Source organism: Glycomyces albidus (assembly GCF_009451885.1).
GTDB classification, from domain to species: domain Bacteria; phylum Actinomycetota; class Actinomycetes; order Mycobacteriales; family Micromonosporaceae; genus Glycomyces; species Glycomyces albidus.
In genome coordinates this window covers 1-55,683 of record NZ_WIAO01000030.1, presented here as the reverse complement: position 1 = coordinate 55,683, position 55,683 = coordinate 1, and the positions used below count along the sequence as shown (strand labels likewise).

The window sequence follows — 55,683 nt, the reverse complement described above, 5'->3', positions numbered from 1 at the left end:
GGCGAACGACCAGGCCCGGAGCCAGGCGCTGCACACGCTGTCGAAGATCGGCGAGCCGAGCACCTGGACCGCGATCACGCCGGAGCTCCTGCGCGACCCCGATGACGAGGTCGCCCGGGCCGCCTGGCGCGCCGCCGTCGTGCTCGTGCCCGAGGAGGCGGAACGGGACCTGGCCGCCGCGCTCGCGACCCAGTTCGGGCGCGGCGACCGGGAAGTGCAGGTCAGCCTCAGCCGGGCGCTCATCGCCCTCGGCGAGCCCGTCGAACCGGTGCTCAGGGCCGCGATGGAGGGCGACGACCCCGTCGCCGCCGCCCACGCCGCCGCCACCGAGCGGCTCCTGCGCGACCCCGACGCCGCCTTCGAACTCAACCTGGACGCCGCCAGGCGCGCGTTCGCACTCGGCGGGAAGGAACCCGATGCTCATCGGTGAGGTCGCGCGCCGGTCCGGCGTCAGCACCAGGATGCTCAGGCACTACGACTCGCTCGGACTCGTGCGGCCCACCGGCCGCACCGTGGGCGGCTACCGGGAGTACTCCGGCGAGGACATCCGCCGGATCTTCCACGTCGAGAGCCTGCGCACCCTCGGACTGTCACTGCGCCAGATCGGCCGCGTCCTCGACGACCCGGACTTCGCGCCGTCCGCGCTCATCGGCGACCTCATCCGGGAGACCGAGCGCCGCCTCGACCGCGAGCGCGAACTCCTCAAACGGCTCAAAGCGGTCGACTCCTCCGAGCCCGCCGGATGGGAAGCGGTCCTGCGCATCGTGGAACTCCTCCACGGGCTCGGCTCGCCCGACGCCGCCCGGCGCCAGCAGGCCGTGCTCGCCCCGGCGGCCGAGGTGCCCGCGCCGGCGCTCGCCGAGGCGCTCCTGTCCGAGTCCGACCTGAACGTCGCCGGGGCCCTGCGGTGGGCGCTCGCCCGGGCCGACCACGACGCCGCCGCGAGCCTCGCGGCCGGGCTGGACTCGGACGACGTCGCCGTCCGCCGCCGGGCGGCCATGGCGCTGGCCGAGATCCCGGACGGCGAGGCGGCCCTCGCCGCCGCCCTCGGGGACCCGGACGCGACCGTCCGGCGGCACGCCGCCCTGGCGCTGGGCTCCCGCGGCCGGCCCGAGGCGGTGCCGGTCCTCGTCGCCATGATCGTCGAGGGCGTGAACGACGTCGACGCGGCCGAAGTCCTGGGCTCGCTCGCCCGCGACCCCGAGCGGTCGGACCGCATCGCGAGCGCCCTCGCCGACGAGCTCGCCGCCGACGACCCGGCGGCCCGGTTGCGCCTGGTCCAGGCCCTCCCCGAACTGCCGCCCGCCGCGGCCCTGGACCTGCTGCGCCGCGCGGCCCGCGACGAGGACCCGACCGTCGCCCGCACCGCCGCGGCCCTCGAGCGCATGGTCGAGGGCACGATCGACGGCATAGTCGACGGCATGGTCGAGGACTGACTCCGGCGGCCGCGGCGGAGACGGGCAGAGCCTGCCCTGGTCACAGGACAGGCCCGCAGGGGGTCTCGGTGTCTCAGACCGCGGCGTGCTCGCGGGTCTCGGTGCCGGCCCCGGTCTCCTCGGCCGCCGCGGCGCGGTAGCGCTCGCTGAGCCGGCGGTACTGCGGGGCGAGGAGGGCGGCGCAGGCGAGCGCCGCGGTGCAGACGCCGCCGAGGAGCAGCAGCAGGGCGATGCCGCGGCTCTCGCCGGTGCCGAGCAGCCACTCCCATTGCCGCTGACCGGCATCGGTCCTCATGTACGGGATGACCAGCAGTTCGGCGAGCGGCGCGATGACGAGTGCGGTGATCGGCGCGGCGGCGGCCTCGAACGTCATCGCGAAACCGAACACGCGGCCCTGCTTCTCGTAGGGCACGACCCGCTGGATGACGGTCTGCTCGGCGGCTTCGGCCGCCGGGATCAGCGCCATGAACAGCCACACGCCGGCGATGTAGAGCCAGGCCCACTCGCGGATGGTGGAGACCGCGCCCGCCGCGCCGAGGACGATCACGACGATGAGGATCGTGCGGATCGGGTTCTTCCCGACGCCCTTCTTGGCGACGACCGCGCCGCCGGCGATGAACCCGGTCGAGGCGACGGCGAACCAGAAGCCCCAGCCCTCGACGCCGAACATGTCGATGCCGTACGGGTCCATGACGGCCATGGCGACGCCGCCGAACAGGTTGTTGAGCGAGGTGAACAGCACCAGTGCGAGCAGGCCGGGGACGGCGCGCACGGCGAGCCAGCCGCCGCGGACGTCGACCCACGCCTCGACCGGGCCGGTCCGCTCGGCCCGCTCCTCGGGGATGCGCAGCGGCACGAGGTGCAGGAGCGTCAGCGCGAGGGCGGCCACGCCGATCACGAGCGTCCACCCCATGCCGAGGAATCCGACCGAGAGGCCGCTGAGCACGCTCGTCACCAGCATCGCGACGCCTTGGACGGTGCCGACCATCCCATTGGCGTTGGCGTGGCGCTCTTGGGGGACCAGCAGCGTGACCGTGGTCGACAGCGCGATGCTCCGGAGCTGCTCCACGACCGCTCCGGCGAGCATGACCACGGCGAAGATCCAGAACCAGGGCGCGCTGAGGTCGCGGATCCGCTCCTCGCCGACCGCGAAGAAGAACGCCGCGTCGAGCACGAATACCCCGAGCGCCGCGACCGTGGCCCACACCATGACGGCCTTCTTGCGGAACCGGTCGACGAGCGTCCCGAAGAACATGCCGAACAGCGACAGGAAGAGCATGTACGACGCGCCGATGACGCCGGTGGCGATCACGTTGCGCGTCTCGACGTAGATCCAGAACGTCAGCGCGAACCACAGGAAGCTGGTCGTCACGTTCGCGACCGCGGTGTTCACCAGGACGTGGAGGAAGGTCCGGAAGCCGTTCCCGGGGACGGTCCGCCCCGGCGACGGGGAGTGCGGGGGCGTTTCGGTCGTCACGGAAGCAGTCCTCTCAACAGGTCCGGCGCTCTTCACGGCCGTCTCTTCCACTATGACGGCCCGGAGACGCCGAATTCATCGCTCACGGACGTCGGCGCCGGTCGCTGGCCGTTTCGCCCGCCGAATCTCAGGCCCCTGTCACAGTAATATGTGATATATTACTGTGAACGCACCCCCAGTGCTTCGGCGAGACTTCGGGAACCCGCAGGACCCGTGCACGCGCAAGCTCCTCGCCGCGGTCGCGCGCCCTCGGCCAGAATGGGACGCCGCGAGGCGCCGCAACGAGCGGGCCCGCCGAGAACGACAGGAGACCGCGCGATGAACGAGGCCACGATCGAGTACTCGATGCCCGGCATGCGGGTCGGCGAACGCACCGTGCGCGTCCCGCTGGACTGGAGCGACCCCGCCCGCGGCGACATCGAGGTGTTCGTGCGCGAACTCGTCGACCCCGACCGCCGCGGCGACGACCTGCCGCTGCTGACCTACCTGCAAGGCGGCCCCGGCGGCGCCAACCCGCGCCCGCTTAAGGCCGACGGCTGGATCGAGGAGGCCCTCGAGCACTACCGGGTCGTCCTGGTCGACCAGCGCGGCACCGGCCGCAGCACCCCGATCGACGCGCAGACCGTGGCCGCGACCGGCGACGCCGAGGCCGGCGCGGACTACCTCGCGTGCTTCCGCGCCGACTCGATCGTCCGCGACCTCGAGCACGTCCGCGCCACCGTCTACAAAGGCCAGAAGTGGACGACGCTCGCGCAGAGCTACGGCGGCTGGCTCACCCTCGCCTACCTCTCGCACGCCCCCGAAGCGCTCAGCGCCGCCTACGTCTGCGGCGGCGTCCCCGGCAACCCGATGAGCGCCGACGAGGTCTACCGGCGCACCTTCGACCGCGTCGCGGCCAAGACCGCCGAGTACTACCGGCGCTACCCCCAGGACGCCGACCGCGTCGCCGCGATCGCCGACCGGCTCGCGGCCGGACCCGTGCACCTGCCCGACGGCGACGTCCTCACCGTCCGCCGCTTCCAGACCCTCGGCATCGACTTCGGCATGAAACCCGGCTTCGAGCGCATGCACTGGCTGGTCGAGCACGCCTTCATCACCGGCGACCGCCTCTCCGAGGGCTTCCTCGCCGACGTCCTCGCCCGCACCTCCTCCGCCGCGAACCCGCTGTTCTGGACCCTCCAGGAGTCCATCTACGGCGACGGCCCCAACGGCCCCACCGCCTGGGCGGCCCAGCGCGAACGTGACCGCCGCCCGGAGTTCGGCGAGGACCGGCGCCCGCTCCCGTTCACCGGCGAGATGGCCTTCCCGTGGATGTTCGAGGAGGTCCGGCTGCTGCGCGGCTTCGCGCCCGCCGTCCACGCCCTCGCCGAACGCCGTGAATGGAGCCCGATCCTCGACGCGGAGCGCCTGGCCGCCAACGAGGTCCCGGTCGCGGCCGCCGTCTACTTCGACGACATGTTCGTCGACGCCGGACTGCAGCTCGACACCCTCAAAGGGGTCGGCAACTCCCAGGCATGGGTGACCAACGAATTCGAACACGACGGCATCGGATCGGGCCGGGTCCTCACCCGCCTGCGCGACCTGGTCCGGGACCGAGGAGGAGAACGGCGATGACCGACACCTGACCCCGGTACGCCGGCACCCGGCGCCCGCACCGCACTGATCGGACCGGCGGACCCGGCGGTCCGGCCGGACCAGAGCGAAGGAGGGAATGTGAACGCAGACGTGGTCGTCATCGGCGCGGGGATCATCGGCGCCGCGTGCGCACGCGCGCTCGCCCGCGCCGGGCTGAGCGTCATCGTCGTCGACCGCGGCGCCCCCGCGAGTGCGACCAGCGCCCGCGGCGAAGGCAACCTCCTGGTCTCCGACAAGGCCCCCGGCCCCGAACTCGACCTGGCGCTGCTCGCCTCCGAGCATTGGCCGCGACTCGCTGCGGCACTCGCCGACGAACTCGGCGGTCCCGCCCGGCACAGTGCGGCGGGTGACCGCGCCTCCCGGACGCGGGGCGCGAGTGGCGGTGGCGTCCAAGTGCCCGAAGGCTTCGCGTGCGGACACGCCGGGGCCCGCGGCGGCACTGCATCCTTCGGCGACCTTGTGTCCGGCGCGTTCCCCGACATCGAGTACGACCGCAAGGGCGGCATCGTCGTCGCGACCACCGAGGAGGGGGCCGAGCCCCTGCGCGCGTTCGCGCGCGGCCAGGCGGCGGCCGGGGTCGAGGTGGAACACCTGACGGCGGCCGAAGCGCTCGCCCTCGAGCCCCACCTGAACCCGGCGGTGACCGCGGCCGTCCATTACCCGCAGGACGCGCAGCTCCAACCGGTCGTCGCGACCGAGGCGCTCCTCGCCTCCGCACGCCGAGCCGGGGTGCAGGTCCTTGCGAACCACGAGGTCGTCGGCGTCGAGCGCCGCGGCGGTCGGATCACCGCCGTCCACACGACTTCGGCGACCATCGGCACGGCGGCGGTCGTGGTCGCCGCCGGGCCCTGGTCGGGCGCGGTGGCCGGCGTCGTCGGCGCCGACCTGCCCGTCCGGCCCCGCCGCGGCATGGTGCTCGTGACCGCCCGCATGACCCAGCGCGTCTTCCACAAGGTCTACGACGGCGACTACTTCGGTGCGACCCAGTCGTCCGACGCCGACCTCCAGACCTCGAGCGTCGTGGAGTCCACTCCCGGTGGGACCGTCCTCATCGGATCCAGCCGCCAGCAGATCGGCTTCGACGACCGGCTGCGCGTCGAGGTGCTCGCCCAGATCGCACAGCGGGCGCTGCGCCTGTTCCCGTTCCTGGAAGGCACCCCCGTGATCCGCGCCTACGGCGGCTTCCGCCCATACGTGCCCGACCACCTCCCGGTCATCGGCGAGGACCACCGCCACCCCGGCCTCTGGTACGCGACCGGCCACGAGGGCGCCGGCATCGGCCTCGCCGGCGTGACCGGCGACCTGCTGTGCGCCCAGCTCACCGGCACCGAGCCGCCGCTCGATCCGACCCCCTTCCTGCCTTCACGGCCGTCCCTGGCGACCCATTTGGCGAGGAGCACCGCGCTGCCAGCGCAGGCGCGGCAGGGGAGCGAGCCGTCGGCGCGGCCGCCCGGGACCGGACGGCCCGCGTCTCGGCCCGAACCCGAGCCGCCGAGCGAAGCCCGGACGGGAGGCACCGCATGAGCGGCATCGTGCCCTGGCGGACGGACCCGATCCGGCCCGAGCCGCCGACCCCGCTGCACATCACCGTGAACGGGACGCGAATCGAAGGGCTGCAAGGCCAGTCGATCGCCGGAATCCTCCTCGCGCACGGCCGGACCGAGTGGCGCACCACGGTCGCGGGCCGCCGCCGCGGCGTGTTCTGCGGCATCGGCGTGTGCTTCGACTGCATCGCGACTGTGAATGGCGAATCCGACGTGCGCCTGTGCATGCGCCGCGCCAAGGAAGGCGATGTCATCGAGACCCAGAACGACGAGCCCGCGGGGGACCGCTGCCGCGAGGAAGCGGTCGCGGCCGAGCCCGATGCGTCCGCGGCGGGGTGCCGCTGTGGGGAAGCGGTCGGGACCGGGGTTGATGGGCCCGCGGCGGGCCGCTGCCGCGGGGAAATGGGCGCGGCCCGGGTCGACGCGCCGCGGACGGAGTCGCCATGAAGCACGTCCTCGTGATCGGTGCCGGACCCGCCGGGCTCGCCGCCGCCGTCGCCGCTCGTGACGCCGGGGCCCGCGTCACCGTCCTCGACTCCGGCGACGGCCTCGGCGGCCAGTACTGGCGCCACCTGCCGCCCGAACGCCCCAGCCGCCGCGAGGCCCGGCTTCACCACGGCTGGGCCGCCTTCGAACGACTCCAGGCGCGGCTCGCCGACGATGCGATCGAGGTCGTCACCGAAGCCCAGGTCTGGGCGATCGAGACCGGCGGCGCTCCCGAGACCACCGGCTACCGTGCTCAGCTCGGCAGGGACAGTGCCTCCGCGTCAGGCGACAGTCCCGGCCTCGATTCCGATCATCGTGACCGCCAATCGGTCTGTGACACATCGGTCCGCAGCACGTCCGGTAGTGGCACATCGGTTCATGGCACAGCCGAACACCCAGACCAGGCCGCGGAAACGAGCCGGTCGCGGACCGCGGACCGGACCCTCATCGGTCGCCTCGAACGAGGCTCGGCCGGTGACGGAGACCCTGGCGGCCCCGGATCCAACACCGACGCGGGGACCGCCGTCGCCGTCCATGCCCTCATCGGACCCGCGGACGCGGGCGGCCGTGAGGCGCGCACCTTCACCGCCGACGCGATCGTCCTCGCGACCGGTGCCCACGACCGCACCCTGCCGTTCCCCGGCTGGCACCTGCCCGGTGTCTTCACCGCCGGTGCGGCTCAAGCGCTCGCGAAGGGCGAGCGGATCGCCGTCGGGCGCCGAGTCGTCGTCGCCGGGGCCGGGCCGTTCCTGCTGCCCGTCGCCCAGTCCCTCACGGCCGCAGGCGCAGACGTACTCGGCGTCTTCGAGGCCGCTCGGCCCGCCGCGCTCGCGAAGGGGTGGCTGCCCCGGCCGTGGCGGCTGCTCGCCGCCGCGCACAAAGGCGCCGAACTCGCGGGATACGCCGCTCACCACCTGGCCGGGCGTGTGCCCTACCGCCTCGGCCGCGCCGTGGTCGAAGCCCGCGGCGACGGCCGTGTCGAAGAGGTCGTCATCGCCCGCCTCGACGCCGACTGGACACCGGTCCCGGGCACCGAGCGGACCGTCACCGCCGACGCCGCCTGCGTCTCCCACGGCTTCACGCCGCGCCTGGAGCTGTCCATCGCCGCCGGCTGCGAGATCGGCCCGGACCGGTTCGTCACCGTCGACGACCGCCAGCGCACCAGCGTCGCGAACGTCTACGCCGCAGGGGAGATCACCGGCATCGGCGGCGTCGACGCCGCGCTGGCCGAAGGCCGCATCGCCGGGCGCAGCGCCGCCGGGAGCCCCGCCTCCCGGGCCGACCTGCGCCGCCGCGACGCCACCGCCGACTTCGCCCGCCGCATCGACGCCGCCCACGGCATCCGTCCGGGATGGACGGCATGGCTTCGCGACGACACCGTCGTCTGCCGTTGCGAGGAGGTCGCCTACGGGCCCCTCCGCGACGCGGCCGCGGCGACACGGCAGACCTCGCTGCGCTCCCTGAAGCTCACGACGCGGGCGGGCCTCGGCATCTGCCAGGCCCGCATGTGCGGGCGCACCGTAGAAGACCTCACCGGAGCGGGCAGCGCCCGTGCCGAGGACACCACCGACCGGCGGCCCCTGGCCGCGCCCATCCGACTCGGCGACCTCGCCGGGCTCGCCACCACTTGGAAGGACACCCATGTCTGACGAGCACTTCGACCGCGCGGCGAGTGAGCGCGCGACCAGTGAGCGCACCTCTCCGGAGCGCGACGGCTCCGACCGCGCCTCCGCGGAACGTGCTGCCGCCCCGGCTGCCGCCTCCGATCGCGCCGCCTCCGGCCGCGGCCACTTCGACCTCGGCGGCGTCATCGTCGCCACGACCCTGGCGTTCAAGGAGGACCCGAAGGCGCCCGGCGGCCTCGCGGTCGACTACGACCGGTTCGCCGAGCACTGCGACTTCCTGATCCGCAACGGGTGCAGGGGTGTCGGCCCGAACGGGTCGCTCGGCGAGTACTCCTCGCTCACCGACGAGGAGCGCCGCCGGGTCGTGCAGGTCGCCGTCGAGACCGTCGGCGACCGCGGTCTCGTCGTCGCGGGCGTCCACGGTGTGGGCTGGCACCAGGCCGTCCAGTGGGCCGAGTACGCCAAGGAGGACGGCGCCGACGGCGTGCTCCTCCTGCCGCCCACCCTCTACCGCGCCAACCGCGGCGAGGTCGTCGAGCACTACCGCCGCGTGAACGAGGTCGGGCTCCCGATCATGATGTACAACAACCCGATCGACACCAAAGTGGATCTCGTGCCCGACCTCGTCGCCGAACTCTACGAGCTCGAGAACGTCGTCGCGATCAAGGAGTTCTCCACCGACGTCCGCCGCGTCCTGGAGATCAAGGAGCGCTGCGGCATCGACGTGATCGCCGGTGCCGACGACCTCCTGTTCGAATCGCTCGTCGTCGGCGCCACCGGCTGGTTCGCCGGCTACCCGAACGCGTTCCCGCGCGAAGCCGTCGAGATCTACGACCTGGTGCAGGAAGGCCGCATCGAGGAGGCGCGCCACCTCTACAGCGGCCTCGTCCCGGTGTTCCGCTGGGACTCCAAGACCGAGTTCGTCCAGGCCATCAAGCTCTCGATGGACATCGCCGGCCACAGCTACGGCGGCCCCACCCGCCCGCCGCGCGGCCCCCTCTCCGAGGCCCAGCGGGACCAGGTCGTCCGCGACACCCGCCGCGCCCTGGACTTCGCGGCCGCCCGGTAGCGCCCCCGCCCTGTACGGTCGCGGCCGTACAGGGCGCCAAGCGGAAGGACGAACATGAGAACGAACCGGCTCATCAGCGCCGTCGACTCGCACACCGAGGGCATGCCGACCCGTGTCGTCACCGGCGGCGTCGGCGTCATCCCCGGCGCGACCATGAACGACAAGCGCCTCCACTTCATCGCCCACCTCGACGACCTGCGGCTGTTCCTGATGAACGAGCCGCGCGGCCACGCGGCCATGAGCGGCGCGATCCTCCAGCCGCCGACCCGCCCCGACTGCGACTGGGGCGTCGTCTACATCGAGGTGTCCGGGTGCCTGCCGATGTGCGGGCACGGCACGATCGGCGTGGCCACCGTCCTGGTCGAGACCGGCATGGTCGACGTCGTCGAGCCCGTCACCGAGATCCGCCTCGACACGCCCGCCGGACCCGTCACGGCCCGCGTCGCGGTGCGCGACGGCCGCGCCGAGTCGGTGACCATCGAGAACGTCCCGAGCTATGTGGAGGCCCTCGACACGAGCGTCGAGGTCCCCGGCCTCGGCACCGTGCCCTACTCGATGGCCTTCGGCGGCAACTTCTACGCCATGGTGAACCTCGACGACGTCGGCCTGCCGTTCGACCGCTCGCGGCAGCAGGAGATCCTCGCCGCCGGACTGGCCGTCATGGACGCGATCAACGCGACCGCCCCGCCCGTGCACCCCCACATCGCCGGCCTCGACCACTGCCACCACGTCGAGTTCATCGCCCCGGGCTCGACCGCCGCGCACTCGCGGCACGCCATGGCGATCCACCCAGGATGGTTCGACCGGTCCCCTTGCGGCACCGGCACCTCGGCCCGCATGGCCGAACTGTGGGCCCGCGGCGAGCTCGCCCTCGACACCGACTTCGTCAACGAGTCGTTCATCGGCTCCCGCTTCATCGGGCGCCTCATCGCCGAGACGTCCGTGGGGGACCGGCCCGCGGTCGTCCCCACCGTCACCGGCCGCGCCTGGATCACCGGCACCGCCCAGTACACGCTCGACCCGACCGACCCGTTCCCGACCGGATTCCAGTTCTAGGAGAGCAGATGGACCAGATCGACGCCGTCGCCGAGACCGCGGACGCCGCCGCGCCCGCACTCGCCGACCTCGCTCCCGCCGTGCGCGCCAAGGCGCTCGTCGCCCTCGCCGACGCTCTCCTCGAGCACGCCGACGACCTGGTGGCGATCGCGATGGACGAGACCGGCCTCACCGAGGCACGGCTGCGCGGCGAACTCAAGCGCACCGCCGTCCAGCTGCGGCTCTTCGCCGACACCGTCGTCGACGGCGCCTACCTCGACGTGCGGATCGACCGCGCCGACCCCGACTTCGCGCTCGGCCCCCGGCCCGACGTGCGCAGCGGCAACGAGCCCATCGGGCCCGTCCTCAACTTCGCCGCGGGCAACTTCCCGTTCGCGTTCTCCGTCGCGGGCGGCGACACCGCCTCGGCGCTGGCCGCGGGCAACCCCGTCATCGTGAAGGCCCACCCGGGCCACCCGCGCCTCGCCGCACGCACCGCCGAGATCGGCGCCGCCGCACTCGAGGGCGCCGGGCTCCCTACGGGCACACTGCAACTGATCGAGGGCCAGGACGAGGGGGTCGCGATGCTCAAGCACCCGCTAGTGAAGGCCGCGTCGTTCACCGGCTCGCTGCGCGTCGGCCGCCTGCTGGCGGACATCGCCGCCGCCCGCCCGGCGCCGATCCCGTTCTACGGCGAACTCGGCAGCGTCAACCCCGTCTTCGCCACGTCCGCCGCGATCGCCGCGCGGGGCCCCGAGTTCGCCGCGGGCCTCGCCGCGAGCGTCGGCGGCTCGGCCGGGCAGCTCTGCACCAAGCCCGGCCTCGTGTTCCTCCCCGCCGACCACGGTCTCGACGCGGCGATCGCGGGCGCCGCCGCGATGGAGGAGCACCGCATGCTCGACCCGCGCATCGCCGCCGGCTACCGCCACGGGCGCGAGGCGATCCTCTCGGTCGAGGGCGTCCGCCTCGTCGCGCCGGGATCGGTCCGCTTCGACGACGACGGCCAGGGCTGGGTGACGCCGACGATCGCCGCCGTCGCCCTCGACGACTTCCGCCCGCACCCGGACGCGCTCCTCGGCGAGTGCTTCGGCCCCGTCACGATCCTCGTCGAGTCGCCCGCCGGCACCGATTACGCCGACCTCCTCGAGTCGCTGTTCGAAGGCGAGCTCACGGTCGCGGTCCACCGGACCGACGGCGACGACGTGACCCGGCTCGTCCGAGCCGCCGCGCGACGCGCCGGCCGCGTCCTCTTCGACGGCTGGCCCACCGGCGTAGCGGTCACGCCCGCGATGCGGCACGGCGGCCCCTGGCCCGCGACGACCTCCGGCGGCACGAGCGTCGGCACGGCCGCGATCGCCCGCTTCGTCCGCGCCGTCGCCTACCAGAACGCCCCCGAGGACGTCCTCCCGGCGCCGCTGCGCGACGACAACCCGTGGAACGTCCCGCAGCGCATCGCCCCGGCGGGCGAGTCGACGACGTGGGGCGCAAGCGTGAGCTGAGGCAGACTGCCTTGTGGAGCCGGTGGCGGTTTCCCGGTGGTCGGCGACGCGGTCGCGATGGCGAGGCCGGGACGGCGACGTGAAGGGCGCTCGCGAGGACCGCGCACGTCGCAGAGTCCGCATATCATCGGCGAATCGCACCGCACCGAACCACCGCGACCGCGCCGCCGTGGGCCCAGACCGTCACCGTACGGTTCGCGCCGAGGACCGCGAACCTGCTCGGCGGTATCGTCTTCGTCCCGACGCTGCCGTTCCTCGCACTCGTCGCGCTCGGCGACCTTCCGGCGCTGCTCGTCGCCGTGCCCTTCACCGCGTTCCCCGGCATCCTCGTGTACACGTTGACGCGCTTCGGCGTCAAGCACCTGATCGTCAACACCGCCGGGATCTGCCTCGTCCCCGTGACCTGGCGCGAGCGCCTCTTCACCCAGAAGCTCATCGACCTCCATCCCGGCGACGCCGTCGTGGCGACCGACGAGCGGGTCTACGTCTGGCGGCACCACCGCCGGGCGTACGAGGCGATCGACGCCAAGCCCAAATGGGCGCATCCCGACGACTGGCGGCGCCTCCAGGCGTGGGCCCTGTCGATCTGGCCCGGCCCCGGTCGCGAGCCGCTGCGATAGCCGCGATGCGGCTGCCGGACCGCGCCGCGACTTGCTACTGTCGGGTAACTTGATGTGCTTCGACGTCCGGTGGTGAGTTGATGAACCTGTACTTCCGACTGCTGGGGCTGTGGCTGCGCTCGCGGCGGCGCGGGCCGATCGGACTGTGGGACACGGCCGTGACCCCGTTCCGGGTGGTGCCGACCGACCTCGACCCGCTCGGGCACATGACCAACGGCAAGTACCTCACGATCATGGACGTCGGCCGACTCGACCTGATGCTCCGGTCGGGCTTCCTCGGAAGGATGCGCCGGCAGGGCTGGTACCCGGTCGTCGCCGGCCAGACCATCACCTACCGCAGGTCCCTCCAGCCGGGTCAGCGCTTCGAGGTCCACACCCGGGTCGTCGGATTCGACGAGCGGTGGGGCTACATCGAGCAGACGTTCCGCGCCGGGACCACCGTGTACGCCCAGGCGTACGTGCGCACCCGCTTCCTCAAGCGCGGCGGCGGATCGGTCGACCACGACGAGCTCGAGCGGCTCGCCGGCGGCTTCCCCGCCTCGCTCGAGGTCCCGCAGTGGCTGCTCGACTGGACCGCGGCCACCCGCATCACCGAGGACGCCTCCTGACCCGGCGCCGGTACGATCGGTGGCGTGGCCCACGACCTGCCCGATGACGTTCCCGGCCTCGACCACCGGCCGTCCGACTCCCCCTACGTCGAGCGCGTCTACCAGGTGACCGAGGACGGCGCCCCCGGTACGCCCCCGCCCGAGCGGATGGTGTCCGTGGCGAACTCGAACTGGGAGCTCATCGCCTGGACCGAGGACGGGGTCACGAACGTGTCGGTGCGCGGGCCCGAGACCCGCCCGACCGTCGTGCCCATCGGCGGCGCGATGGACGCCGCGATCGGCGTCGTCTTCCGGCACGGCGCCTACCTGCGGAACCTCCCCGTCGCCGGCCTCGTCGACACCAGCGTCATGAGCCCGCACGCGACGTCGCGGACGTTCGTCCTCGAAGGCGACGAGTGGGAGATCCCCGGCTACGAGAACGCGGAGACCTTCGTCGACCGCCTCGTCCGCGCGGGGCTGCTCGTGCGGGACCCGCTCGTCGCCGACGTCCTCGCCGGCGACACGCCGCTGCTGGTCACGCCCCGGTCCGTGCAGCGCCGCGTCGCCGCCGCGACGGGCCTGACGCAGGGGGCGATCCGGCAGATCGAGCGGGCCCGGCAGGCCGCGATGCTGCTGCGCCAGGGCACGGCCGCCGCCGACGTCGTGCACCTCGTCGGCTACCACGACCAGCCCCATCTCGCCCGCTCCATGGCCCGCTTCGTGGGCCGCAAGGCCACGCAGCTCCAGCGGCCGGCGCCCGGCGAGGTGCTGTCGCTTCTGTACAAGACCGATGCCGAGGTGCGGCCGTAGATTCGTATCAGGCCGGAACGACCGGCCGGACGAACCGAGGAGACGCTCCGATGGCCTTCACCCAGATCTACATCAACCTTCCCGTCGCCGACCTGGAAGCGAGCAAGGCGTTCTACCTGGCGCTCGGCGGCACGCTCAACCCGCAGTTCACCGACGAGACCTCGGCGCAGGTCGTCCTCGGCGAGACGATCGCCGTCCAGCTCATGACCCACGAGCAGTTCGCGAACTTCACGAAGCGCGAGATCGCCTCCGGCCCCGTCGAGGCGATCAACGCCCTCGCCGCGGAGTCCAAAGAGGACGTCAACCGGCTGGTCGAGGCGGCCGTGGCCGCCGGCGGTACCGAGCCCCGGCCCGCGCAGGACATGGGCTGGCTCTACAGCCGAGCCGTGGACGACCTGGACGGCCACAGCTGGGAGCTCATGTCCTACGACCCGTCGGCGATGCCCGCCGACCCGGAGTAGCCGGGTGCGACCCGAACCGCCCCCGATCCCGAGTCGGGGGCGTTCCGCCGCCCGCGGACGACCCCGCGGGGCCGCCGCGGCTCAGGCGGGATTGACCGCGTTCACGATCCAGACCGCGCCGGGGAAGCGCAGGGCGCCGTCGACCCGGTTGCGGCGCAGCTCCTCGCGGACCTCGTCCAGCAGGGACTCCCACTCGTCGGCGCCGACGCGGGGGCGGAGCTGCTCCTGGGCGAGGCGGCCGACGCCGCCGCTGAGGATCTGCCCGAGCCGCTCCTCGACGCCGTCGGTGCCGTTGAAGCCGTAGTCGCACGTGAAGTCGAGCGGGTCGATCCGGACCTCGCCCCACCCGGCGCCCTCGAGCAGCGAGCCGAGCCGGCCGGAGTCCGCGAACGCGACCGGGCCGGGCTCCCCTTCGGCGGGGGACTCGGGCTTCGGGTCGAGCCGTTCGGCCAGGCGAGCGGATCCGAGGCTGAACATCGGGTTCTCATCGAGGCTCCGCCAGCAGGCGAAGACCATCCGGGCGCCCGGGGCCGTCGCGCGGCGCAGGTTCGCGAACGCGGCCTGCGAGTCCTCGAAGAACATGACGCCGAACCGCGAGACGACGCGGTCGAACGGTGACCCGGGCGCCTCGCGCAGCAGGTCGGCGGTCTGCGCGTCGGCCACCAGGACCGTGGCCTCGGGGACGCGCTCGCGCGCGGCGGCGGCCATGCCCTCGGAGATGTCCACGCCGACCGCCTCGGCCCCCGCGGCCGTGCTCTTCGCCAGGAGCGTCCCGGTTCCGCAGCCGACGTCGAGCACCCGCAAGCCTTTCTCCGGCCGCGCCGATTCGAGGATCGCACCCGTCACGGGCGTGAACACGGCGTCGAAGACCGCCTCGTTCGCCACCCAGCCGGCCGCGCTTTCGGCCCAGTTCTGCCGCATCGATTCATTCGCCACAGCGCCACCCTACTGAAGCGGACCGACACCGCGCTCCCGCCACGCTCGATCTACAGTCCTTGCATGACCCTGCTTCTCATGGGCGCCAACCCATGCGTGACCCTGTTCGACGACGGCCGCCCGATCGCCTACGCCTCCGTCTGGCGGGTGGACTGGTCCGTCTGCGGCAGCGGGCACGCGCTGGTGCTCGCCGTCCCCGGGCGGGTCAGGATCATCGGGCCCGACCGCGACCTGGGGATGTGGCTCGGCGACGAGTTCAACCGGCACCTGCGCCTCGAAGGCGCCATCCCGTGGACGGAACCGGAGTTCACCCCCGCCCCGGTCACGTTCGACCTCGACCTCGACATCGGCTTCCAGGCCGCCGGCGCCGACGTCTCGGTCACGGTCGCCGACCCCATCGAGCGCTACCTGACCCGCAGGGACGACTACGACCTCGGCGGCGTCCCGCACCTCCTCTCCACCGTGTGGATCCCGTGCCGCGAAGGAGTGATCGAGGTCGGCGGCACGCCCCTGGCGGGCGCGCCCCGGGTGGATCCGACCGAGCCGATGTCGAGCGCGTTCATCGCCGACGCGGAAGTCTGGTGCACCGCCGACCACCCTCGGAAGTGACCGTCGGCCGAGAGTGACCGTCAGCCGAGGTAGTCGAGCACGGCCCTGAGATTGGCGTCGACCGGCTCGACGGCGTCGACCTGCAGGCGCTCGACCGTGAGCTGCGGGAACTCGACGCGCATGTTCTCGACGTGCTGCCAGTCGATCTCGTGCCACCCCGGGATGCCGCGCACCCGCCCGTCGACGCGCGACTTGTGCAGGTCGATGTCGCTGCAGACGCATTCGACGACACGCAGGCTCGCCCCGTGCTCGTCGGCGATGCCCGCCCATTTGCGCGCGGTCTCGTCGTCCAGGACGCAGTCGGTGATGGCCGACTGGTCGAGCAGGAGCTGGCGGACGACGAGCGTCTCCAGGATGTTGTTGTGCAGCGAGATGAAGGCCTCGCGCTCCAGGCCGCCGAGGATCCGGTAGGGCGTCAGCGCGCCGAGCATCCAGTCGCCGGCGAACGCGGGCGTCCGGATGGTCCGGGCGAGCCGCTCGGCGAGCGTCGATTTTCCGGTCCCCGGAAGTCCGGTGAAGGCGATGATCTGCCTTGCGGGGGTTTCATTTGCGCGCATCCGTCCTTCTTACCGTGCCGAGTTCATGCAACAAAAGGTTGCGCGTTGATCCGGAACCTGCTACGTTTACAAGCAACCAAAGGTTGCGAAAGGAGTGGGACATGGACACGGAATACGGCGCGATCGAACGGGAGATCCGCATCGAGGCCGCCCCCGAAGTGGTCTTCGAGGTGGTCAGCAGCCCCGAGCACCTCAAAGCGTGGTGGCCCGACGAGGCCGAGTACGCGCCGATCCCCGGCGAATCGGGCCGGATCGGCTTCCACCAGGACGGCGGCCGCGTCGCCTGGGAGCAGTTCACGGTCGTCGACGCCGAGCCCCCGCGGATGTTCGCCTTCCGCTGGACCCACGCCGAAGGCGAGGACGCCGCACCCGGGAACTCGTTCCTGGTCACGTTCGAGCTCGAGCCCGAAGGCGCCGGCACGGTCCTGCGCATGACCGAGACCGGCTTCCGCGAGCGCGGCTGGAGCGAGGCCGTGGTCGCCCAGAACTACGCCGAGCACGTCGCCGGATGGGACTTCTTCCTGTCGCGGCTCCCGGCGTACGCCGCCAAGGCCGCGCAATGAGCACGCTGGTCGACGACGACCTCTGGTCGGCGGTCGGCGACCCGACCCGCCGCCGCATGATCGACCTCCTCCTGGCCGACGGCGACGGCACCGCGACGAGCCTGAGCGAACGCCTGCCGGTCACCCGCCAGGCCGTCGCCAAGCACCTCGCCGTCCTCGACCGGGTCGGGCTCGTGCACGCGAGCACCGCGGGCCGCGAACGCCGCTACCGCGTCGACGACGAGCAGCTCGCCCGCGCCGTCAGGCAGCTCAACGCCGTCGGCTCGGCATGGGACTCGCGCATGGACCGCATCAAGCGCATCGCCGAGTCCATCCAGCGCACCAACGACGAGAACACCAGACGCACCGACGAGAAGAACGAGTAGCGAAGGAGCAAGGCAATGGTCGACATCCTGCACCGCATCGGCATCGAGAACGCCACCGCAGCGGAGGCGTACCAGGCGCTCGCCACCCTGGACGGCCTCAGGGCCTGGTGGACCGAGGACACCACCGGCGGCACCGGACCGGGGGAGGAGATCGCGTTCCGCTTCGAGCGCGGCGGCTTCGACATGAAGGTCGAGGAGTCCGAACCGGGCAGCCGCGTCCTCTGGGAGGTCGTGGGCGGGACTCCCGAGTGGATCGGCACCCGCATCCACTGGGACCTCCGCCAGGAAGGGGACTGGGCGATCGTCCTGTTCAAGCACGAGGGCTGGCGCGAACCGATCGAGTTCATGCACCACTGCTCCACCAAGTGGGCCTCGTTCCTCATGAGCCTCAAGCGGTACGTGGAGACCGGCAAGGGGGAACCGCACCCGAACGACGTCCACGTCGACGACTGGGACTAGGGCCCGCCGGCCCCGGTCGGCGTTCCGGCGGCCCCTCCCGAGGGGCCGCCGGTCACTCCTGCCGCGACCGCTTCGTGAAGATGTCGGCCAGCACGCGCAGCGCCATCACCGAGGCGATGAGCAGCAGCGACAGGCCGAAGAACTGGTAGAGCGTGAAATCGGCGTTGAGGGCGGGCCCGCTGTCGGTGCCCAGCAGCATCACCGCCATCACGCCCGCCGCGGCCGCGAGGACCGTCAGGAGCGTCTGGTGCAGCCAGGCGGTCACCGTCCGCCGGTCCTCCGACTTCGCGAAGAGCCGGAAGTTCACCGAGAGCTGACCCGACTCGACCGAGGCCAGCAGCCGGTCGAACCGGCGCGGGAGCTTGCGCAGCACCGGCAGGAGGTCGTGGAGCTCCTCGACGACCAGGTCCTGCACGGCGGCGGGGCGCAGCCGCCGCTCGGCGTAGCGCTGGCCGATGCTCCGGGCCTCGGCGATGAGGTCGAAGCCCGGATCGATCGCGGTCAGGCACCCCTCCAAGGTCGCGAGGGTCCGGAACACGGCCGCGAGCTCGGGCGGGATCACGATGCGGTATTTCGCGATGATGCGGAACAGCTCGGTGAACATCCGGATGCCCGGGGCCGCCCCGGGGACGAGGTGGCGGGCCATGAACGAGCCGAGCGCCCGTTCGAATCCGGTCTGGTCGAGCTCGTCGGGGCGGGTGGAGACGCTGACGAGCGCATCGGCGAGCGACGGCCCGTCCTGGCGGTCGACCGCCTGGAGGATCGCCTCGAAGGAGCCGCGGAGCTCCCGGTCGAGCCGCCCGACCGACCCGTAGTCGATGAGGCCGATCCGGTCGTCGTCGAGGAGCATGAGGTTCCCCGGGTGCGGGTCGGCGTGGAAGATGCCGTCGACCATGATCTCGTCGAACATCTCCCGCAGCAGCGCCGCGGCCAGGTCGCGCCCGTCGAGCCCGCGGTCGCCGAGCCGGGCCGACGCGAGCGGGACGCCCTGCAGCCGCTCCATGACCAGCACCTGCTCGTCGGACAGGTCCGCATACGGCCGGGGAACCCGGACCTCGGCCCGGCGGCGGTCGTGCGCGGCCGCGACCTGGGCGAGGTTGCGGGCCTCCACAGTGAAGTCGACCTCCTCCCGCAGCGCCTCGGCGAACCCGTCGGCGAGCCCGAGGACGTCCATCGAACGGCCCCAAGAGGTGTGCCGGTCCAGGCTGCGGGCCAGGCGCCGGATGATGTCGAGGTCGCGCTCGACGGCCTGCGCGGCGCCGGGCCGCCGGACCTTGACGACGACGGCCTCGCCGCCGTGCAGCACGGCGGTGTGGACCTGCGCGATCGACGCGGCCGCGACCGGTTCGGGGTCGAACCGGGCGAACACCTCGCCGACCGGGGCGCCGGCAGCGGCCTCGACCAGCCGCACCGCGCTCGTCCCCGGGACCGGCGCCGCCTGGTCCTGGAGCTTCGACAGCTCCGCGATGTACACGGCGGGGAGCAGGTCGCGGCGCGTCGAGAGGATCTGCCCGAGCTTCACGAACGTGACCCCGGCATCGTCCAAGGCCAGGCGCAGCGCCCGCGCCATCTCGGCGTCCTGCGCCGCCTGGCGGCGCCCGCGCAGCAGCCCGATGAGGCCGTGCCGGCCGGCGATCGCGAGGATCTGGAGGTACCGGCGCGTGCGGCGCAGCCTCGTGCGCAGCCCCTTGAACCAGGTCCGGACCGGCGGCACCGCCCCGGTCGGGATCACCGCCTCCCAGACCACCAGCATGATCATCGCGATCACCGGCGCGGTCACGAAGACCAGCGCCCACAGGGCGAACGCCCCGGGCATCTCCTCCGATGTGGGCTCGCGGTACCGGAACGGCTCCAACAGGGACGGCAGCAGCCCGTACTGCATCAGGCCGTAGCCGCAGACGCTCACCACGATCAGCCGCCACACCGTGTACCGCACGTCCAGCAGCCTCGTCGCCACGTACGCGACGGCCGCGGTGTTCACGGCGATGCCGAACACCGACAAGAGCAGCTCGGTCATGCGGATCGGCCTTTCTCCGGAGGGGACGCGCTCGACAGCACAGGCTAGCCGAAGGGTGCCTTCGCGGCCGCCGCGAGCAGCGTGTCGCGCGGCCGCCGCCGCAATCGGACGCGCGGTTCGAACAAGCGCATGTCGGACATGGCGTTTACGCTGAGTCCCATGACCATCGCAGAAGCGCCGCGATCCACTGCGGCCCGCCCCGAACCGGACGACCCCGGCCCCAAGGCGATCCGCCGCCGAACCGCTCGCGCCCTCGTCCTCGACCGCGACGACCGCGTCCTGCTCTTCCACCGGGAGGCGACGATCCGCGACGTCGGCGACCGCTACTTCTACACGCCCGGCGGCGGCGTCGAGCCCGGCGAGACCCCGGCCGAAGCGGGCGCCCGCGAACTGCTCGAAGAGCTCGGCCTCCGAATCGCCGCGGAGGACCTCGGCGCCCCGGTCGCCACCTGCTACAGCCTCCAGCAGCGCATCGACACCGGCGCCTTCGTGGCCGCCGACGACACGTTCTTCCTCGTCCGGGCCACCGCCGCCGACCTCGACTTCACGTCGCCCGCCCACGCCTCGCCCGCCGGCCACGCCTGGCTCGACCCCGACGCCATGGACGCCGCCCCGGCGAGGATCCTCCCCCGCGGTCTCCCCGACCTCACCCGCCGGATCCTCGCCGAAGGCCCGCCCGAGACCCCGATCCACATCCGCTGGTAGCCATGGACACGCACCGGGCGGCCGTCCTCCTGGTCGCCTGGGCCCGAGCCTGCACCTCGCGTTCACGCCGAACTCGGCGGTGACCGGTCTGGGGTTGCAGTCCCGGCTCTCGGCGGCCTTTCCTGACACGAGGATCGCCGCAGTCCCGGGCCCCAGCGGTGCTGCGGGGTGGTGGCGGGAGCCCGAAGCGTATGCGGCTCTGGTGATGTCAGCGCTCGCGAGCGGCCGCGCCGCCGATCGACCGAGTCCCGGCGGGGGCGCGGCGGAGGATCCGCCAGGCGATGGCCGCCCACCAGGCCATGACCGGAAGGTGCAGGGCATACCCGAGTTGTTCGATGACCGGCCCGGGCCCGCTGGTGCCGGTGGTCCAGGGGAGGGCCACCGCGATCAGGCCGGAGGCGGCGGCTGCCAGGCCGGTGCGGCGGAGCGTTGACGGTTCGGCCATGCCGCGCCCGACGGGCCGGGCGAGCGGTGGCACGAGCGCCGCGGTCACCGTTGCGGCGCACCACAGGAGACCGGCGAGGTTCACCGTCCACTTAGCCGTCAGCAGGACCGCGGCCGCCGCTGCCTCATGTCGGTTCGCCGCGAGCTGGGTGACGGCGAGATTGCCTGCGTCGTGGAGCATCCCGGCCGCCCCGGCGAGCGCGAGGAGCCCGGCCGGGACGAGCGCGGCCGACTGGTGTTCCACAGCGTTGGCGGCCAACGAGAGTCCGGCGACCGTGAGCGCCAGCCACCCCAGGGCGTCCAGTGCCAGCTCGAGGAGGTGGAGTCCGGTCCGGGCGTCGACCGCTTCGAGCGTCGCGGCCGTGTCGGCGGGGTTGAGGGTCAGGCCGGAAGGGACGGCGATCGCGGCACTGGCGATCATGAGCGCGATCGCGGCCGCGAGGAGCGCGCCGACCGGGCGGGGTACGTGGTGCACTGTGGTCATAGCCTGCGACGCTAGAACCCTGACGCAGGGAGAAGGTCAAGCCGGGAGGTGCATGATCGTGTGGCGCATCGGGCAGTTGGCGCGCATGGCCGGGGTGTCCGAGCGGACCCTGCGCTACTACGACCGGATCGGCCTGCTCGTCCCGGCCGCAGTGGGCCGCGAGACCGGTTACCGCTGGTACGGCTCGGCCGAACTCGTGCGGCTCGAGCGCATCCGCGGACTGCAGCGGCTCGGCCTGTCGCTGCGGCAGATCGCCGACGTCGTGGACGCCTCCGACGACGAGCTGCACGGCGTGCTCGCCGAGGCGGTCGACGCCCTGCGACGGGACATCGCCGACAAGACCGCCGCGCTCGCCGCCGCCGAAGACCGTCTCGCGGCGGGAGCCGCGATCCTGCCGCAGGAGACCGCGGTGGGGGAGCGGCGGTGGCGGATCCGCAGGGTCCGCGTCGGCCACCCGTCTGAACTGGCCGCCCTGTGCGGCGAGGAACCGGAGGCCCTGCTCACCTGGCTGACCGGACACCCCGCCGGCGGATTCACCGCCGCCGTTCCCGTACGGTCCGGCGGCGAGACGCTCACGCTGCCCGCTCGGAGAGTGGTCCGGACGGTCGTCCCTCCGGAACTCGATCTCGTCCGCGCGGGAACCGAGCTCCTCGCGTTCCTTGGGCGCCAGGGCCTCGCGATCGCCGGTCCCACCCTCGAGGAGCGGCTGGTCGATGAGGACGGCGTCGCCGCCACCGTCCTGGAGGTCCCGGTCCGCTGAGCGAGCGGACCGCCGGGCGGCCGACGCCACCGGCGGCTCGAGCCATCGGTCAACCGCCCCGCAACCCGACACGATCGATGCCACTCCAGCCGCAAGCGCCTCTGTCATCGCGTGCCGCGATCAGTTCCTTTGTACCGCAGCGACATTGAGTGTTCGGCGCGAGGAGGTGAGAGCAGCACCCGCGGCGGTGCCGATGCCGAGCTTTATGCGCCGCAGCCAGTCTCGGCGCTCGGTGATGCCGGCTCGGCCGAACACCGCGCGGCCGCCCGCTGCCGCTATGCAGTGCCGGCGGCCTCCTCGAGCGGTGGGGTCTGGGTGATGGTGCGGACGAAGCCCACGAAGTCCGCCGCATCCCGCAGTGACGGGAGGTCGATGCCGTGGCGTTCGTCCTCGGACGGGTCGTAGACCCCGGCGATGATCCGCAGTCTGGTCGCGCGGCTCGGCCAGTCGCCGTCGCCGCTGCCCCTGAGCGGCACAAGGACCTCGTCGGCGCCGCTGTCGAGAAAGGCCCGTTCGACATGGCCCTGCGCCGGTTCCGGGATCTCCAGTCCGCCGCGGATGGTCCCGTGCCCGAACGCCAGGAGCACGGAGACGTACCCGTCGCCGAACCGGTCCCGCAGGAGCCGCCCCGCGGTCGCGAAGGGCCGGCCGGGGTTCACCGCCACCTCGGCGCCGGAGAGGACCCCGGTCAGTGCGAACCCGTCGAAGTAGACGAGCTTCTCCCCGGTCTCCTCGTGCGCGGCGATGATCCGTTCCGCGATGCTCCTCGAGACCTCCCCGAAGTCGGGCTTCGCGGCGACCGAGTTCGCATGGAAGCCGAGGATCCGCTCGGCCAGCTCGACGACGCCGGGCTCCAGCGCCAGGACCCGCACCAGGTCGAGGGCTTCACCGGCGAGTTCGGCGAACGGGCGGCCCGGATGCGTGCCCTGGTGGACCTGGATGTGCTCGTTGACGTCGTGCGCGGTGCGGATGACGTCGTAACGCTCGCGGATCGCCGCCGCCGAGGCGGGATCGGCCTGTTGGGCGGATGCGAGCACCCGGTCGTAGTCCTCTGGCTCGGTCTGCCAGGGGCCGTTGCCGATCACGCGGACCGGCGCGCCGGCGTTGCGCTCGTTGAACGACCGGGCCCATTCGAGCAGCCCGGCCGTCGCCTCGGTCCGGTTCGGCAGCCAGCCGGACATGACGACTTCGCGCAGGTCCGAGCGTTTGCCGAGGACGTACTCGTCCATGCGTTCGGCGACGTTGGCGCTGTCGGGGATCACGACGATCCGGTATCCGGCCTGCTCGACCAGCGCCTTGACGAGGTCGACGCGGTGCCGGTCGATCTCGGCGGACTCGCGGGTGTTCTCTCCGACGGCCACCACCGAGGCGGCCTTCGCGGCCTCGATGACGGGTCCCCGGTCCCCTAGCGGCAGGGCGTGGTCGCGGATCCATGCGCGTGCGGTGTTCATTTCGGCCTCCGATGCCTGGTGCTGTTTCCACCGGCAACGCTACGGACGGACCGACTGGGGCCGCATCTGTCGAACGACCGAAGTCCACCTGACGAAAGTGAGGCCCGCCGGTCGCCCGGCGGGCCTCGGGACCGGAGGACGGCGTCAGCGCTCGCCTGCCTTGCGGGCGTAAACGAGCCGGCGCAGCAGCAGCTCGGCCGGACCGCGGTACCGCAGGCGCCGCATGATGTCCGCGGCGACGACGGTGAGCGCCCAGACCAGGACCGCGCACACCCCCGAGACGAGCAGCGGGCTGTCCGAACGCTCCGGCAGCGCCAGCGCGAACGGCGCCGCGAGCGCCAGCCACGCCACCGACTGGAAGAGGTAACCGGTCAGCGAGCGCTGCCCAAGTGCCGCGATGGCCGTGACCACGGGGCCGTTGGCGCGCCGGCGGCTGAAGGCGTACGCGAGCAGGCCGAACACGGCCGCGTAACCGAGGCCGCCGAAGAACCCGGAGGTCTCGTAGAGCAACCGGACCGAGGCCGCGGTGTCGGCGTCGACGCCGATCGCCCCGGCGCTCAGCAGGGCCATCGGGAGCCCGCCGGCGACCGCGACGGTGAATCCGCCGATCGCGGTGGCGCGGAGCAGGGTCAGGTGCTCGTGCGGGGCTTCGAGGATGCGGTGCCGCGCGGCCCAGGCGCCGACCCACACCATGAGGATCATCGGCAGGATCGTCGCCGTGTGGACGGGCCATTCGGCCGCCCGCTCGGCGAGCGAGTCGAGATAGGTGCCGGCCTCGGCAGAGGGGAACGGGGACACCGAGATCGCGGCGCCGCTGCCGCCGCCGGCCAGGCCGATCGCGGCGATCACCCCGAGCGCGAGCACGTAGACCCCGCCGACGGCGACGTACCAGGGCGCGAAGCGGTGGACGCGCTCGGACCGCTGGAGCAGCAGCAGTGTGAACAGGACGCAGATGAGGCCGTACGCCCCGAGGAAGTCGCCCGAGTAGAGCAGCACTCCGTGCACCGCGCCGAGGGCGAACAGCGCGGCGCCCCTGCGCAGCAGCACGTTCCGCACCTGCCGGGGCGAGGCGCCGGACTGCTCCTGGCGGCGCGAGAGCTGCACCAGGCCGTAGCCGAAGAGGATCGCGAACAGCGGGAACGCCCGGGCGTGCACGAGTTCGACCATGAGGAAGTTGTAGACGCGCTCGGCGCCTTGGGCGTCGGGCGCGACGCCGGGAGCGCCGGCGAGGAAGTACCCGGCGGCGTTGGCGAGGGCGATGAGCAGGAGCATCGCGCCGCGAGCGAGGTCGGGGGCGAGGGCGCGCTCGCCGGGGCGGACGGGGCCGCGGGCGGTGCCGGGCCGGGCGGGCGGCGCGGTGGCGGTCGGGGTGGTCATGTCGTTCCTTCGTTCGAGCGGATCAAGATAGTGTCTTCAGGATACTATATGGGAGATACTATATGGGTGTGCGATGATGGGCCCGCATCCCAGGGATGCACGAAACGGAGGAATGACAGGTCATGGACCAGGACCGCGTGCCGCCCGAGCTGGCGCGGCTGTGGCGCATCGCACCCGATTCGAAGCTCGGCCGCCCGGCCAAGCTCGACGTGGGACGCGTCGTGGACGCCGCGGTCGGCTTGGCCGACCGCGAGGGCATCGCGGCCGTCACCCTCCCGCGCATCGCCGAGTCCCTCGGCGTGACCAAGATGTCCCTCTACCGCCACGTCGGATCCAAGGACGAACTGCTCGACCTCATGCGGGACGCGGCCCAGGGGCCCGTCCCGGACGCACTCGCCGGCACCGGCCCGTGGCGGGAGCGCCTCCGGCTGTGGGCGACCGAGCAGATGCGCGTCTTCGAACGGCATCCGTGGCTCGTGCAGGTTCCGCTCTCGGGGCCGCCCAACGGCCCCAACGGGATCGACTGGTTCGACGCCGGTCTGCGCTCGCTCCGGCTCACCGGCCTCGACTGGGGCGCCAAGGTCGGCGCGCTCATGGTCGTCAGCGGCCACGTGACGAGCGCCGCGCAGCTCGCGCAGTCGCTCGCCGAAGGCCGCAAGGGGACCGGACTCGACCAGGCCGCCGCCGAGCGCGAGTACGGCCGCGCGATGGCCCGCCTGGTCGACCCCGAGCGCTTCCCCGACGCGGCCGCGCTCTTCGGCTCCGGTCTCCTCGAGGACACCGGGGAGGACACCGGCGGCGAGGACTTCCGCTTCGGCCTGGAACTGCTCCTCGACGGCGTCGCGGCCGCCGTCGCCGCGGCCGGCTAGCGCGGCCGCGCACGTCGCCCTCCTATCCGCGAGCGGCCCGAGAACCCCTGAACCGGCGGCCGGGCCTCTGCCGACTGGCCGCCCGCCCGCGGTCCGGGCGCACCTCGTTCATCACCCGGCCGAGTCAGGCACGGCGGCGCCCTCGCGGCACCGCCGGCCGACCGCATCACGTCGAGTTTGACGCGCTTCGGCATCGGGAATGCTCTAGCCGGACATGCGGTGATCGGAGGATTTCGCCATGATGGTGATCATCAGAAGCCTGGCGTGGACCGTCGGGCTGGCCGTCGCCAAGGCGGTACTGGAGTACGCACTCGAGCACCACTCCGAGAAGAAGCGGGCCGAGAAGGAGGCCCGGCGCGGCGGACGGACCCGGCGGAGGAGTTGACCGGCACTCCGACCCGAGAAGGTCCTCCCGGCCGATGGGAGGTGCGGCGACGCCGAAGGGGCTCGCAAGCCCCGGTGATAGCATTCGGCAGCGCAACCTCGTCAGAACATCGGCCGGAGAACTCGTGACCCATTGGGAGGTGTCGTGACGGCAGAACCCGCGGTCGGCAAGTCCTGCCCGTCCAACCCGTCACCGGTTACCACTTCGCCGGACGCCGAAACCGAAGTCGTCTGGCCATTGCAGATCGACGACTGCGAATGTCACAGGGACGGCATCGCCGTGTCGGGTGAGATAGATTTGAACGGCCACGACGATTGGGAACAAGCGTTGCGGCGGGCGACCGGCCTGGCGGCCGAGACCCATGTCCATCTCAGCGAACTCCGTTTCATCGACGTTCGAGGAGTCACCTTGCTCGTGAACATCGCGGACAACCTGAGCCGAGGACGGCGGATCGTCGTACACGACGCCCCGCCCGGCCTCCAGCGCGTCATGCGGGTTCTGTGGCCCGATTCCAGGGGCGCCATATCGATCGAGGGTGAGCGATGACAGCAGCGACCGCCCGACAGCACGCAGAGGTGCAAGAGGGGTTCGAGCACCCGGCGCTCTTCTACTCCGGGCGCGACGAGTACCTGGAGGGCACCGTCCCGTTCATCGAGGCGGCGCTCAGCGCCGACGAACCCGTCGCCGCCGCCGTCCCCAAGCACAACCTCGAGTCCCTGCGCAGTGCGCTCGGCCGCGACGCCGAGCGGGTCATGCTCATCGACATGACCGACGCCGGCGCGAACCCGGGCCGCATCATCCCCGGCGTCCTGCGCTCCTTCGTCGACGCGCACAAGGGCAGCCACCGCATCCGCATCATCGGCGAGCCCATCTGGCCCGGCCGCAGCGAGATCGAGTACCCGGCGTGCGTCCAGCACGAGGCCCTGCTCAACCTCGCCTTCAACGGCCGACCCGTCACCAAGCTGTGCCCCTACGACACCGAGGGGCTGAGCCGGCAGGCCATCGCCGACGCGCGGGCCACCCACCCGGTGCTCATCGACCGCACCGGCCGCCACCCGAGCGACCAGTACGACCCCGACCGCATCCTCGACCAGTACAACCGGCCGCTCGCGCCCGCGCCGAAGCATGCCATCGAGCGCACCGCCGACCGCTACACGCTCGACAACGCGCGCTGGTTCGTCACCTCATACGGCCGCGCCCTCGGCATGTCGAGCACGCAGCTCGTCGACCTGGAGATCGTGATCACCGAGCTGCTGACCAACAGCATCTGGCACGGCGGCGGCGTCGGCACCTTCCGGATCTGGACCGAACCGTCGCAGCTCGTCTGCGAGGTCAGCGACTCCGGCCACATCACCGACCCGCTCGCGGGCCGCATGCCCACCGACGACAACCAGTTCCACGGCCGCGGGCTCGTGCTCGTGAACCAGATCGTCGACCTGCTCCTGGTCCACACCAGCCCCCGCGGGACCACGGTCCGGTTCTACCTGCGCCTTCCGGGCGCCTAGCGTTCAGCGCACACCGAACGGGCCGGAAACGCATCGTTTCCGGCCCTGAAGCCGTTCATCGTCCACACCGGCCCCCGCGGGACCACGCCCCGGTTCGACCTGCGGCTCCCGGGCGCCTGGCGTTCAGCGCACACCGAACGGGCCGGAAACGCATCGTTTCCGGCCCGGAGGATCCTCGGTTCGAGCAGAACAGGCCCGAATGACGGTTCCGGCCCGCACCGCCCTCAGCCCGCTAGCCGTCCATGGAATCGGCGAGTTCTTCCCTGAGTTCGTTCAGCGTCCGGCTGAGCAGCCGGGACACGTGCATCTGCGAGATGCCGACCTCTTCGGCGATCTGCGTCTGGGTCATGTCGCCGAAGTAGCGCAGCGCCAGGATCTTGCGCTCGCGCTGGGGGAGCTCCTGGATGAGCGGGGCGAGCGACTCGTGGTTCTCGACCAGTTCGAGCGCGCTGTCCTCGCTGCCCATCGTCTCGGCCAGCGGCAGCCGGCCGTCGTCGTCGAACGGGGTCTCGTCGAGTGAGACCGGCCGGTACGCCTGCCGCGCCTCGAGTCCTTCGACGACCTCGCGCTCGGTGATGCCGAGGTGGTCGGCGAGTTCGGCCTCCGTCGGGGGCCGGCCGAGTTCCTGCGCGAGGTCCGCGCCAGCGTTGTTGAGGGAGAGGCGCAGCTCCTGAAGGCGGCGGGGGACCCGCATCGGCCAGGTGGTGTCGCGGAAGTGTCGCCGTACCTCGCCCATGACGGTGGGGACGGCGAAGGAGAGGAAGTCCGAGCCCTTGCTCGGGTCGAAGCGGTCGACGGCGTGGATCAGGCCGACGGAGGCCACCTGGACGAGGTCGTCCTTGGCGATGCCCTTGCCGGAGTACCGCCGGGCGATGTGCTCCGCGAGCGGCAGGTAACCCGTGACGAGCTGGTCCCTGACCTCCGACCGCCTAGGGTCGTCCAGTTCGAGTCGCTCGAGCTCCTCGAACAGCGGTTCGAGATGTCCGTAGTCGTCGGACTTGGTCTTGCGCTGTTCTTGTGTCGTGTCGGTCATGAGATCGTCGTCCTCCCGTTTCGCTGTGGGACCGGGGCGCAGACGCCATGCGGTTGTCCGTCTATTTGCTCCAGTGGCGCTGAGGACGGGGGTGTCCTCCAATGCCGTTTCCAACATCATAAGAGCAGTCACCGCGAATGTCACCTACCAGGTGGTAACCTATTTAATAAACCCGTTTGTGATGCACATCACAATACTTTTCCGGACGAGAGGACGGTGATTTAGAGTAATCAGTCTGTGGCACTATTGAGTCCGAGTCGCCCATGTGCCACGGGACACCTGCAAACGCCTTTGCGGGCCCTCTTATACTTGTGCGACCAATCTCGGACGCTTCGGAGGAGACCAGGCTTGGGAGCAGGGACTGGAAATGCAGGGGACGAACCGTTCTACCACCCTGCGCTGTACTACTCCGGGCCCGCCGAATACCTCGCCGGCACCGTGCCGTTCATCGAGGCGGCGCTCGCGGCCGACGAGCCGGTAGCCGTCTCGGTGCCCGGACCCAACCTCGAACTCCTCCGCGACGCCCTGGGCGCCTCCGGTGAACGCGTCCTCATGCTCGACATGACCAAGGAGGGCGCCAACCCCGGGCGCATCATCCCCGGCGTGCTCCGCGACTTCGCCGACCGGCACCCCGACCGGCGCGTCAGCATCATCGGCGAGCCGATCTGGGGCACCCGCAGCGACATCGAATACCCCGCGTGCGCCCAGCACGAGGCGCTCATCAACCTCGCCTTCGCCGGCCGCGACGTCGCCATCCTGTGCCCCTACGACGTCGACGCCCTCGACGACCGCGCGATCGCCGACTCCCTCGCCACGCACCCGGTCCTGATCGACGGCAAGGGCCGCCGCGACAGCGCCCACTACGACCCCGAGCGGATCATCGAGACCTACAACCGCCCGCTCCCGCCCCCGCCGAAGCACGCCGTCGAACGCGGCGTGGACCGCGACTCGATCGACAACGCCCGCTGGTTCACCGCCTCCTACGGCCGCAACGCCGGGCTCTCCGCGAACCGGCTCGTCGACCTCGAGATCGCCGTGACCGAGCTGGTCACCAACAGCGTCCGCTACGGCGGCGGCTCGGCCCTGCTCCGGATCTGGACCGACGGCGACCTGCTCGTCTGCGAGGTCAGCGACGCCGGGCACATCACCGACCCGCTCGTCGGGCGCCGCCCGGTCGACGACTACTCGCAGGGCGGCGGCCTCCTGCTGGTCAACCATGTCGTGGACCTGCTGCGGACCCACACCGGGCCGGACGGCACCACGATGCGCTTTCACCTTGGGCTGCAATAGAAACTGTTTCATAGGCGGTGCGCCGAAATCTCGTCTAGCCTTCCCGGGACACCCGAGAAGGAGACCGCATGAGCATGACCCCGAACGAGACCACCGTCCCCCTGCTTCCCTGCGCTTCCGGCGAGGAGACCACCGCCTTCTTCAAGTCCCTGGGGTTCGCGGTGACCTACGAGCAGTACCGGCCCTACCTCTACCTGGTGTTCGAGCTGAGCGGCTTCGCGCTGCACTACGGCAAGACGCCCAAGGGCACCGACCCGGCGAACGAGGACGCGGGCGGCTGCCTGGTCTTCGTCGACGACGTCGCCGCCTACCACGCCCACTTCACCGCGGCGATGCGCGCGGCGCACGGGAAGGTCCTCGCCAAGGGCCTGCCGCGCATCACCAGGTACCGGCCCGGCGCCTCCCGCTTCACCCTCATGGACCCCAACGGGAACAGCATCCTGTTCGTCCAGCGCGACGAGCCCATGGAACTCGAGTACGGCGGTGACAGGTCGCTGCCGCCGCTCCAGCGGGCCCTCGACAACGCCCGCATCTTCCGCGAGTTCAAGAACGACGACAAGGCCGCGTTCCGGACCGTCACCTCCGCGCTGCGCCGCCACGGCGACGCGGCCGCGGTCGACCGCGCGACCGCGCACGCCGTCCTCATCGAACTCGCCGTGGCCCTCGGTGAACGCGAGCGCATCCCCGACCTCAAGGCCGGACTCGAAGCGCTCCTGCCCGGACTGGACGAGGACGAGCGGCGGCGGGTCGCCGAGGAGGCGAGCCTCGCCGACGGACTCGAAGCCTGGATCGCGAAGCAGTGAGGGGGCGGAGCCGCACGGCTCCGCCCCGTCGACCGATCGCCCTAACCGGGCGGCCTCGACGAGCGCGTTCACCCGGGCGCGCTCGTCCCGGCCCCAGGTCTCCCTGGTCAGCAGGATGCCGACCAGACCCACCAGCGCCGCGGCGAGGTACAGCACCGACGCGCCGGGCCAGCCGAACCGGCCCACGAGCGCGGCCGCCAGGAGCGGCGCGAAGCCGCCCAGGGCCGCCGCGACCTGGTAGCCGAGCGAGGCGCCGGAGGTGCGGGTCGCGGTGCGGAACTGCTCGGTGAGGAGCGACCCCTGCGCGCCCGTGAGGGAGGCGTGGATGACGCCGATGCCGATGATGAACACCGTCACGACGAGCACCGGTTCACCGTCGTTCGTCAGCAGGTACATGGGGAACGCGAACAGCGCCGCCGCGATGCACCCGGCGATGTACACAGGGCGCCTGCCGATCCGGTCGGTGAGGCTGCCGGCCAGGAACGTCACCGCGATCGCCGTGATGCTCGCGGCCGTGATCGCGCCGAGCGCGACCGGCCGCAGCTCCGGGTCCCGCTCTGAGATGTAGTTCAGCAGGTAGGTGGCCGTCGAGTAGTACGCGAAGGACTCGACCACGCGCAGGGCGATGACGCGCAGGATGCCGCGCCAGTCGTCGCGCAGCGTCGCGAGGAACGGGTTCTTCTCGGTCTTCCCGGTCGCCTGCGCCTCCTGGAACTCCGGGGACTCGGACAGGCGCGAGCGCACGATCAGCGCGACGATGACGAGCACGGCGCTGAACAGGAACGGCGTGCGCCACTGCCAGTCGCCTTCGAGTGTCGCGCTCCAGGCGAACATGCCGCTGGCGAGCGCGATGCCGAGCGGGTTGCCCGACTGCGGGATCGCGGCGAACATGCCGCGGCGGTGCCATGGTGCGTGCTCGTACGCCATGGTGATCGCGCCGCCCCATTCGGCGCCGAACGCGAGGCCCTGGATCATGCGGACCACGGTGAGGATGATCGGCGCGGCGGCGCCGATCTGCGCGTACGTCGGCATGAGGCCGATGGCGAAGGTCGCGGCGCCCATGACGATCATGGCGCCGACGAGGACCGGCTTGCGGCCGTAGCGGTCGCCGAGGTAGCCGCCGATCGCGCCGCCGAGCGGGCGCATGACGAATCCGACGGCGAGGGTCGCGAACGCGAGGAGCGTGCTCGTGAGCGGGTCGTCGGAGGGGAAGAAGACGGTGCCGAAGTAGAGTGCGGCGGCCGTGCCGTAGGCGATGAAGTCGTAGTTCTCGACGCTCGTGCCGGCGGCCGCGGCGATGGCGGTCTTGACGCGGTCCTTCGAACCGAGGGGGCTGCGTATGGGGGCGGTTGCCGTCTGGGACACGGGGATCTCCTTTGATCGGTTGAGAGTGGACGGTTCCGGGTCAGTCGAGGGCGTTGAGCTTGGCGACTCGGCGGCGGGTGTCCTCGTCGTCGTCGAACACGGCGTCGAGGAACTCGCGCACGATGTCGGGGACGAGCGCGTGCGGGACGAGCCAGGCGCCCATGGCGATGGCGTTCGCGTCGTCGTGCTCGACGGCCTGGTGCGCGGAGTACGGCTCGTGGGCGAGTCCGCAGCGGATGCCGGGGAGCTTGTTGGCGGCCATGACCGCGCCTTGGCCGGTGCCGCACACGAGGATCGCGCGGTCGGCGCGCCCGTCGAGGACCGGACCGCAGGTGGCCTGCGTGATGTCGGGGAAGTCGACGGGGTCGGTGCCGTCGGTCCCGCAGTCGAGGACCTCGTGCCCCAGGCCTTCGATGACCTGGCGGACGGTGTCCTTCATGGGGAAGCCGGCGTGGTCGGCTCCGAGCGCGATCCTCATCGGGCGGTGTTCCTTTCGGTCGGGTTCGGTTGCGGCGGAAGGGCGCTGCCGACGGTCGGCGGAGCGGCCGCGCGCCGGTCGGGTGGTTCGGCGCCGGCCTGCGCGGGGTGCGGCCCGGCGGCGCCGGCGCGCTCGGCGAGCGCATCAGTCGCGGCCCTGGCGGTACCGGAGGACGCCGCGGAATCCGGGCCCGCGGAGAGGGATTCGACCTCGGCCTTCGCGGGGATCGACGGCGAGGCTCCGGGCCTGGTGACCGCGAGCGAGGCGGCGTCCAGGGCGCGCCGGAGCCGCTCGCGCAGCGGCAGACCGGCGAGTGCGGCGAAGTACCCGGCGAAGGTGTCCCCGGCCGCCGTGGTGTCGACGGCCTCGACCCGGCGCGCCGGCGCGAGGCCGGTCTCGCCGCCGACCCGGTAGGCCGCGCCCGCGGCACCGAGGGTGCAGATGACGTCGGCGCCCGTCGCTCGGGCGACGCCGTGCAGCAGCGCGTCGGTTCCCGCGGCGGATCGGGCAGCGGCGGTGACGCCGTGCAGCCTGGCGACCTGCATCAGCTCGTGCTCGTTGACCAGGAGGAGGTCGTGCCCGGGCACCAGCTCCTCGGCCGTCTCAGGTGCGGGGGCCGCATTCCAGACGACCGCCGCGCCCGCTTCGCGGGCCAGTGCCGCGGCGAGCCGCGACGTCGCGGCCGGGATCTCGTTCTGGAGCAGGACCACGTCGCCGGGACGCAGCGCGAGGCACGCTTCCCTCACGGCCGCTTCGGGAATCGCGTGGTTGGCTCCGGGCAGGACGACGATCGAGTTCTCGGCCGCGTCGTCGATGAACACGAAGGCGCGCCCTGACGGCGTCCCGTCCAGGCGGGCGACACCGCCGGTGTCGATGCCGTCGGCGTCGAGTGCGGCGAGCATCGCGCCGCCGTCCCGCGTCCCGACCGCGCCGACCATGCGCACGTCCGCCCCGGCGCGGGCGGCGGCGACGGCCTGGTTCGCGCCCTTGCCGCCGAGCGCGGTGTCCGCCGAGCGGGCGCTCAACGTCTCGCCGGGACCGGGGAAGCGCGGGACCCGCACGGCGTCGTCGATGTTGACGCTGCCGACGACGAGGACGCGAGCGGCCCGGCGGCCACCTGGGCGGGTTTCAGTACCGGTCGAAGGAGCGCTCGATCGGCTCCCGGCGTCGACCGCCGCCGGTACACGCCGGTCCGGGCCGGGGCCGGCCGGCGCGGGCGGCGTCGCCGCGCGGTGCGGCGGCGTGCCGCGACCAGCGGGCCCGGATGCCCTGGCGCTCATGCCGCCGCGCCTTCGGAGCGGTCGACGAACGTCGTCGGGATGCGCTCGGAGGCGGCGGTGCCGCCGCCGATGAGGCTGAGGAGGCCGCGGACGCCGGCGCGGCCGATGCCCGTGGCGTCGTTGCGGACGGCGCTCACGGGCGGAGACATGAACGCGAACCATTCGACGTCGTCGAAGGAGACGAACTCGATGCGCGAGGCCGCTTCGGCGCCGAGGCGCTCGCGCACGGCCCGCATGGCGCCGAGGGTCGTCTGGCCGTTGGCGCCGAACACGGCCGTGGGCGTGACACCGCGGTCGAGAATGCGGCGCATCGCCGCTTCGGCGCCGTCGGCGAGGAAGTCGCCGGCGTCGATGAGCGCGTCATCGGTGCTGATGCCGTGCGCTTCGCGCCCGGCCAGGTACGCGTCGTGGCGCTCGGCGCCGGTGGAGAAGCTCTCCGGGCCGCCGATGAAGGCGACGTCGCGGTGCCCGCGCCGCTGGAGCCAGGCGAGGGCCTGGGCGACGCCGCCGGCGTTGTCCGTGCCGTAGAGGGGCGCGTCCACGCCGTCGATCGACCGGTTGAGCAGGACGATCGGCAGGTTCGCGGCGATCAGCGCCTCGAGGCGGGGCGTCTTGGGGCCCTGCGGGGACAGCAGGAGCCCGTCGATGCGCTGCGCCGCGAAGACGTCGAGCACGGCGTCGGCCTGCGCTGCGTCCTCGTTGGCGTTCGCGAGGATCACGGTGTAGCCGTGGGCGCGCGCCTCCTGCTCGGCCGCGTGGGCGAGTTCGGAGAAGAACGGGCTGCGGATGTCGGAGACGAGCAGCCCGAGCACGTCGGTGCGGGCGCGGCGCAGGGAGCGGGCCGGGCCGTTCGCGATGTAGCCGAGTTCGGCCGCGGCCGCGAGCACGCGGCGGCGCGAGTCCGGGGACGTCTGGGGGCTGCCGCTCAGGACCCGGGATGCCGTGCCGACGGCGACTCCGGCCCGCGCCGCGACGTCTTTGATCGTGGCCACCTGTCCCACCTCTCTGTCGTTGCGGGTCTGCCGTTGCAGGTGCCTCCGCCTTCACGAAAGCGGAGCTATGGAAACGATTCCATGACGGAAACGTTTCCAACGTAGCACCGGCGCCTCCGGGAGCGCAAGACCGAGTGCCCCGGTCCCACCTCCCGGGCGTCCCTCGAGACCCACTGACAACCCCCGGAACCGTTGCGCTCCAATGCAATGAATTACGCGGATTCGAGGACAGAAATGATCTTCCGGTTCGCTTAGAATTCGTACGCAGAGCCAGGGAATATCCAATCTGAGCCACACTGGGAGCATGGGTGGAGTTTCGGTTGCTAGGTCCCTTTGAGGCGCGGCATCAAGGCGAACCGGTGGAGATCCGCGGACTGACGTATCCGAAGATCCTGGCCCTGCTGCTGCTCGGAGACGGAACGGCCGTCTCGGTCGAGCGCATCGTGGAGGCGCTGTGGGACGACTCGCCCCCGTCGACCGCGCGGCGGCAGGTCCGCAATCGCGTCGCCTCGCTTCGCAGGGTACTCAAGGGACACGGACACGATCCGATTCAGACTGTGGCGCAGGGCTACCGGATCCCCTCCGACCAGGTGCACTGCGACTGCTGCGCCTTCACGGCCCTGTCGCAGCGGGCCAGGGCGCAGGCCGATGCCGCAGATCTCGAAGGGGCCGTGCGGACCATGGACGACGCACTCGCGGTGTGGACCGGACCGGCCCTGATGGGCCTCACCGGAAAGGTCTTCGAAGCGTCTTCGCACCGGCTCGAGGAATCGCGCTACATCGCGATCGAATCGCGCGCGTCCTGGCAACTGCGTCTCGGGCGGTCCGACGTGATCATCGGCGAACTCTCCGAACTCGTCGCCTCGAAACCGTACCGGCAGCAATTGCTGTACCTGTACATGTCCGCACTCCAACTGAGCGGCAGGGCGGCCGAGGCGCTGAAGGCGTACGAGATCCACCGGCTGCGGTTGAACGAGGAACTCGGCATCGAGCCCGGACAGGCGCTCCAGCGCCTCTATGTGTCCATATTGCGCGACGAGCAGCCGTTCGCCGACAGTCGGTTCCCGAGCCTCTGAACGGGGAGGCGCCCGGGCCTCGACGAGGCCCGGGCGCGGAGCGCACTGAATCCAGCGGTCAGATCAGCAGTGGACGTTCGCCCCGTTGCCGACGAGCAGGCTGTCCTTGATCCAGCCCTGGACTCCGGTGTTGTAGTCGTACACGTGCGACCAGGTGCCGCCGGTGCCCGAGACCCAGCAGTCGTACTGGAGCGTGTGCGACGCCTGGGCCTGGCCGACGATGGTGCACGCCGGGTTGGTGTTGTGGGGCCCGGTGCGGATGTTGACGCCGTTCCCGGTGGTCGAGCCGAGCCGGCCGTCCAGGATCGACCAGGCGTGGTTGCAGTTGCTCTGGGCGCCGATGTCGGCGGTCGCCCCGGCCGGCTCGGCGCCGGCCTGGGTGGCAGAGAATCCGACGGCGGCGAGAGCGAACGCGGCGCCGGCCGCGAGCCCTGCGAGCCTTCTGGCGAAGGGTTTCACTGGCATTCCTCCTTGAGGTGTGGAACCTACGGATCGATACTCGCGTCATCGCGCACAGTGACGGCATCTGCGGGGAACACGGCGCGCACAACCGCCGCACAACGCCTGGCGGAAACGGGTTTGCGGCGCGGACGGTTCGGTGGCACGCTGCGGTGCATGCCGTCCCAGTACGAGGTCCGCGCCGACTTCGACGCCCGCACCGTCGTGATGTACCAGGCGTTCCCGCCCGCGATCGCCGACGCGGCGCTGCGGGCCGGACGGTTCACCGCGCCGTTCTCGTTCAACCGGATGACGTGGATCAAGCCGTCGTTCCTGTGGCTCATGCACCGCAGCAACTGGGCCCGCAAGCCCGGGCAGGAGCGGATCCTCGCCGTGCGGATCACCCGCGAGGGCTGGGAGGCGGCCCTCGCGCACGCGGTGCCCACCACCGGCGACCCGGCGGCGCTCGCGGCGGCGGCCGTGCACGTCCAATGGGACCCCGAGCGCTCGGTCCGCGGCGCGGCGCTCAACCACTACAGCATCCAGGTCGGCGTCGGCCGGCACCTGATCCGCACCTTCGCCGAGGAGTGGGTGGTCGGGCTGACCGATCTCACGCCGCAGGTCCGCAAGGCCGCCGAGCTGGTCCGCGGCGGCGGCGCCGCGCGGGCGCAGCGGATGCTGCCGCCCGAGCGGGTCTACCCGCTCGATCCTGAACTGGCGCGGCGCATCAGCCCGTGACGCGCCGAGACCGGGCGCGGCCGGGTCAGCGCTTGACGGCCGCTCGGACGGCCTCGTCCACCGTCCACGCCGAGCCGTTGACGTTGCTGAGGACGACGGTGTTCACGTCGAGCCCGGGATAGCGCCGGATGAGCGCCTCGGCGCCGGGATCGGCGCCTTCGGCGCCGTACGCGCGCCGCTCGCCCTCGCCGAACAGGAAGACCCCGAGCCCCATCGAGGTGGACCTGCCGACGTGCACGTGCGGGCGCAGCGCCTGCTCCAGGAGGTCGGGCTTGACGAGTTCCCCTGCCGCGTAAGCGGTCAGGAAGCGGTCGAGGTCGCGGGCGGAGGAGAACGCGCCGCCGTCCGGTGCGCCGACCGAGGGCGTGGCGAACACGTTGGTGCGCCACGGCTCGCCGGGCGCGGAGGGCCGCAGGTATCCGGTCGCGACGTCGGGCCGGACCTGGTCGGCGGCGAAGAGCCCGCTCCGGTCCATGCCGGCGGGGGAGAAGACCCGGTCGCCGACCGCGGTGGCGTAGTCGGTGCCGGCGACGTCCTCGACGACCAGGCCCAGCAGGATGAACCCCGCGTTGGAGTACTGGAACCGCTCGCCCGGTGCGCGGTAGGGCGCGAGGGACGCGAACAGCGGGAGGTAGTGGACCGGTTCGACGACGCGGTAGACCGGGAGGTCCCGCCACAGGGCCGCGAACTCCTCGACCCACGCGTCGGTGGCGGTCTCCTCCTCGAAGTAGTCGGCGATGCCGGAGGTGTGCGTCAGCAGGTGCCGGACGGTCACGTCGTCCCGGAGCGTGCTCGGCCGCCGCTCGGGCGGCAGGACCGATGCGACGGCGGTGTCGAGCGCCAGGCGCCCCTCGGCGACGAGGTCGAGGACGGCGACGGCGGTGAAGATCTTGGTGACCGATCCGAGCGCGAACCGGGTGCGGTCGCCGATCGGTGCGCCCCAGGCGCGGTCGGCGAGGCCGCGGTGCGCCTCGTAGACCGTCCGTCCGGCCCGCGTGATGAGGACCGAGCCGGAGAAGTCGCGTTCGGCCGCGAGCCGGTCGAGTTCGCGGTCGAGGGCGTCGCCGAGTTCACTGGTCTGCATGTCCACAGTCTCGGGGGTGCGGAGGGCGGGGGCAACTGAGTATCGTCTGAGCGGGTGTGCGCGACCCGACGGGCAGTGAACGTGAAATAAACTCCTATGATCAGCTTGCCCGGACGGTGATCCACACCCATGCGAGGCGATCGACGATCCGAAGGGGGAGGCGTGGGTGACAAAGGCCGTCCGGCGCCGAAAGGCAAGGTTCCCGCGACCATCTACGACATCGCCCGGATCACGGGCGTCAACCCCTCCACGGTGTCCCGGGCGCTGAACCAGCCCGGCCGCGTCAGCGCCAGCACCGAGCAGCGCATCCGCGAGGCCGCCGCCGACCTGGGCTACCGCACCAATCCGATGGCCCGCGCGCTCCCGACGGGCAAGACCGGGACGCTCGGCCTGCTCGTCTCCGACCTCACCAACCCGGTCTACTTCGACCTGGTGCGCGGCGCCGAGCGGATCGCCCGCGAGCACGACACCATGCTCATCTTCGCCGACTCGCAGGAGTCCGCCGAGCTCGAGCGCTCGACGGCCGAGCGCCTCCAGATCGCCGTCGACGGACTGCTCCTGGTGGCCTCGCGCCTCGAGGACGCCCAGATCCAGGAGCTGGCCGCCGTGAAGCCGCTCGTCGCGGTCAACCGGCCGGTCCCGGGCGTGCCCTCGGTCGCCCCGGACGTGCAGCCGGGCATGGTCGAGGCGGTCGACCTGCTCCACGGGCTCGGCCACCGCCGCATCGCCTACCTCGCCGGCCCCGAGGCGTCCTGGATGAACGGGATGCGCTGGGTGACCGCGCACGACCTCGCGGTGGACCGCGGCATGTCCATCGTGGAGATCCAGTCCTCCGCGCCGACCCGCGAGGGCGGCACCGAGGCGTTCGCCGCCGTGATGGCCGCCGACGTCACCGCCGTGCTCGCCTACAACGACCTCGTCGCGCTCGGCCTGCTCGGCGCGTGCCTGGAGCACGGCGTGGCGGTGCCGCGGGACCTCAGTCTCATCGGCTTCGACGACATCTTCGGCGCCGACCTGTCCGCGCCGGCGCTCTCCACCGTCCGGTGCTCCTGGGGCGACATGGGCGAGCGGGCCGTCGCGAAGCTCATCGGCGCGATCGGGGGCGACGCCGGCGGTGCCGAGCTGAACCTCCCGACCGAGTTCGTCTCCCGCGCCTCGGTCGCCGCGCCCGGCCGCTAGCGGACGCGGACCGCGCCCGGCCGGACCTCGGCCGTGAACGCCGAAGTCTCGCCGAGGTCGTCGCCGTCGATCTCCAGCACCAGCGGCTGCGACAGCTCGACCTCCACCCGCCGCGCCCGCGCGTGTTCGGCGGTGTCGGCGCTGGCGGCGCGGTCCCGGCCGGTGAGGAGGCGCCGGACCCCGTTGTCCCACACGAACGACCGGAGCGTGTCGAGCCACTGGCCGATGCCGTCGGCGCTGAGCAGCAGCAGGTCGAGCTCGCCGTCCGCCGGATCGGCGTCGGGGAGCAGGCGGATGCCGCCCTGGAGCGTCCCGCAGTTGCCGACCAGGAGCGTGTGCCCGGCGGTGCGCACGGCCTCGCCGCCGTCGACGGCGAGACCGATGTCGACCACCTGCGTGGCGTTCACGGCCCGCCCCAGCGACTCCACATAGGCCAGCCAGCCGACCCGGCTCTTGAGGTCCTCGTCGGTCTCGGCGATCATGTGCGCGTCGATCCCGAAGCCGGCCATGACGGCGAACGCGCAGCGGACCGGTTCGCCGTCGATCTCGGCCTCGACCCAGCCGAGGTCGATCGGCCGCGACTCGCCATGGAAGGCCCGCTCGAGCGCGTTCGCGGGGTTGTTCAAGGGGATGCCGAGATTCCTGGCGAGGAGGTTGCCGGTGCCCTGCGGGACGATCCCGAGCTCGGCCCTGGCCCCGCGCTCGGCGAGCCGCTCGGCGACGGCGCGGACGGTCCCGTCCCCGCCGACCGCGACGACCGCCTCGGCGCCCGCATCGAGGGCCGCGTCGGCGGCGCTGCGGCCGGGGTCGTCGGGGCTCGTCTCGTGCCACGAGAGCGCCGCGTCGGTGGGCGGCAGCGCCTTCCTGAGGTCGTCGCGTGCGGTCTTCGCCGGGTTCCACACGATCGCGATCCGGTCGTCCGCCATCACCTCTCCTTGCCCCCCATCGGGTTCAGCGCCCCCCAGCCTAGCGGTCTCACGGAACCTCGACGACGACCTTCCCCCGATTGTCGCCGGCCGCGATCCGCGCGAACGCCGCCGGCGCCTCGGCCAGCGGGTAGACCCGGTCGACGACCGGCGCGGCGGCGCCGTCGAGCACCAGCGCGGTCACCTCCTCCAGATGGGCGCGCGACTGCGGCACGGCCAGGACCCTGACCCGCTTCCCGGCGCGCCAACCGGCGGTCGGCCCCGCGATGAGCGTCGCCAGCAGGATCCGTGTGCGGCCGCCGACCATGAGGTAGGCGCCGCCGGGACGCAGCGCCCGCTGCACGCGGTACGGCGAGCGGTGGGCGATCAGGTCGATGATCCGGTCGTAGCGGCCGCGGCGCTCGGCCCAGTCCTCCGCTTCGAAGTCGATCGCCTCGTCGGCGCCGATCTGCCGCAGGTAGTCGGCCTTGTCGGCGCGGTCGACGGCCGTCACCTCGGCGCCGAAGTGCTTGGCGAGTCCGACGACGAGCGCGCCCCCGGCGCCGCCGGCGCCGTTGACCAGGACCGCATCGCCGTCCTTGACGCCCTTGGTCGCCCGGAGCGCGATGCAGCCCGCCTGCGGGAGCGCCGCGGCGTCGACGAAGGACAGACCCGGCGGCTTGCGGGCGAGCAGGTTCGGCGGCGTGGCGACGTACTCGGCCAGGCCCCCGCGGTATCCGGCCAGCTCGCCGAACACCTCGTCGCCGGGCGCGAACTCGGTCACGGCCGCGCCGACCGCCGCGACCACGCCGGCCACATCGGACCCGGGCACCGGCTTCCGGGGGCGCCGCAGCCCGCCGAGGCGCGCGTAGAAGGGGCTGCCGGCGAGGTTCTCGCGGTCCGATCCGTTGAGGGACGCGGCCCGGACCTTGATGAGCACCTCGCCGTCGGCGGGGACGGGTTCGGGCAGCTCGCCCAGTTCGACGAGGTCGGGTGTTCCGTAGCGCTCTTGGATGACGGCTCGCATGACGGGCTCCTGTCTCGCGCCGACAAGGGGTGTGTCCAGCATAGACGGACCGGGCGCAGCGGCCGGTCCGCGCGGCGACCCACAGTACGGGACTTCGAGGACCGTCGATGAAATTTATTCTCCCTAGGCGTTGACTTGCGGCTCAGTTCATCGTAATTTTCTTCATAAGGAACGTTTGATGAAAGGAATTCTCGGTGGCGATGACGGTGCGGAACCTGGGGGTGGTCGGTCGGCTCCGGACGGAGTTGGCGACGCTTCCCGATGCGCTGCAACGGGTTGCAATGCAGATCCTGGAGGACCCGGACGCGGCGACGCGGGCGTCCATCGCCGATCTCGCCGAGCGCGCGGGCACCTCGACGGCGACGGTGACGCGGTTCTGCCGGGTGCTCGGGTTCTCCGGGTACGCGGCGCTGCGCGTCGCGCTCGCCGCCGAAGGCGGGCGGGCCGAGCAGGCGCGGTGGGAGACCGACATCGACCGCGAGATCGAGCCCGAAGACCCGCTGGACCGGGTGCTCGACATCGTGGCCGGCGCCGACTCGCGGGCGATCCAGGAGACCGCGGCGCGGCTCGACCTCGAACGGATCGACCGGGTCGCCCAGGCGGTGGCCGAGGCCGGACGCGTCGAACTCGTCGGCTTGGGCAGCAGCGGCACGGCTGCACGCGAGCTCGCGTTCCGCCTCGAGCGCATCCGCGTGCCCTGCTGGTTCCGGCCCGACGCGCACACCGCGCTCACGAACGCGGCGCTGCTGCGGCCCGGCGACGTCGCGATCGGGCTCTCGCACAGCGGCCGGACCCGCGAGGTCGTCGAGGTCCTCGCCGAAGCGCGCGAGCAGGGCGCGCTGACCGTGGCCGTGACCTCGTTCGAGCGCTCGCCGATGGCGCAGGCCGCCGACGTGGTACTCACGACCGCCGTTCACGAGACGACGTTCCGCCTCGCCGCGCTCTCGGCGCTGCACTCGCAGCTCCTGGTGCTCGACCTCATCTACGTGGCGGTCGCGCAGCGCACCTACGAGCGCACCACCGAGGCGTTCGAGGTCACCGCGCGGGCCGTCCGCGCTCACCGCTTCGCCGACGAACCGAACCGCAACCGCCGAAACCGATCCCAGGAGGACCAGTGACCGACCAGACCGCCCGCGTCACCGGCCGGGCCTATCTCGACCTCGTCAGCGCGGCGATCCGGCGCGTCGGGGAGGAGCAGGCCGAGGCCGTCGGCGAGGCCGCGCGGCTCATCGCCGACTCGATCGCGGCCGGCGGCGTCCTTCAGGCGTTCGGGTCCGGGCACTCCGAGGCGCTCGCGATGGAGCTGGCAGGGCGCGCCGGCGGCCTCGTGCCCTCCAACAAGATCGCCCTGCGCGACCTCGTGCTCGTCGGCGGCCTTCCGACGGAGACGCTCGAAGACCCGTTCCTGGAGCGCAAGCCCGAAGTCGCGCACCGGCTCCTGGCGACCGTGGCGACCGAGCCGGCCGACGTGTTCGCGATCGCCTCGAACTCCGGCATCAACGGCGTCGTCGTCGAACTCGCGCTCCAGGTCAAGGAGCGCGGCCACCCGCTGATCGCCTTCACCTCGGCCGAGCACAGCGCCAAGACCGCCTCCCGACACCCGTCGGGCCGGCGCCTGAGCGAGATCGCCGACGTCGTCCTCGACAACGGCGCCCCCTACGGCGACGCCGCGATGCCGCTGCCCGGCGGCGGCGCGGTCGGGGCGGTCTCGTCCGTGACCGCGGCCGTGCTCGCGCAGATGGTCGTCGGCGAGGCCGTGCAGCGCCTCATCGACGCCGGGCACACCCCTCCGGTCTACCTGTCCGCCAACATCCCCGGCGGCGACGAGCACAACCTCAGCCTGGAGGCCCGGTACGCCGGGCGCATCCGGCGCACTGCCTGAACAAACCTCCCGAAAGGCCCCCTCATGTACGCGCATCCCTCCCGCCGCTCGCTCCTGCGAGCCTCCACAATGGCCGGTGCGGCGGCCGTCCTGTCCGGCTGCGTCACCGCCGGCGGCGACGACCCCGCCCCGCAGGCGACCGGCGCCGTCACCGACGACAACCCGCTCGGCGTCCCCGACGGCGCCGACCTCGAGGTCGTCATCTTCAACGGCGGCTACGGCGAGGAGTACACCCGGCACGCCGTCACCCTCTACGAAGAGCGCCACCCCGACGCCACGGTCACCCACGAAGGGCTCCAGAAGGTCGGCGAGGTCCTCCAGCCCCGCTTCGTGTCCGGCGAACCCCCGGACGTCGTCGACAACTCCGGCGCCGGGCGCCTCGACATCGCCGCGCTCGCCGCCGCCGGGCAGCTCACCGACCTCGCCGACCTCCTCGACGCGCCCAGCCTCGACGACCCCGCCGTCCCGGTCCGGGACCTCCTGCTCCCCGGCGTCGTCGAGGACGGCACCCTCGACGGGACCGTCCGCTACCTCAACTACTCCTACGTGGTCTGGGGCCTGTGGTACTCCCGCTCCCTCTTCGACCGGCACGGCTGGAGCGTGCCCGCCACCTGGGACGACATGCTCGCCCTCTGCGAGGACATCAAAGGCGCCGGCATCGCCCCCTGGACCTGGCAGGGCAAGTACCCCGAGTACATGATGGACCCGCTCCAGTCCCTCGCCGCCAAAGCGGGCGGCATCGAACTCGTCCACGCCATCGACAACCTCGAACCCGACGCCTGGCGGCACGAGGCCGTCCTCGCCGCCGCGGATGCGATCCACCGCCTCGCCGCCGGCGGGCACTTCCTCGAAGGCTCCGAAGGACTCTCGCACACCGAGGCCCAGAACGCCTGGTGCAGCGGCCGAGCCGCGTTCATCCCCTGCGGGTCCTGGATCGAAGGCGAGCAGCAGGACGTCACCCCCGAGGGCTTCGACATGGCCATGGCCGCCGTCCCCGCCCTCACCGCCGCCGACGCCCTCCCGAACGGCGCCGTGCAAGGCGCCAGCAGCGAGTCCTTCCTCGTCCCCGCCCAGGCCCGGAACCCGCGCGGCGGCCTCGAATACCTCCGATGCCTGTTCTCGGGCGAGGTCGCCCGCGGCTTCGCCGAATCCGCCAAGGCCATGCCCGTCGTCCGCGGCGCCACCGACGGCCTCGACCTCGCCCCCGGCCTCGCCTCCGTCGCCGCCGCGCTCGAGACCGCCGGCGACGACGTCTTCGGATACAAGTACCGCACCTGGTACCCCGAACTCGCCGTCGAAGTCGACACCGCCACCGGCGAACTCCTGGCCGGGCGCGCCGACCCCGAGCAGTGGGCCGACCGCATCCAGGCGGCCGCCGACGCCGTCGCCGCCGACGACTCCATCGCCAAGCACGAGCGCTGAGCACCACGGGGGAGGCGAGCCATGCGACACGGCAAGTACCGGTTCCTGATCGGGGCGCTCGCACCGCCCCTGCTGCTCTACGGCGTGTTCGTCGTATCGCCCTACGCCCAGGCGTTCTACCTCGCCCTCACCGACTGGGACGGCCTCTCCGCCGAAGCCCGCCTCGTCGGCCTCGCCAACTTCACCGACCTCTGGGGCGACCCGCTCTTCCTCGCCGCCCTGCGCAACAACGCATTCCTGCTCCTGGCCGTCCCCACCGCCACGATCGCTCTAGCCCTCTTCTTCGCCGCCTGCCTCACCCTCGGCGGACGGCGCCGGCGCGGCGTGCGCGGCTCAGGCCTCTACCGGATCGTCTACTTCTTCCCGCAGCTCCTGTCCGTGGCGATCCTCGGCGTCCTCTTCCAGTTCGTCTACACCCCGGGCAACGGACTCCTCAACGGCCTCCTCGACGCGGTCGGACTCGACGCCCTCCAGCGGTCCTGGCTCGCCGACCCCGCCACCGCCCTCCCCGCGGTCACGGCCGTGATGGTCTGGTCCGCCGTCGGCTTCTACGTCGTCCTCTTCACCGCCGCAATGGAATCCGTGCCCGCCGACATCGTCGAGGCCGCCGTCCTCGACGGCGCCGGGAACCTCACCGTCTTCCGCCGCATCACCCTCCCGCTCGTATGGGACAGCGTCCAGGTCGCCTACGTCTACCTCGGCATCCTCGCCCTCGACGGATTCGCCCTCGTCCAGATCATGACCGTCGGCCCCGGCGGCCCCGACAACGCCACCGAGGTCATCGGCCTCACCCTGTACCGCGCCGCATTCACCTACGGCGAGTTCGGCTACGCCTCCGCCATGGGCGTCACCCTCTTCTTCATCACCCTCACGCTCACCGCGCTGGCCCTGCGCGCCACCAAGCGAGAGCGGGTGGAACTCGCATGAGGACCCGCATCGCCGACGGCGCCCTCCACCTCGTCCTCGCCGCCTGGGCCGCACTCGTCACGCTCCCGCTCGCCTGGGCCGTCGTCTCGTCGCTCAAGACCGACGCCGAGATCTTCGCCAGCCCCTGGAGCCTCCCCGCCGAACCTCAATGGGACAACTGGATCCGCGCCTGGCGGGAAGCCGGCATCGGCCGCTACCTGCTCAACACCCTCATCGTCGTCGGCGGCGCGCTCGCCCTCGTCATGCTCCTCGGCGCCGTCTGCGCCTACTGCCTCGCCCGCTACGACTTCCCCGGCAACCGCCTCGTCTACCACCTGCTCGTCGCCGGAATGCTCTTCCCGGTCTTCCTCGCCCTCGTCCCGCTGTTCTTCGTCGTCGACCAGCTCGGCATGCTCGGCACCTACCACGGGCTCATCCTCGTGTACGCCGCCTACGCGCTGCCGTTCACCGTGTTCTTCCTCCACGCCTTCTTCCGCTCGCTCCCCGCGGCCACCGCAGAGGCCGCGTTCATCGACGGCTGCTCCCACGCCGGCGTCTTCTTCCGCGTCATGCTGCCCATGGCCCGCCCCGGCATGGTCAGCGTCGGCATCTTCAACTTCCTCGGACTGTGGAACCAGTACCTGCTGCCCCTCGTCCTCAACCCCGACCCCGACCGCTACGTCCTCGCCCAGGGCCTCGCCGCACTCGCCGTCAGCCAGGGCTACCGGAGCGACTTCTCCGGCCTCTTCGCCGGACTGATCATCGCGATCCTCCCGGTCCTGCTGGCCTACGTCCTGTTCCAACGGCAGATCCGCGCCGGCCTCACCGCCGGCGCGGTCCGATAACGAGCCCAACCGGAAAGGGAGCTCACCATGTCAACCACCCGCACCCCGCGGCGCCGCATCGCCGGCGTCGCGGCGGCGGCCCTCGCCGTCGCCGCGGCCGCAGCGGTCACCGCGACCATCGCCGACCGCACCGCCGACGCCGCCGAACCCGCCGCCTGCGACGGCGCCCTCTTCGACGACTTCGCGTACGACAACGCCGCCGACCCCGACCTCGCCGCCCGCGGCTGGACCGTCCGCACCAACGCCGGCGGCCCCGGCGTCCCCGGCGCCGCCTGGCCCGCGAGCAACCTCTCGTTCCCCACCACGGACGGCGCCAAGTCGCTCCAGCTCCGCGCCGCCACCGACGGCACGGGCGCCGGAACCAGCCACGCCGAACTCTTCCACCAGCAGAAGTTCTACGAAGGCACCTACGCCGCCCGCGTCAAGTTCGCCGACACCCCGGTCAGCGGCACTGACGGCGACCACCTCGTCGAGACCTTCTTCACCATCACCCCGCTCGACGCGCCGCTCGACCCCGACTACGGCGAGATCGACTTCGAGTACCTGCCGAACGGCGGCTGGGGCGAGACCGGCCCCATCTTCTACCAGACCACCTGGGAGACCTACCAGGCCGAACCCTGGATCGCCGACAACACCCACACCGCCCAGCGCCAGAGCTTCGCCGGCTGGCACGACCTCGTCTTCACCGTCTCCGGCGGCCACGTCAAGTACTACGTGGACGGCGCGCTCGTCGCCGACCACTCCGGGAAGTACTACCCGGAGACGCCCATGTCGATCAACTTCAACCTCTGGTTCATCGACACCGCCGCCCACGCCGGTGGCACCAGCGTCTACCACCAGCAGGTCGACTACGTCATGCACACCGCCGGCGAGGTCCTCAGCCCCGCCCAGGTGAACGCCCGCGTCGCCGGCTACCGCGCTGACGGCGTCGACCACACCGACACCGTCGGCACCGGCGGCGGCGAATGCCCCACCGATCCGCCGACCACCGACGACCCCACGGACCCGCCCACCGGCGCCGACTGCGCCGACGCACCCGACTGGGCCTTCGGCTCCGTCTACACCGCAGGGAACACGGTCGTCCACGAACGCAGCGCCAACGGCGACCCGAGCGGCCCCAAGTCCGGCGACAGCGAGCACCTGTGGCGCGCCAACTGGTGGACCCTGGGCTCCGAACCGGGCTGGACGCCGCAATGGACCGACCTGGGGCCATGCTGATCCCATGAGCAAGCTGGTACTCGGCCTGGACGTCGGCGGGACCTCCTCCCGCGCGATCGTGACCACCCTCGACGGCACCGTGGTCGGCCGGGGCGACGCCGGCGGCGGCAATCCGCTGGCCGTCCCGCCCGACCTCGCCGCCGCGGAGGTCGCCCGCGCCCTGCGCGCGGCCCTGGCCGGTACCGACCCCGCCCGCATCGCCGCCGCGGTCCTGGGCCTCGCCGGAGTCAGCGGCTTCGGCCGGCCCGAGACCGCGGCGGCGTTCCAACGCGTCTGGAACGCCGCCGGCCTCACCTGCCCTGTCCGCGCGGTCGGCGACGCCCAGATCGCCTTCGCCTCGGGCACCGACGCACCGGAGGGCACGGTCCTCATCGCGGGCACCGGCGCGGCCGCCGCCCGCATCGAAGCGGGCCGCATCACCCGCGTCGGCGACGGTCTCGGCTGGCTCCTCGGCGACCTGGGCTCCGGCTACTGGATCGGCCACCGCGCCGCGGTCGAGACGGCCCGGCGACTCCAGGCCGGACTACCGTCCACAATGCTCACCGACTCGGTGCTCGCGGCGGTCCTCGACGACCGCACCGCCGACCCCAGACCGCACGACGCACCCGACGCGGGCGCCGCCGGCCCGCGCGCAGACGTCAACGCTGCGAACGCCACCGCGAACCCCGCGGCAGTGCCCGGCCCGGACACCTCCCACCGCCCGCCCGGCCACGAACCGACCGCGCCACCCGCCGTCGAAGCCGGGGTGAGTTCCGAAGGCATCGCCGCGGCGCCGATCCACCGCATCGGTGATGACACCGCCGCGGCGACCGGCGCCCGAAGCAGCCCCCGCGCCGAGGCCGAACCGGGCTCCCACACTGAAACCGTGTCCGGCGCAGCCGTCTTCGCGCCGGCGTTCACACTCCGCTCGCACAGGCTCGATCGAGATGCGGAGGCCGTCGCGGAGGACGGTTCCGCGTCAGACGCGTTCGTCATCGCCGTTCACGCCCGACCGCCCCGCAGTCTCGACCGGCTCGCGCCGCTCGTCACCGAGGCCGCGCTGGCCGGGGATGCGCTCGCCGCGGCGATCCTCGACGAGGCCGCGGACCATCTCGCGACGGCGGTCGCCGCGGTCCGGGATCCCGGCGAGGTGACACCGATCGTCTTGTCCGGCAGCGTCCTCCGCAGCTGCGCCCAGGTCCGCGACGGCGTCCGCGACCGGCTCACTGCGACCTGGCCGGCCGCGGCGACCACGGTGGCAGGACCCGCCGAGATCGGCGCGGCGACGCTCGCCGCCCAGTCGGTTCAGCGGGTCTAGGAGGCGGTCCGGGCCAGACGCGCTCGAGCCAGCGCGGCCGGCCCGATCCACGGCCATGCCCCCATCGTGAGCCGGCACCGGCCGTGTTCCGCCCGTTCGCCCGCTCGCCGCGCTGGCGAACGACCCGGTCACCGCACACCGGTCGCCGGGTCGCCCGGCGCCCGGCGAGCGAACGACTCGGAGTCCGCCTCGCGCATCACCGGACCGGCATTAGCGACGATTCGTGTCTAGACGAGGCCGTTCTCGTAGGCCCACACGACCGTCTGCACACGGTCCCGCGCGCCGATCTTCGCCATGGCCCGCCCCAGGTGTGACTTGACCGTGCTGGTCTCCACGAACAGCTCCTCGGCGATCTCGGCGTTGGACATGCCGCGGGCCAGCAGCAGCACGATCTCGGTCTCGCGGGTGGTGAGCACATCTGCCGCGCCGCCACCGGCGTTGATCCGACGCCTCCGGCGGGCGAACTCGGAGATGACGCGGCGCGTCACCGCCTGGTCGACCAGCCCCTGCCCGGCGGCGAGCCTCCGAACGGCGTCGACCAGGTCCTCCGGTTCGCAGTCCTTGAGGATGAACCCGCTCGCGCCCGCCTCGAGCGCGCCGAACACGTACTCGTCGAGGTCGAACGTGGTCACGACGAGGATCGCGGGCGCGTCGCCCTCGCGGTCGGCCACGATCCGCCGCGTGGCGGCCAGGCCGTCGCCGCCGGGCATCCGCACGTCCATGCAGATCACGTCGGGCGCGAACTGCTTCGCGGCGGTCACCGCGGACGGGCCGTTCGACGCCTCGGCCACGACTTCGATGTCCCCGGCGTCCTCCAGCAGCACCCGGAACCCCGCCCGGACCACGGCCTGGTCGTCCACCAGCAGCACCTTGATCATCGTTCTCCCGTCTCACTCGTGGACCCGTCGCCGGACGGCTCGGACCCGGGGGCCGCGCGATCCGTCCGCCTGCCGTCGGCGGCGGACGCTCCCGATCGTTCCCCGACGGCGGCCGAAGCGGCCGGCAGCTCGCCTCCACCCGAACGACGCCGCGCTCCCGGTTCGGCCGCAACGGGATCGCCCGACCGCGCCGTCTCGGCCGCATCGCCGCCGTCCGGTCGCGCATGGCCGGCGAAGGCCGCGCGTTCGCGGTCGGCCTCTCGGACCGGCAGTCGCAGGTGCACGTTCCAGCCGCCGTCGCCGGTGGGGCCGGCGTCGAATTCGGCTCCCACGAGGTCGGCGCGCTCGCGCATCCCGACCAGCCCGGTGCCGCCGTGCTCGACCACTGCGGGCTCCCGCTGCGGCCTGCCGTTGGCGGCCTCCAGGTCCACGTGGTGCGGCTCGTAGGTCAGCCGCAGCCGCACCGCCGCCCCGGGGGCGTGCTGGCGTGCGTTCGTCAGTGCCTGCTGGGCGATCCGGTACAGCGAGATGTCGGCGATCGGCGGCAGGGCCAGCGGCTCGCCCTCGCGCACGAAGGTCACGTCGTCGCCGAGCCGCCGGGACTCCTCGACCAGTGCGTCCAGAGCGGACAGTCCCGGCACCGGCGCGTTGCCGTCCCCGCTCCCGCCCCGGTCCCGCAGGAGGCCGACCACCTGGCGCAGGTTGGCCAGGGTCTCCTTGCCCTGCGAGCGGATCCACGCCGCGCCTTCGCGGGCCGCGGCCGGGTCGCGGTCGATGAGGCGCTCGACCGCGGCGGCCTGGATGACCATGCCGGACAGGTGGTGCGCGGCGACGTCGTGGAGTTCGCGGGCGATGCGGGACCGCTCGGCGAGGATCGCGGACTCGGCCCGTTCGCGCGCGGCCCGCAGCACCTGCTCCGAGCGTTCGCGCGCGAGGTCCCGGTTGCGGCGCCGGGCGGCGATGTACACCCCGACGAAGGCCGCCGCGGCGTACAGCAGCGCGCTCGACCCGAACTGGTTGAGCACTGTGACCGCCGCACCGGGCTCGCCCCAGGTCGCCCCCGCGGAGGCCCCTGTCTCGAGGACGACGGCCGCCGCGGCGGCCCCGGCCGTGAACCGCGCGGTCGTGAGGCTGCCGATCGTGTAGGCCGCGACGGCCGGGCCGATGCCCTGGGCCATGATCTGCGGCGCGATCGCGATGATCCCCGCCTGGAGGACGACGATCGCGGCCATGCACAGGCCCGGTCGCACCCGCCTGAAGCACAGCAGCAGGGCCTGGGCCGTCGCGAGCGCCCCCATCGTCCACACCTCGGCGGACGTGACCTGCAGCGACGGTTCGGCCGGGGCGAGCTCGGCCAAGACCGCGTACATGCCCGAGGTGACCGCCGCGACGGCCGCCGCGAACACGGCGTCCCGAACGAGCGGCGGCACGGTTCTCAGGCGGGAGAGCGCCCGGTCGAGGCGCTCTCCCGGCGTCCGCTTCCGGCGGGCGGCCGCGCCTTGCTCGGCTGGCGCAGTCATGTGGACCATCCTGTCGTCGGCCGCCGCGGCGGTCAGTAGGTGATGTTCGGCGAGAGCAGCTGGAACTCGATCGCGAAGTCAGCGACCGCCGAAAGGGCCAGGAACGTGATCACCGTACCGGTCACCGCCCGCCAACCCGCCTTGCGGCGGATCTCGCCGACGAGTCTCACCGCCGCAGGGATCAGGCCGAGGGCGCCGACGAGCTGGAGCGCCTGCACGGTCCGGATCAGTGCGGCCGACGGCTCCTGGAGCGCCATCGCCATGAGGACCACCGCGACCCACCCGGCGATCGCCAGCACCGAGCAGGCGGCGCCGACGCGGACGAGCGCCCGCCACCGCCGTCCCTCGCGGGCCGGACCGGGACGGCGCCGCACCCGGCGGTAGACCGCCGCGGCCGGCCACGCGAGGAGGCCGAGCAGGAGCGCCGCGACCGCGGCGATCAGGACCGGCAGGCCGATCCGGCGCTCGGTGTCCAAGGGCAGCAGGGTGAACGCCGCGTCGTGGACGATCCCGGTCACCTCGCCGTCCTCGGTCCGGACCGCGATCGTGCGGTCGCCGCCGACCTCCGTCCACACGTCGCCGCCGACATGCTCGAACACGCCCGGTTCGAGCGTGCCCGGGTCGGACTCGAAGTACAGGCGCCCGTCGTCGAGCGCGGTGGCCTCGGTGGTGCTGACGACGTCGAGCGCCGACAGGAAGGTGGACTGCGAGCCGCGCGAGGAGTAGTAGGTGCCCTCGATGCGTTCGGCGTCCGATCCGGCGACGGTCGACGTCTCGGTCTCGCCGGGGAAGTAGCGGTCGGCGAACTCGCGCATGAGGTCGGCCCGCAGGCCGACGGTCTCGTGGCCTTCGGTGCCGGAGCTGTTGAAGGACACGAAGATCCCGGCCCCGTCGTCGGGGTAGAGGTTCAGGTGCGAGTGGAACCAGTTGGTGTCGCCGCCGTGCCCGACGACGCGGTGGCCGTTCTGGTCCTCCTGGAACCAGCCGAGCGTCATCCGCTGCGCTCCCGCGAACGCGCCGAGGCTCTCCTCGTCGAGCGCGGGGGAGTACATCTGCTCACGGGTCGCCGCGTCGAGCAGTTCGACGCCGCCGGGGTGGGCGCCGAGCTGCGCGAGCATGAAGAGCGCCATGTCGTCGGCGGTGGCCGACAGCGCGCCGGCGGGCGGGGTGGCGACGTACTCGAACGGCTGGGCCGGTCCGTCTGCGGCGCCGTAGCCGCTGGAGAGCCGGCCGGCGAGGTCCTCGGACAGGGGCTGGCGGAACGAGGAGGAGTCCATGCCCAGCGGGGCGAGCAGGTGCCGGTCGATGTAGTCCTCGAACGGCATGCCGCTCACCCGCTCCACGATGTACCCGGCGAGGGCGTTCCCGTAGTTGGAGTAGGACGGGGTCGTGCCGGGCCGGAACACCTGCTCGGGCGGGTCGGTCGCGAGTGCTTCGCGGAGGTTCACCTCATCGCCTTCGAAGGCGATGAGGCCGGCGATGCGCTCCTCGAACCCGGCGGTGTGGCTGAGCAGGTGGCGCAGGGTCAGGTCGTCGTCGTAGCCGCGTTCGAGATCGAAGTCGAGGTAGGCGGCGACGTCGGTGTCGAGGTCGAGTTCGCCCTGCTCGACGAGTTGCATGACGGCGGTCGCGGTGAAGACCTTGGACACCGACCCGGGGCGGAACAGCGTCGCCGCGGGGTCGACCTCGATCCGGGACGCGGTGTCGGCGAACCCGAAGCCGCGGGTGGTGAGGACCTGCCCGTCGCCGACGACGGCGACCGCGGCTCCGGCGACGCCGGACCCTTCGAGCATGCCGGGGAGGGTCGCGTCGAGCCAGGCGTCGACGTTCGCGGCCGTGAACTCCTCGGCGGCGGCCGGCGGCTCGGGTTCGGGCAGCGCGGGGTCGTCCCGGCCGCAGGCGGCGGTGGTCGCGAGGACGCCGAGCGCGGCGAGCGCGGCTGCGGCCCTGGCGATGGGGTGGCGGGCGGTCATGGCTTCTCCAGTGGGTGCGTCGGTCCGGTGCGGACCGCGGATGCGATGGTCGGTGCGGGATCCCTTGCGTTCGAACACCGCCAATCCTGTCCGCGCGGCGGCCTCCCCGACGACTGGCGCGAGTCGGAAACCGGCTTGCGACCTTTGGGGGAGGGCGCCTCCGGCGGAGGTCGGCACCGGGCCCTGCGAGGGCCGCTGCGATATTCATGCGGATTGATGTATTGACTTGGTCCGATCGCTTGGTTACCGTGAACATCACCTGGTGGCCGCCATGTACCTTCCCGATTCGACCCATCCTGTGGAGTTCCCATGCGCAGCTCACCCCTCAACCGCCGCCGACTCCTCCAGACGGCCGGAGCGGCGGCCGTCGCCGCAGCCGCCTCCCCGTTCTGGGCCGCCGCCCCGGCTTCGGCGAGCCCGGGCGTGCTCTACTCCAACCCGCTCATCCGGCAGCGCGCCGACCCGTTCATCGTGCGCCACACCGACGGCTACTACTACTTCACCGCGAGCGTCCCGGCCTACGACCGCATCGTCATGCGACGCGCCACCACCGTCCAGGGCCTCGCCACCGCGGCAGAGGTCACGGTGTGGCAGAAGCACGCCAGCGGCCCGATGAGCGCCCACATCTGGGCGCCGGAGCTCCACTACATCGGCGGCCGGTGGTACGTGTACTTCGCCGCCGGGCGCGCCGAGGACGTCTGGGCGATCCGCATGTACGCCTTGGAGAACGCCAGCGCCAACCCGCTCACCGGCACCTGGACCGAGCGCGGCCGGATCACCACCCCGCGCGACTCGTTCTCCCTGGACGCCACCACGTTCACCAACGGCTCCACCCGCTACCTGTGCTGGGCCCAGAGCGACCCCGAGCTCGGCAGCGGCACCAGCCTGTACCTGGCCGCGATGTCGAGCCCGCTGGCGATCACCGGCACGCCGGTCCGCATCAGCAAGCCCACGCACTCGTGGGAGACCATCGGCCACAAGGTGAACGAGGGCGCCGCCGTCATCAAGCGCAACGGCCGGATCTTCATGACCTTCTCCGCCAGCGCCACCGACGCGAACTACGCGGTCGGCCTCCTCACCGCCTCGGAGGGCGCGAACCTGCTCAACCCCGCGTCGTGGGCGAAGAGCGCGCAACCGGTCCTGCGCAGCAGCGACGCCACCGGCCAGTTCGGCCCCGGCCACAGCTCGTTCACCGTCTCCGAGGACGGCCAGAGCGACCTCATCGTCTACCACGCCCGGCCCTACCGCGACATCAGCGGCGACCCGCTCTACGACCCGAACCGCCACACCAGGGTCCAGAAGTTCTACTGGAGGTCCGACGGCACGCCGGACTTCGGGATCCCGGTCGCCGACGGGGCGACCCCGTACCGCTTCGCCGCGCACGGCTCGACCGGTGTCTTCTTGAACCACTACGACTTCCGGCTCCGTGCGAACGCGACGCCGGCGATGCTGGCGGACTCGCAGTTCCGGATCGTCACGGGCCTGTCGGGCTCGGGCACGGTCTCGCTGGAGTCGGCGAACTTCCCGGGCCGCTACCTGCGGCACCGGAACTACGAGTTCTGGGTGGAGGCCGGCGACGGCTCGACCCAGTTCCGCCAGGACGCCAGCTTCCACCGCCGCGCCGGCCTCGCCGACTCGGCCGCCGTCTCGTTCGAGTCGGTCAACTTCGCCGGCCGCTACCTCCGGCACGAGAACGGCCTGGTCAACCTGCTTCCGGCCGCCACGGCCGCCGAGCGCACCGCCGCGACGTTCCGCCTCGAATAGCCGATTCCGGCCGCGGATCGATGCCGCGGCAGAAGGTTTGGCCGCTGTGATTCGGGGCATCTTCAGCGCCCTGATCCTTCTCCGGCGGCCGGGCGAACCCCGGCCGCCCTGGAACGGAGCGACCGATGAGCGGACGAACCTACGACTGCAACAACGGCGCGATCGAGTACGAACTGCGCTGCGACGGCTGCGGCCGCGTCTTCCAATGCCACGACGACTCCTACTACAGCTGGCCGGTCCTGTGCGCGGCCGCCGAAGCCGAAGGATGGATGGTGGACTCCGGCTTCGACAGCGGGCACGAATGCCTCGGCTGCGGCACGGTCTCGCCGCGCGGCGCCCTCGTCCCGGCGAGGGCCGCCTGAGGGCGCCGCGCGCGAAGGGGCACCGCCGACGTGAACTGCTCCCCGGAAGTTGGACTGAGAATTCGGTTCCGCTTCCGGGGAGTTGTTGTTTGCATCCGTATAGTTCGTTGACCGAGCAGGAGCGTGCTGCTGCGGTGTCGCTGTTCGAGGCCGGTCAC

At 72.3% G+C, this 55,683-nt stretch carries 55 protein-coding genes (1 of these 55 only partly in view); 36 read left to right on the top strand and 19 right to left on the bottom strand.

Annotated elements, in window-relative coordinates:
* On the top strand, positions 1–430 hold the 3' portion of the coding sequence (locus GFD30_RS20335; RefSeq protein ID WP_153027011.1) for a HEAT repeat domain-containing protein. The gene continues 245 nt to the left of window position 1, outside the view; only the last 430 of its 675 coding nucleotides appear in the window; its start codon lies off the left edge, out of view; its stop codon occupies positions 428–430.
* Entirely contained in the window at positions 417–1,436 is a 1,020-nt protein-coding gene (locus GFD30_RS20330) for a HEAT repeat domain-containing protein (RefSeq protein WP_153027010.1), read from the top strand. The genes GFD30_RS20335 and GFD30_RS20330 overlap by 14 nt, the downstream gene beginning before the upstream one ends.
* 73 nt (positions 1,437–1,509) lie before the next feature.
* On the opposite strand, the gene GFD30_RS20325 is transcribed toward GFD30_RS20330, so the two are convergent.
* A complete protein-coding gene (locus tag GFD30_RS20325) occupies positions 1,510–2,913 on the bottom strand; it encodes an MFS transporter (RefSeq protein WP_322633452.1) in 1,404 nt (467 codons plus the stop codon).
* A gap of 318 nt (positions 2,914–3,231) precedes the next feature.
* Between GFD30_RS20325 and GFD30_RS20320 the strand changes: the two genes are divergently transcribed.
* The 11 genes from GFD30_RS20320 to GFD30_RS20265 all read left to right on the top strand — a co-directional run bounded on the left by GFD30_RS20320 (position 3,232) and on the right by GFD30_RS20265 (position 14,284).
* The gene (locus GFD30_RS20320; protein WP_227996734.1) at positions 3,232–4,527 is read left to right on the top strand and encodes an alpha/beta fold hydrolase; all 1,296 of its coding nucleotides are present in this window, start codon (positions 3,232–3,234) and stop codon (positions 4,525–4,527) included.
* A gap of 99 nt (positions 4,528–4,626) precedes the next feature.
* Entirely contained in the window at positions 4,627–6,072 is a 1,446-nt protein-coding gene (locus GFD30_RS20315) for an NAD(P)/FAD-dependent oxidoreductase (RefSeq protein ID WP_322633451.1), read from the top strand.
* Positions 6,069–6,539 (top strand): (2Fe-2S)-binding protein, encoded by a 471-nt coding sequence (locus tag GFD30_RS20310; RefSeq protein ID WP_153027008.1) that lies wholly within the window; start codon positions 6,069–6,071, stop codon positions 6,537–6,539. Before GFD30_RS20315 ends, GFD30_RS20310 begins: the two co-directional genes overlap by 4 nt.
* The gene (locus GFD30_RS20300; RefSeq protein WP_227996733.1) at positions 6,536–8,227 is read left to right on the top strand and encodes an FAD-dependent oxidoreductase; all 1,692 of its coding nucleotides are present in this window, start codon (positions 6,536–6,538) and stop codon (positions 8,225–8,227) included. The genes GFD30_RS20310 and GFD30_RS20300 overlap by 4 nt, the downstream gene beginning before the upstream one ends.
* Positions 8,220–9,272 carry a dihydrodipicolinate synthase family protein gene (locus GFD30_RS20295; protein ID WP_153027007.1) on the top strand — a complete coding sequence of 351 codons (1,053 nt, stop codon included), beginning with the start codon at positions 8,220–8,222 and terminating at the stop codon, positions 9,270–9,272. The genes GFD30_RS20300 and GFD30_RS20295 overlap by 8 nt, the downstream gene beginning before the upstream one ends.
* A 54-nt stretch (positions 9,273–9,326) precedes the next feature.
* Entirely contained in the window at positions 9,327–10,328 is a 1,002-nt protein-coding gene (locus GFD30_RS20290) for a proline racemase family protein (protein WP_153027006.1), read from the top strand.
* Between the two features lie 8 nt (positions 10,329–10,336).
* Positions 10,337–11,806 carry an aldehyde dehydrogenase family protein gene (locus tag GFD30_RS20285; protein ID WP_153027005.1) on the top strand — a complete coding sequence of 490 codons (1,470 nt, stop codon included), beginning with the start codon at positions 10,337–10,339 and terminating at the stop codon, positions 11,804–11,806.
* A gap of 299 nt (positions 11,807–12,105) precedes the next feature.
* Positions 12,106–12,426 carry a hypothetical protein gene (locus GFD30_RS20280; protein ID WP_153027004.1) on the top strand — a complete coding sequence of 107 codons (321 nt, stop codon included), beginning with the start codon at positions 12,106–12,108 and terminating at the stop codon, positions 12,424–12,426.
* A gap of 80 nt (positions 12,427–12,506) precedes the next feature.
* Complete coding sequence (locus tag GFD30_RS20275; protein WP_153027003.1) at positions 12,507–13,034, top strand: acyl-CoA thioesterase; 528 nt, start codon at positions 12,507–12,509, stop codon at positions 13,032–13,034.
* A gap of 24 nt (positions 13,035–13,058) precedes the next feature.
* Positions 13,059–13,823 (top strand): helix-turn-helix domain-containing protein, encoded by a 765-nt coding sequence (locus tag GFD30_RS20270; protein ID WP_227996732.1) that lies wholly within the window; start codon positions 13,059–13,061, stop codon positions 13,821–13,823.
* A gap of 50 nt (positions 13,824–13,873) precedes the next feature.
* Positions 13,874–14,284 carry a VOC family protein gene (locus GFD30_RS20265; protein ID WP_153027002.1) on the top strand — a complete coding sequence of 137 codons (411 nt, stop codon included), beginning with the start codon at positions 13,874–13,876 and terminating at the stop codon, positions 14,282–14,284.
* Between the two features lie 81 nt (positions 14,285–14,365).
* Here the strand turns inward: GFD30_RS20265 and GFD30_RS20260 are convergent, their stop codons facing one another.
* Positions 14,366–15,220, bottom strand: coding sequence for a class I SAM-dependent methyltransferase (locus GFD30_RS20260; RefSeq protein ID WP_322633450.1), 855 nt, complete (start codon positions 15,218–15,220; stop codon positions 14,366–14,368).
* Between the two features lie 63 nt (positions 15,221–15,283).
* Here GFD30_RS20260 and GFD30_RS20255 point away from each other — a divergent pair, with 63 nt between their 5' ends.
* Positions 15,284–15,829, top strand: coding sequence for a hypothetical protein (locus GFD30_RS20255; RefSeq protein WP_153027001.1), 546 nt, complete (start codon positions 15,284–15,286; stop codon positions 15,827–15,829).
* Between the two features lie 20 nt (positions 15,830–15,849).
* Here the strand turns inward: GFD30_RS20255 and GFD30_RS20250 are convergent, their stop codons facing one another.
* Positions 15,850–16,386 (bottom strand): AAA family ATPase, encoded by a 537-nt coding sequence (locus GFD30_RS20250; protein WP_153027000.1) that lies wholly within the window; start codon positions 16,384–16,386, stop codon positions 15,850–15,852.
* Between the two features lie 101 nt (positions 16,387–16,487).
* Here GFD30_RS20250 and GFD30_RS20245 point away from each other — a divergent pair, with 101 nt between their 5' ends.
* From GFD30_RS20245 to GFD30_RS20235, 3 genes are read left to right on the top strand one after another with little or no spacing between them, the layout of a single operon-like run.
* Positions 16,488–16,949: an SRPBCC domain-containing protein gene (locus GFD30_RS20245; protein ID WP_153026999.1), complete on the top strand. Its 462-nt coding sequence runs from the start codon at positions 16,488–16,490 to the stop codon at positions 16,947–16,949.
* Positions 16,946–17,314 (top strand): ArsR/SmtB family transcription factor, encoded by a 369-nt coding sequence (locus GFD30_RS20240; protein ID WP_153026998.1) that lies wholly within the window; start codon positions 16,946–16,948, stop codon positions 17,312–17,314. Before GFD30_RS20245 ends, GFD30_RS20240 begins: the two co-directional genes overlap by 4 nt.
* A 15-nt stretch (positions 17,315–17,329) precedes the next feature.
* A complete protein-coding gene (locus GFD30_RS20235) occupies positions 17,330–17,773 on the top strand; it encodes an SRPBCC family protein (RefSeq protein WP_153026997.1) in 444 nt (147 codons plus the stop codon).
* Between the two features lie 52 nt (positions 17,774–17,825).
* Here GFD30_RS20235 and GFD30_RS20230 read toward each other — a convergent pair whose 3' ends face one another.
* A complete protein-coding gene (locus tag GFD30_RS20230; RefSeq protein WP_153026996.1) occupies positions 17,826–19,790 on the bottom strand; it encodes an ABC1 kinase family protein in 1,965 nt (654 codons plus the stop codon).
* Between the two features lie 159 nt (positions 19,791–19,949).
* Here GFD30_RS20230 and GFD30_RS20225 point away from each other — a divergent pair, with 159 nt between their 5' ends.
* The gene (locus GFD30_RS20225) at positions 19,950–20,495 is read left to right on the top strand and encodes an NUDIX hydrolase (protein WP_153026995.1); all 546 of its coding nucleotides are present in this window, start codon (positions 19,950–19,952) and stop codon (positions 20,493–20,495) included.
* A gap of 208 nt (positions 20,496–20,703) precedes the next feature.
* Here the strand turns inward: GFD30_RS20225 and GFD30_RS20220 are convergent, their stop codons facing one another.
* Positions 20,704–21,423 (bottom strand): hypothetical protein, encoded by a 720-nt coding sequence (locus tag GFD30_RS20220; protein WP_153026994.1) that lies wholly within the window; start codon positions 21,421–21,423, stop codon positions 20,704–20,706.
* 52 nt (positions 21,424–21,475) lie between these two features.
* On the opposite strand from GFD30_RS20220, the gene GFD30_RS20215 reads away from it, so the two are divergent.
* Positions 21,476–22,183: a MerR family transcriptional regulator gene (locus GFD30_RS20215; RefSeq protein WP_194202036.1), complete on the top strand. Its 708-nt coding sequence runs from the start codon at positions 21,476–21,478 to the stop codon at positions 22,181–22,183.
* A gap of 275 nt (positions 22,184–22,458) precedes the next feature.
* Here the strand turns inward: GFD30_RS20215 and GFD30_RS20210 are convergent, their stop codons facing one another.
* On the bottom strand, positions 22,459–23,634 hold the full coding sequence (locus tag GFD30_RS20210) for an erythromycin esterase family protein (protein WP_153026992.1): 1,176 nt from the start codon (positions 23,632–23,634) through the stop codon (positions 22,459–22,461).
* 144 nt (positions 23,635–23,778) lie between these two features.
* Positions 23,779–25,011 carry a DUF418 domain-containing protein gene (locus GFD30_RS20205; RefSeq protein ID WP_153026991.1) on the bottom strand — a complete coding sequence of 411 codons (1,233 nt, stop codon included), beginning with the start codon at positions 25,009–25,011 and terminating at the stop codon, positions 23,779–23,781.
* Positions 25,012–25,133: 122 nt separating this feature from the next.
* On the opposite strand from GFD30_RS20205, the gene GFD30_RS20200 reads away from it, so the two are divergent.
* From GFD30_RS20200 to GFD30_RS20185, 4 genes are all read left to right on the top strand, one after another.
* On the top strand, positions 25,134–25,880 hold the full coding sequence (locus GFD30_RS20200; protein ID WP_153026990.1) for a TetR/AcrR family transcriptional regulator: 747 nt from the start codon (positions 25,134–25,136) through the stop codon (positions 25,878–25,880).
* A gap of 238 nt (positions 25,881–26,118) precedes the next feature.
* Positions 26,119–26,265 (top strand): hypothetical protein, encoded by a 147-nt coding sequence (locus GFD30_RS20195; protein WP_153026989.1) that lies wholly within the window; start codon positions 26,119–26,121, stop codon positions 26,263–26,265.
* Between the two features lie 144 nt (positions 26,266–26,409).
* Complete coding sequence (locus GFD30_RS20190) at positions 26,410–26,811, top strand: STAS domain-containing protein (protein ID WP_194202035.1); 402 nt, start codon at positions 26,410–26,412, stop codon at positions 26,809–26,811.
* A complete protein-coding gene (locus GFD30_RS20185) occupies positions 26,808–27,770 on the top strand; it encodes an anti-sigma factor RsbA family regulatory protein (RefSeq protein WP_153026987.1) in 963 nt (320 codons plus the stop codon). Before GFD30_RS20190 ends, GFD30_RS20185 begins: the two co-directional genes overlap by 4 nt.
* Positions 27,771–28,002: 232 nt before the next feature.
* On the opposite strand, the gene GFD30_RS20180 is transcribed toward GFD30_RS20185, so the two are convergent.
* A complete protein-coding gene (locus GFD30_RS20180; RefSeq protein ID WP_153026986.1) occupies positions 28,003–28,803 on the bottom strand; it encodes an RNA polymerase sigma factor SigF in 801 nt (266 codons plus the stop codon).
* A 348-nt stretch (positions 28,804–29,151) separates the two neighbouring features.
* Between GFD30_RS20180 and GFD30_RS20175 the strand changes: the two genes are divergently transcribed.
* A complete protein-coding gene (locus GFD30_RS20175; protein WP_153026985.1) occupies positions 29,152–30,093 on the top strand; it encodes an anti-sigma factor RsbA family regulatory protein in 942 nt (313 codons plus the stop codon).
* A gap of 8 nt (positions 30,094–30,101) precedes the next feature.
* On the opposite strand, the gene GFD30_RS27200 is transcribed toward GFD30_RS20175, so the two are convergent.
* Genes GFD30_RS27200 through GFD30_RS20155 form a run of 4 tightly spaced genes read right to left on the bottom strand, consistent with a single transcriptional unit; the run spans position 30,102 to position 35,011 of the window.
* The gene (locus GFD30_RS27200) at positions 30,102–32,261 is read right to left on the bottom strand and encodes an MFS transporter (protein WP_322633449.1); all 2,160 of its coding nucleotides are present in this window, start codon (positions 32,259–32,261) and stop codon (positions 30,102–30,104) included.
* A 40-nt stretch (positions 32,262–32,301) separates the two neighbouring features.
* Entirely contained in the window at positions 32,302–32,739 is a 438-nt protein-coding gene (locus GFD30_RS20165; protein ID WP_153026984.1) for an RpiB/LacA/LacB family sugar-phosphate isomerase, read from the bottom strand.
* Entirely contained in the window at positions 32,736–34,019 is a 1,284-nt protein-coding gene (locus tag GFD30_RS20160; RefSeq protein ID WP_153026983.1) for a ribokinase, read from the bottom strand. Before GFD30_RS20160 ends, GFD30_RS20165 begins: the two co-directional genes overlap by 4 nt.
* The gene (locus GFD30_RS20155) at positions 34,016–35,011 is read right to left on the bottom strand and encodes a LacI family DNA-binding transcriptional regulator (protein ID WP_153026982.1); all 996 of its coding nucleotides are present in this window, start codon (positions 35,009–35,011) and stop codon (positions 34,016–34,018) included. The genes GFD30_RS20160 and GFD30_RS20155 overlap by 4 nt, the downstream gene beginning before the upstream one ends.
* Positions 35,012–35,370: 359 nt before the next feature.
* On the opposite strand from GFD30_RS20155, the gene GFD30_RS20150 reads away from it, so the two are divergent.
* A complete protein-coding gene (locus GFD30_RS20150; RefSeq protein WP_153026981.1) occupies positions 35,371–36,087 on the top strand; it encodes an AfsR/SARP family transcriptional regulator in 717 nt (238 codons plus the stop codon).
* Between the two features lie 63 nt (positions 36,088–36,150).
* Here GFD30_RS20150 and GFD30_RS20145 read toward each other — a convergent pair whose 3' ends face one another.
* Entirely contained in the window at positions 36,151–36,546 is a 396-nt protein-coding gene (locus tag GFD30_RS20145) for an SH3 domain-containing protein (RefSeq protein WP_194202034.1), read from the bottom strand.
* Positions 36,547–36,702: 156 nt separating this feature from the next.
* On the opposite strand from GFD30_RS20145, the gene GFD30_RS20140 reads away from it, so the two are divergent.
* A complete protein-coding gene (locus GFD30_RS20140; protein ID WP_153026979.1) occupies positions 36,703–37,263 on the top strand; it encodes a DUF4291 domain-containing protein in 561 nt (186 codons plus the stop codon).
* Between the two features lie 25 nt (positions 37,264–37,288).
* On the opposite strand, the gene GFD30_RS20135 is transcribed toward GFD30_RS20140, so the two are convergent.
* Positions 37,289–38,347, bottom strand: coding sequence for a serine hydrolase domain-containing protein (locus GFD30_RS20135; protein WP_153026978.1), 1,059 nt, complete (start codon positions 38,345–38,347; stop codon positions 37,289–37,291).
* A gap of 162 nt (positions 38,348–38,509) precedes the next feature.
* Between GFD30_RS20135 and GFD30_RS20130 the strand changes: the two genes are divergently transcribed.
* On the top strand, positions 38,510–39,526 hold the full coding sequence (locus tag GFD30_RS20130) for a LacI family DNA-binding transcriptional regulator (protein WP_194202033.1): 1,017 nt from the start codon (positions 38,510–38,512) through the stop codon (positions 39,524–39,526).
* On the opposite strand, the gene GFD30_RS20125 is transcribed toward GFD30_RS20130, so the two are convergent.
* Both GFD30_RS20125 and GFD30_RS20120 read right to left on the bottom strand, forming a co-directional pair.
* Entirely contained in the window at positions 39,523–40,452 is a 930-nt protein-coding gene (locus GFD30_RS20125) for a diacylglycerol/lipid kinase family protein (RefSeq protein ID WP_153026976.1), read from the bottom strand. The two genes, GFD30_RS20130 and GFD30_RS20125, sit on opposite strands and share 4 nt — an antisense overlap.
* 49 nt (positions 40,453–40,501) lie before the next feature.
* A complete protein-coding gene (locus GFD30_RS20120; protein WP_194202032.1) occupies positions 40,502–41,458 on the bottom strand; it encodes an NAD(P)-dependent alcohol dehydrogenase in 957 nt (318 codons plus the stop codon).
* Positions 41,459–41,658: 200 nt separating this feature from the next.
* On the opposite strand from GFD30_RS20120, the gene GFD30_RS20115 reads away from it, so the two are divergent.
* Genes GFD30_RS20115 through GFD30_RS27195 form a run of 7 tightly spaced genes read left to right on the top strand, consistent with a single transcriptional unit; the run spans position 41,659 to position 49,028 of the window.
* Positions 41,659–42,576, top strand: coding sequence for a MurR/RpiR family transcriptional regulator (locus tag GFD30_RS20115; protein WP_153027018.1), 918 nt, complete (start codon positions 41,659–41,661; stop codon positions 42,574–42,576).
* On the top strand, positions 42,573–43,340 hold the full coding sequence (locus GFD30_RS20110) for an SIS domain-containing protein (protein ID WP_322633448.1): 768 nt from the start codon (positions 42,573–42,575) through the stop codon (positions 43,338–43,340). The genes GFD30_RS20115 and GFD30_RS20110 overlap by 4 nt, the downstream gene beginning before the upstream one ends.
* 24 nt (positions 43,341–43,364) lie before the next feature.
* Positions 43,365–44,762 carry an N-acetylglucosamine/diacetylchitobiose ABC transporter substrate-binding protein gene (gene ngcE, locus GFD30_RS20105; protein WP_153026974.1) on the top strand — a complete coding sequence of 466 codons (1,398 nt, stop codon included), beginning with the start codon at positions 43,365–43,367 and terminating at the stop codon, positions 44,760–44,762.
* A 21-nt stretch (positions 44,763–44,783) separates the two neighbouring features.
* The gene (locus tag GFD30_RS20100) at positions 44,784–45,689 is read left to right on the top strand and encodes a carbohydrate ABC transporter permease (RefSeq protein WP_153026973.1); all 906 of its coding nucleotides are present in this window, start codon (positions 44,784–44,786) and stop codon (positions 45,687–45,689) included.
* Positions 45,686–46,513 (top strand): carbohydrate ABC transporter permease, encoded by an 828-nt coding sequence (locus GFD30_RS20095; RefSeq protein WP_153026972.1) that lies wholly within the window; start codon positions 45,686–45,688, stop codon positions 46,511–46,513. The genes GFD30_RS20100 and GFD30_RS20095 overlap by 4 nt, the downstream gene beginning before the upstream one ends.
* A gap of 27 nt (positions 46,514–46,540) precedes the next feature.
* Positions 46,541–47,731, top strand: a complete 1,191-nt coding sequence (locus GFD30_RS20090; protein WP_153026971.1) for a family 16 glycosylhydrolase — start codon at positions 46,541–46,543, stop codon at positions 47,729–47,731.
* Between the two features lie 4 nt (positions 47,732–47,735).
* Positions 47,736–49,028 carry a BadF/BadG/BcrA/BcrD ATPase family protein gene (locus tag GFD30_RS27195; protein ID WP_227996729.1) on the top strand — a complete coding sequence of 431 codons (1,293 nt, stop codon included), beginning with the start codon at positions 47,736–47,738 and terminating at the stop codon, positions 49,026–49,028.
* Between the two features lie 227 nt (positions 49,029–49,255).
* On the opposite strand, the gene GFD30_RS20080 is transcribed toward GFD30_RS27195, so the two are convergent.
* The 3 genes from GFD30_RS20080 to GFD30_RS20070 are packed head-to-tail and all read right to left on the bottom strand — an operon-like array spanning position 49,256 to position 53,399.
* Positions 49,256–49,906 carry a response regulator gene (locus GFD30_RS20080; RefSeq protein WP_153026970.1) on the bottom strand — a complete coding sequence of 217 codons (651 nt, stop codon included), beginning with the start codon at positions 49,904–49,906 and terminating at the stop codon, positions 49,256–49,258.
* A complete protein-coding gene (locus GFD30_RS20075) occupies positions 49,903–51,426 on the bottom strand; it encodes a sensor histidine kinase (protein WP_153026969.1) in 1,524 nt (507 codons plus the stop codon). Before GFD30_RS20075 ends, GFD30_RS20080 begins: the two co-directional genes overlap by 4 nt.
* Positions 51,427–51,458: 32 nt before the next feature.
* Positions 51,459–53,399 (bottom strand): serine hydrolase domain-containing protein, encoded by a 1,941-nt coding sequence (locus GFD30_RS20070; RefSeq protein WP_153026968.1) that lies wholly within the window; start codon positions 53,397–53,399, stop codon positions 51,459–51,461.
* A gap of 309 nt (positions 53,400–53,708) precedes the next feature.
* Between GFD30_RS20070 and GFD30_RS20065 the strand changes: the two genes are divergently transcribed.
* Entirely contained in the window at positions 53,709–55,163 is a 1,455-nt protein-coding gene (locus tag GFD30_RS20065) for a family 43 glycosylhydrolase (protein ID WP_153026967.1), read from the top strand.
* 125 nt (positions 55,164–55,288) lie between these two features.
* Positions 55,289–55,525 carry a hypothetical protein gene (locus GFD30_RS20060; RefSeq protein WP_153026966.1) on the top strand — a complete coding sequence of 79 codons (237 nt, stop codon included), beginning with the start codon at positions 55,289–55,291 and terminating at the stop codon, positions 55,523–55,525.
* Positions 55,526–55,683 lie beyond the last annotated feature (158 nt).

Bases quoted from the DNA above. Each gene is read 5' to 3' on its own strand.
- GFD30_RS20320 (WP_227996734.1), top strand. From the start codon at position 3,232: ATGAACGAGGCCACGATCGAGTACTCGATGCCCGGCATGCGGGTCGGC.
- GFD30_RS20290 (WP_153027006.1), top strand. From the start codon at position 9,327: ATGAGAACGAACCGGCTCATCAGCGCCGTCGACTCGCACACCGAGGGC.
- GFD30_RS20195 (WP_153026989.1), top strand. From the start codon at position 26,119: ATGATGGTGATCATCAGAAGCCTGGCGTGGACCGTCGGGCTGGCCGTC.
- GFD30_RS20120 (WP_194202032.1), bottom strand. From the start codon at position 41,458: ATGCGAGCCGTCATCCAAGAGCGCTACGGAACACCCGACCTCGTCGAA.
- GFD30_RS20220 (WP_153026994.1), bottom strand. From the start codon at position 21,423: ATGACCACAGTGCACCACGTACCCCGCCCGGTCGGCGCGCTCCTCGCG.
- GFD30_RS20295 (WP_153027007.1), top strand. From the start codon at position 8,220: ATGTCTGACGAGCACTTCGACCGCGCGGCGAGTGAGCGCGCGACCAGT.
- GFD30_RS20065 (WP_153026967.1), top strand. From the start codon at position 53,709: ATGCGCAGCTCACCCCTCAACCGCCGCCGACTCCTCCAGACGGCCGGA.
- GFD30_RS20200 (WP_153026990.1), top strand. From the start codon at position 25,134: ATGGACCAGGACCGCGTGCCGCCCGAGCTGGCGCGGCTGTGGCGCATC.
- GFD30_RS20255 (WP_153027001.1), top strand. From the start codon at position 15,284: ATGACCCTGCTTCTCATGGGCGCCAACCCATGCGTGACCCTGTTCGAC.
- GFD30_RS20240 (WP_153026998.1), top strand. From the start codon at position 16,946: ATGAGCACGCTGGTCGACGACGACCTCTGGTCGGCGGTCGGCGACCCG.
- GFD30_RS20090 (WP_153026971.1), top strand. From the start codon at position 46,541: ATGTCAACCACCCGCACCCCGCGGCGCCGCATCGCCGGCGTCGCGGCG.
- GFD30_RS20330 (WP_153027010.1), top strand. From the start codon at position 417: ATGCTCATCGGTGAGGTCGCGCGCCGGTCCGGCGTCAGCACCAGGATG.
- GFD30_RS20210 (WP_153026992.1), bottom strand. From the start codon at position 23,634: ATGAACACCGCACGCGCATGGATCCGCGACCACGCCCTGCCGCTAGGG.
- GFD30_RS27195 (WP_227996729.1), top strand. From the start codon at position 47,736: ATGAGCAAGCTGGTACTCGGCCTGGACGTCGGCGGGACCTCCTCCCGC.
- GFD30_RS20215 (WP_194202036.1), top strand. From the start codon at position 21,476: ATGATCGTGTGGCGCATCGGGCAGTTGGCGCGCATGGCCGGGGTGTCC.
- GFD30_RS20165 (WP_153026984.1), bottom strand. From the start codon at position 32,739: ATGAGGATCGCGCTCGGAGCCGACCACGCCGGCTTCCCCATGAAGGAC.
- GFD30_RS20180 (WP_153026986.1), bottom strand. From the start codon at position 28,803: ATGACCGACACGACACAAGAACAGCGCAAGACCAAGTCCGACGACTAC.
- GFD30_RS20115 (WP_153027018.1), top strand. From the start codon at position 41,659: ATGACGGTGCGGAACCTGGGGGTGGTCGGTCGGCTCCGGACGGAGTTG.
- GFD30_RS20160 (WP_153026983.1), bottom strand. From the start codon at position 34,019: ATGAGCGCCAGGGCATCCGGGCCCGCTGGTCGCGGCACGCCGCCGCAC.
- ngcE (WP_153026974.1), top strand. From the start codon at position 43,365: ATGTACGCGCATCCCTCCCGCCGCTCGCTCCTGCGAGCCTCCACAATG.
- GFD30_RS20300 (WP_227996733.1), top strand. From the start codon at position 6,536: ATGAAGCACGTCCTCGTGATCGGTGCCGGACCCGCCGGGCTCGCCGCC.
- GFD30_RS20310 (WP_153027008.1), top strand. From the start codon at position 6,069: ATGAGCGGCATCGTGCCCTGGCGGACGGACCCGATCCGGCCCGAGCCG.
- GFD30_RS20275 (WP_153027003.1), top strand. From the start codon at position 12,507: ATGAACCTGTACTTCCGACTGCTGGGGCTGTGGCTGCGCTCGCGGCGG.
- GFD30_RS20140 (WP_153026979.1), top strand. From the start codon at position 36,703: ATGCCGTCCCAGTACGAGGTCCGCGCCGACTTCGACGCCCGCACCGTC.
- GFD30_RS20125 (WP_153026976.1), bottom strand. From the start codon at position 40,452: ATGGCGGACGACCGGATCGCGATCGTGTGGAACCCGGCGAAGACCGCA.
- GFD30_RS20080 (WP_153026970.1), bottom strand. From the start codon at position 49,906: ATGATCAAGGTGCTGCTGGTGGACGACCAGGCCGTGGTCCGGGCGGGG.
- GFD30_RS20265 (WP_153027002.1), top strand. From the start codon at position 13,874: ATGGCCTTCACCCAGATCTACATCAACCTTCCCGTCGCCGACCTGGAA.
- GFD30_RS20235 (WP_153026997.1), top strand. From the start codon at position 17,330: ATGGTCGACATCCTGCACCGCATCGGCATCGAGAACGCCACCGCAGCG.
- GFD30_RS20095 (WP_153026972.1), top strand. From the start codon at position 45,686: ATGAGGACCCGCATCGCCGACGGCGCCCTCCACCTCGTCCTCGCCGCC.
- GFD30_RS20075 (WP_153026969.1), bottom strand. From the start codon at position 51,426: ATGACTGCGCCAGCCGAGCAAGGCGCGGCCGCCCGCCGGAAGCGGACG.
- GFD30_RS20185 (WP_153026987.1), top strand. From the start codon at position 26,808: ATGACAGCAGCGACCGCCCGACAGCACGCAGAGGTGCAAGAGGGGTTC.
- GFD30_RS20250 (WP_153027000.1), bottom strand. From the start codon at position 16,386: ATGCGCGCAAATGAAACCCCCGCAAGGCAGATCATCGCCTTCACCGGA.
- GFD30_RS20225 (WP_153026995.1), top strand. From the start codon at position 19,950: ATGACCATCGCAGAAGCGCCGCGATCCACTGCGGCCCGCCCCGAACCG.
- GFD30_RS20205 (WP_153026991.1), bottom strand. From the start codon at position 25,011: ATGACCACCCCGACCGCCACCGCGCCGCCCGCCCGGCCCGGCACCGCC.
- GFD30_RS20230 (WP_153026996.1), bottom strand. From the start codon at position 19,790: ATGACCGAGCTGCTCTTGTCGGTGTTCGGCATCGCCGTGAACACCGCG.
- GFD30_RS20245 (WP_153026999.1), top strand. From the start codon at position 16,488: ATGGACACGGAATACGGCGCGATCGAACGGGAGATCCGCATCGAGGCC.
- GFD30_RS20135 (WP_153026978.1), bottom strand. From the start codon at position 38,347: ATGCAGACCAGTGAACTCGGCGACGCCCTCGACCGCGAACTCGACCGG.
- GFD30_RS20100 (WP_153026973.1), top strand. From the start codon at position 44,784: ATGCGACACGGCAAGTACCGGTTCCTGATCGGGGCGCTCGCACCGCCC.
- GFD30_RS20285 (WP_153027005.1), top strand. From the start codon at position 10,337: ATGGACCAGATCGACGCCGTCGCCGAGACCGCGGACGCCGCCGCGCCC.
- GFD30_RS20060 (WP_153026966.1), top strand. From the start codon at position 55,289: ATGAGCGGACGAACCTACGACTGCAACAACGGCGCGATCGAGTACGAA.
- GFD30_RS20070 (WP_153026968.1), bottom strand. From the start codon at position 53,399: ATGACCGCCCGCCACCCCATCGCCAGGGCCGCAGCCGCGCTCGCCGCG.